General features: G+C 71.5%; 49 protein-coding genes and 1 pseudogene (2 of these 50 cut by a window edge). 23 read left to right on the top strand and 27 right to left on the bottom strand.

The genetic code is table 11. The annotated features are described in order from the left end of the window. From ACFY1E_RS03360 to ACFY1E_RS03330, 7 genes are all read left to right on the top strand, one after another. A protein-coding gene (locus ACFY1E_RS03360) for a hypothetical protein (RefSeq protein ID WP_389070810.1) crosses the window boundary here: on the top strand, window positions 1-519 show its 3' portion. The gene continues 420 nt to the left of window position 1, outside the view; only the last 519 of its 939 coding nucleotides appear in the window; its start codon lies beyond the left edge, outside the window; it ends in the stop codon at window positions 517-519. A gap of 276 nt (window positions 520-795) precedes the next feature. Continuing rightward, window positions 796-1,266, top strand: a complete 471-nt coding sequence (locus tag ACFY1E_RS03355) for a DUF4231 domain-containing protein (protein ID WP_389070808.1) — start codon at window positions 796-798, stop codon at window positions 1,264-1,266. Window positions 1,267-1,547: 281 nt separating this feature from the next. Continuing rightward, window positions 1,548-1,949, top strand: a complete 402-nt coding sequence (locus ACFY1E_RS03350; RefSeq protein ID WP_389070806.1) for a hypothetical protein — start codon at window positions 1,548-1,550, stop codon at window positions 1,947-1,949. A gap of 174 nt (window positions 1,950-2,123) precedes the next feature. Then, the gene (locus ACFY1E_RS03345) at window positions 2,124-2,438 is read left to right on the top strand and encodes a hypothetical protein (protein ID WP_389070804.1); all 315 of its coding nucleotides are present in this window, start codon (window positions 2,124-2,126) and stop codon (window positions 2,436-2,438) included. Between the two features lie 205 nt (window positions 2,439-2,643). Next, entirely contained in the window at window positions 2,644-4,308 is a 1,665-nt protein-coding gene (gene ettA / locus ACFY1E_RS03340) for an energy-dependent translational throttle protein EttA (protein WP_389070801.1), read from the top strand. A 6-nt stretch (window positions 4,309-4,314) separates the two neighbouring features. After that, entirely contained in the window at window positions 4,315-4,728 is a 414-nt protein-coding gene (locus tag ACFY1E_RS03335; RefSeq protein WP_389070799.1) for an acyl-CoA thioesterase, read from the top strand. Beyond that, window positions 4,725-5,402, top strand: coding sequence for a hypothetical protein (locus tag ACFY1E_RS03330; protein ID WP_389070796.1), 678 nt, complete (start codon window positions 4,725-4,727; stop codon window positions 5,400-5,402). Before ACFY1E_RS03335 ends, ACFY1E_RS03330 begins: the two co-directional genes overlap by 4 nt. A 34-nt stretch (window positions 5,403-5,436) precedes the next feature. Here the strand turns inward: ACFY1E_RS03330 and ACFY1E_RS03325 are convergent, their stop codons facing one another. The 4 genes from ACFY1E_RS03325 to ACFY1E_RS03310 all read right to left on the bottom strand — a co-directional run bounded on the left by ACFY1E_RS03325 (window position 5,437) and on the right by ACFY1E_RS03310 (window position 13,266). Next, window positions 5,437-6,390, bottom strand: a complete 954-nt coding sequence (locus tag ACFY1E_RS03325; protein ID WP_389070793.1) for an ATP-binding cassette domain-containing protein — start codon at window positions 6,388-6,390, stop codon at window positions 5,437-5,439. Window positions 6,391-6,591: 201 nt separating this feature from the next. Then, window positions 6,592-9,300 (bottom strand): ABC transporter permease, encoded by a 2,709-nt coding sequence (locus ACFY1E_RS03320; RefSeq protein ID WP_389071610.1) that lies wholly within the window; start codon window positions 9,298-9,300, stop codon window positions 6,592-6,594. 1 nt (window position 9,301) lies between these two features. Then, complete coding sequence (locus ACFY1E_RS03315) at window positions 9,302-12,706, bottom strand: FtsX-like permease family protein (protein WP_389070791.1); 3,405 nt, start codon at window positions 12,704-12,706, stop codon at window positions 9,302-9,304. Between the two features lie 146 nt (window positions 12,707-12,852). Next, window positions 12,853-13,266, bottom strand: a complete 414-nt coding sequence (locus tag ACFY1E_RS03310) for a globin (protein WP_389070789.1) — start codon at window positions 13,264-13,266, stop codon at window positions 12,853-12,855. 124 nt (window positions 13,267-13,390) lie between these two features. Between ACFY1E_RS03310 and ACFY1E_RS03305 the strand changes: the two genes are divergently transcribed. Next, window positions 13,391-14,374 (top strand): methyltransferase domain-containing protein, encoded by a 984-nt coding sequence (locus ACFY1E_RS03305; RefSeq protein ID WP_389070787.1) that lies wholly within the window; start codon window positions 13,391-13,393, stop codon window positions 14,372-14,374. 72 nt (window positions 14,375-14,446) lie between these two features. Here the strand turns inward: ACFY1E_RS03305 and ACFY1E_RS03300 are convergent, their stop codons facing one another. The 14 genes from ACFY1E_RS03300 to ACFY1E_RS03235 form a co-directional block, all read right to left on the bottom strand. Beyond that, window positions 14,447-15,718 carry an FHA domain-containing protein gene (locus tag ACFY1E_RS03300; protein WP_389070785.1) on the bottom strand — a complete coding sequence of 424 codons (1,272 nt, stop codon included), beginning with the start codon at window positions 15,716-15,718 and terminating at the stop codon, window positions 14,447-14,449. Window positions 15,719-15,798: 80 nt separating this feature from the next. Continuing rightward, entirely contained in the window at window positions 15,799-17,145 is a 1,347-nt protein-coding gene (locus ACFY1E_RS03295; protein ID WP_389070783.1) for a VWA domain-containing protein, read from the bottom strand. A gap of 98 nt (window positions 17,146-17,243) precedes the next feature. Beyond that, complete coding sequence (locus ACFY1E_RS03290) at window positions 17,244-18,578, bottom strand: protein phosphatase 2C domain-containing protein (protein WP_389070780.1); 1,335 nt, start codon at window positions 18,576-18,578, stop codon at window positions 17,244-17,246. Window positions 18,579-18,581: 3 nt separating this feature from the next. Then, the gene (locus ACFY1E_RS03285; RefSeq protein ID WP_389070778.1) at window positions 18,582-21,077 is read right to left on the bottom strand and encodes a tetratricopeptide repeat protein; all 2,496 of its coding nucleotides are present in this window, start codon (window positions 21,075-21,077) and stop codon (window positions 18,582-18,584) included. 25 nt (window positions 21,078-21,102) lie between these two features. After that, window positions 21,103-22,434, bottom strand: coding sequence for a hypothetical protein (locus tag ACFY1E_RS03280; RefSeq protein ID WP_389070775.1), 1,332 nt, complete (start codon window positions 22,432-22,434; stop codon window positions 21,103-21,105). 76 nt (window positions 22,435-22,510) lie between these two features. Next, window positions 22,511-23,560, bottom strand: a complete 1,050-nt coding sequence (locus tag ACFY1E_RS03275) for a glutamate ABC transporter substrate-binding protein (RefSeq protein ID WP_389070774.1) — start codon at window positions 23,558-23,560, stop codon at window positions 22,511-22,513. 14 nt (window positions 23,561-23,574) lie between these two features. Further along, window positions 23,575-25,029, bottom strand: coding sequence for a hypothetical protein (locus tag ACFY1E_RS03270; protein WP_389070771.1), 1,455 nt, complete (start codon window positions 25,027-25,029; stop codon window positions 23,575-23,577). Between the two features lie 195 nt (window positions 25,030-25,224). Further along, window positions 25,225-26,226: an N-acetylglucosamine kinase gene (locus ACFY1E_RS03265; protein WP_389070770.1), complete on the bottom strand. Its 1,002-nt coding sequence runs from the start codon at window positions 26,224-26,226 to the stop codon at window positions 25,225-25,227. Next, window positions 26,217-27,482 (bottom strand): 6-phospho-beta-glucosidase, encoded by a 1,266-nt coding sequence (locus ACFY1E_RS03260; RefSeq protein ID WP_389070767.1) that lies wholly within the window; start codon window positions 27,480-27,482, stop codon window positions 26,217-26,219. Before ACFY1E_RS03260 ends, ACFY1E_RS03265 begins: the two co-directional genes overlap by 10 nt. A gap of 6 nt (window positions 27,483-27,488) precedes the next feature. After that, window positions 27,489-28,382 carry a carbohydrate ABC transporter permease gene (locus ACFY1E_RS03255; protein WP_389070766.1) on the bottom strand — a complete coding sequence of 298 codons (894 nt, stop codon included), beginning with the start codon at window positions 28,380-28,382 and terminating at the stop codon, window positions 27,489-27,491. A gap of 5 nt (window positions 28,383-28,387) precedes the next feature. Beyond that, entirely contained in the window at window positions 28,388-29,329 is a 942-nt protein-coding gene (locus tag ACFY1E_RS03250; protein WP_389070763.1) for a carbohydrate ABC transporter permease, read from the bottom strand. A gap of 7 nt (window positions 29,330-29,336) precedes the next feature. Then, entirely contained in the window at window positions 29,337-30,674 is a 1,338-nt protein-coding gene (locus ACFY1E_RS03245) for an ABC transporter substrate-binding protein (RefSeq protein WP_389070761.1), read from the bottom strand. 86 nt (window positions 30,675-30,760) lie between these two features. Then, complete coding sequence (locus ACFY1E_RS03240; RefSeq protein ID WP_389070759.1) at window positions 30,761-31,972, bottom strand: ROK family protein; 1,212 nt, start codon at window positions 31,970-31,972, stop codon at window positions 30,761-30,763. 233 nt (window positions 31,973-32,205) lie between these two features. Further along, entirely contained in the window at window positions 32,206-33,306 is a 1,101-nt protein-coding gene (locus ACFY1E_RS03235) for a mechanosensitive ion channel family protein (protein ID WP_389070756.1), read from the bottom strand. Between the two features lie 329 nt (window positions 33,307-33,635). On the opposite strand from ACFY1E_RS03235, the gene ACFY1E_RS03230 reads away from it, so the two are divergent. Further along, window positions 33,636-34,172, top strand: a complete 537-nt coding sequence (locus ACFY1E_RS03230) for an HNH endonuclease (RefSeq protein ID WP_046259555.1) — start codon at window positions 33,636-33,638, stop codon at window positions 34,170-34,172. Window positions 34,173-34,270: 98 nt separating this feature from the next. On the opposite strand, the gene ACFY1E_RS03225 is transcribed toward ACFY1E_RS03230, so the two are convergent. The 3 genes from ACFY1E_RS03225 to ACFY1E_RS03215 are packed head-to-tail and all read right to left on the bottom strand — an operon-like array spanning window position 34,271 to window position 36,845. After that, window positions 34,271-35,617: an ABC transporter permease gene (locus ACFY1E_RS03225; RefSeq protein WP_389070753.1), complete on the bottom strand. Its 1,347-nt coding sequence runs from the start codon at window positions 35,615-35,617 to the stop codon at window positions 34,271-34,273. Next, window positions 35,614-36,315: an ABC transporter ATP-binding protein gene (locus ACFY1E_RS03220; protein WP_389070751.1), complete on the bottom strand. Its 702-nt coding sequence runs from the start codon at window positions 36,313-36,315 to the stop codon at window positions 35,614-35,616. The genes ACFY1E_RS03225 and ACFY1E_RS03220 overlap by 4 nt, the downstream gene beginning before the upstream one ends. Beyond that, window positions 36,312-36,845: a PadR family transcriptional regulator gene (locus ACFY1E_RS03215; RefSeq protein WP_389070748.1), complete on the bottom strand. Its 534-nt coding sequence runs from the start codon at window positions 36,843-36,845 to the stop codon at window positions 36,312-36,314. Before ACFY1E_RS03215 ends, ACFY1E_RS03220 begins: the two co-directional genes overlap by 4 nt. A gap of 176 nt (window positions 36,846-37,021) precedes the next feature. Between ACFY1E_RS03215 and ACFY1E_RS03210 the strand changes: the two genes are divergently transcribed. The 3 genes from ACFY1E_RS03210 (at window position 37,022) to ACFY1E_RS03200 (ending at window position 39,655) form a co-directional block, all read left to right on the top strand. Beyond that, on the top strand, window positions 37,022-37,252 hold the full coding sequence (locus ACFY1E_RS03210; protein ID WP_389070746.1) for a hypothetical protein: 231 nt from the start codon (window positions 37,022-37,024) through the stop codon (window positions 37,250-37,252). Next, window positions 37,252-39,339: a 4-alpha-glucanotransferase gene (gene malQ / locus ACFY1E_RS03205; protein WP_389070743.1), complete on the top strand. Its 2,088-nt coding sequence runs from the start codon at window positions 37,252-37,254 to the stop codon at window positions 39,337-39,339. The genes ACFY1E_RS03210 and malQ overlap by 1 nt, the downstream gene beginning before the upstream one ends. 70 nt (window positions 39,340-39,409) lie before the next feature. Next, window positions 39,410-39,655, top strand: a complete 246-nt coding sequence (locus tag ACFY1E_RS03200) for a hypothetical protein (protein ID WP_389070742.1) — start codon at window positions 39,410-39,412, stop codon at window positions 39,653-39,655. 66 nt (window positions 39,656-39,721) lie between these two features. Here ACFY1E_RS03200 and ACFY1E_RS03195 read toward each other — a convergent pair whose 3' ends face one another. Beyond that, window positions 39,722-40,321: a TetR family transcriptional regulator gene (locus ACFY1E_RS03195; protein ID WP_389070739.1), complete on the bottom strand. Its 600-nt coding sequence runs from the start codon at window positions 40,319-40,321 to the stop codon at window positions 39,722-39,724. 157 nt (window positions 40,322-40,478) lie between these two features. On the opposite strand from ACFY1E_RS03195, the gene ACFY1E_RS03190 reads away from it, so the two are divergent. Continuing rightward, complete coding sequence (locus ACFY1E_RS03190; protein ID WP_389070737.1) at window positions 40,479-41,915, top strand: FAD-dependent monooxygenase; 1,437 nt, start codon at window positions 40,479-40,481, stop codon at window positions 41,913-41,915. Here the strand turns inward: ACFY1E_RS03190 and ACFY1E_RS03185 are convergent. Further along, on the bottom strand, window positions 41,912-42,421 hold the full coding sequence (locus tag ACFY1E_RS03185; RefSeq protein WP_389070734.1) for a MarR family winged helix-turn-helix transcriptional regulator: 510 nt from the start codon (window positions 42,419-42,421) through the stop codon (window positions 41,912-41,914). The two genes, ACFY1E_RS03190 and ACFY1E_RS03185, sit on opposite strands and share 4 nt — an antisense overlap. A gap of 147 nt (window positions 42,422-42,568) precedes the next feature. Between ACFY1E_RS03185 and ACFY1E_RS03180 the strand changes: the two genes are divergently transcribed. From ACFY1E_RS03180 to ACFY1E_RS03165, 4 genes are read left to right on the top strand one after another with little or no spacing between them, the layout of a single operon-like run. Further along, window positions 42,569-43,891, top strand: a complete 1,323-nt coding sequence (locus tag ACFY1E_RS03180; protein WP_389070732.1) for an MFS transporter — start codon at window positions 42,569-42,571, stop codon at window positions 43,889-43,891. After that, the gene (locus ACFY1E_RS03175; protein ID WP_389070730.1) at window positions 43,888-44,820 is read left to right on the top strand and encodes an EamA family transporter; all 933 of its coding nucleotides are present in this window, start codon (window positions 43,888-43,890) and stop codon (window positions 44,818-44,820) included. The genes ACFY1E_RS03180 and ACFY1E_RS03175 overlap by 4 nt, the downstream gene beginning before the upstream one ends. Before the next feature lie 35 nt (window positions 44,821-44,855). Then, on the top strand, window positions 44,856-45,749 hold the full coding sequence (locus tag ACFY1E_RS03170; RefSeq protein WP_389070728.1) for a DMT family transporter: 894 nt from the start codon (window positions 44,856-44,858) through the stop codon (window positions 45,747-45,749). Between the two features lie 9 nt (window positions 45,750-45,758). Next, entirely contained in the window at window positions 45,759-46,685 is a 927-nt protein-coding gene (locus ACFY1E_RS03165) for a LysR substrate-binding domain-containing protein (RefSeq protein ID WP_389070725.1), read from the top strand. On the opposite strand, the gene ACFY1E_RS03160 is transcribed toward ACFY1E_RS03165, so the two are convergent. Then, the gene (locus ACFY1E_RS03160) at window positions 46,675-47,580 is read right to left on the bottom strand and encodes an SDR family oxidoreductase (protein ID WP_389070724.1); all 906 of its coding nucleotides are present in this window, start codon (window positions 47,578-47,580) and stop codon (window positions 46,675-46,677) included. The genes ACFY1E_RS03165 and ACFY1E_RS03160 overlap by 11 nt on opposite strands. 129 nt (window positions 47,581-47,709) lie before the next feature. Here ACFY1E_RS03160 and ACFY1E_RS03155 point away from each other — a divergent pair, with 129 nt between their 5' ends. The 3 genes from ACFY1E_RS03155 (at window position 47,710) to ACFY1E_RS03145 (ending at window position 50,855) form a co-directional block, all read left to right on the top strand. Then, entirely contained in the window at window positions 47,710-48,597 is an 888-nt protein-coding gene (locus ACFY1E_RS03155) for a LysR family transcriptional regulator (RefSeq protein ID WP_389070721.1), read from the top strand. Window positions 48,598-48,683: 86 nt separating this feature from the next. Next, a complete protein-coding gene (locus ACFY1E_RS03150) occupies window positions 48,684-50,021 on the top strand; it encodes a sigma-70 family RNA polymerase sigma factor (protein ID WP_389070719.1) in 1,338 nt (445 codons plus the stop codon). A 75-nt stretch (window positions 50,022-50,096) separates the two neighbouring features. After that, entirely contained in the window at window positions 50,097-50,855 is a 759-nt protein-coding gene (locus tag ACFY1E_RS03145; protein WP_389070718.1) for an SDR family NAD(P)-dependent oxidoreductase, read from the top strand. A 62-nt stretch (window positions 50,856-50,917) separates the two neighbouring features. Here the strand turns inward: ACFY1E_RS03145 and pepN are convergent, their stop codons facing one another. After that, the gene (gene pepN / locus ACFY1E_RS03140; protein WP_389070717.1) at window positions 50,918-53,488 is read right to left on the bottom strand and encodes an aminopeptidase N; all 2,571 of its coding nucleotides are present in this window, start codon (window positions 53,486-53,488) and stop codon (window positions 50,918-50,920) included. Between the two features lie 467 nt (window positions 53,489-53,955). Between pepN and ACFY1E_RS03135 the strand changes: the two are divergent. Then, window positions 53,956-54,048, top strand: a pseudogene (locus ACFY1E_RS03135) (DUF1203 domain-containing protein); the annotation flags it as partial. Here ACFY1E_RS03135 and ACFY1E_RS03130 read toward each other — a convergent pair. Further along, window positions 54,048-55,064, bottom strand: coding sequence for an aspartate-semialdehyde dehydrogenase (locus tag ACFY1E_RS03130; protein ID WP_389070716.1), 1,017 nt, complete (start codon window positions 55,062-55,064; stop codon window positions 54,048-54,050). The pseudogene ACFY1E_RS03135 and the gene ACFY1E_RS03130 overlap by 1 nt on opposite strands. A 217-nt stretch (window positions 55,065-55,281) precedes the next feature. Here ACFY1E_RS03130 and ACFY1E_RS03125 point away from each other — a divergent pair, with 217 nt between their 5' ends. Both ACFY1E_RS03125 and ACFY1E_RS03120 read left to right on the top strand, forming a co-directional pair. Then, window positions 55,282-55,809, top strand: a complete 528-nt coding sequence (locus ACFY1E_RS03125) for an RNA polymerase sigma factor (protein WP_389071607.1) — start codon at window positions 55,282-55,284, stop codon at window positions 55,807-55,809. A gap of 1 nt (window position 55,810) precedes the next feature. Beyond that, window positions 55,811-56,551 carry a hypothetical protein gene (locus ACFY1E_RS03120; RefSeq protein ID WP_389070715.1) on the top strand — a complete coding sequence of 247 codons (741 nt, stop codon included), beginning with the start codon at window positions 55,811-55,813 and terminating at the stop codon, window positions 56,549-56,551. A gap of 79 nt (window positions 56,552-56,630) precedes the next feature. On the opposite strand, the gene ACFY1E_RS03115 is transcribed toward ACFY1E_RS03120, so the two are convergent. Beyond that, window positions 56,631-57,302, bottom strand: the final stretch of a protein-coding gene (locus tag ACFY1E_RS03115) for a S8 family serine peptidase (protein ID WP_389070713.1). The gene runs 2,616 nt beyond the window's last position; only the last 672 of its 3,288 coding nucleotides appear in the window; its start codon lies beyond the right edge, outside the window — the gene reads right to left on this strand; the stop codon is at window positions 56,631-56,633.

Below are 57,302 nucleotides of genomic sequence, written 5' to 3'. Positions count from 1 at the left end.
GTTCGCAGGCCAGAATGGGGAACCAGCGCCTCACGTTCAGCCCTAATTGATCTAGCTATTTATATTCGTCGCGTCGGAGGCAGGAGAGCGGATATCTATTCCGCGCTGGGGCGTTTTGGCGACGAACTCGATCAACTTTCCATTCGGCTGCAGGCCGGGAACATTGATCTTTACGGTACTTACGACCGAGCAGCTGCAGAGGCAGATTTTAGGGTGAATGTCGGCTTCAGCTCATCGGCACTCTTGAGCACCATCGCAGCTAAGACCACCCTTGAAGTACTTCTACTGATCCCATGCGCTTGGTTTCTTATCATGCGGGGACAACAGAAGGCGCGCGAGGCGAACGACGTCTTGATCCAGGCTGTCGTGTCCGGAGAATTGGAGTCCACCGTTCTGGCATCCGCTCTACCTCAGCTCACCGTTTCGCCAACAGATGCAGAAGAAAGCGGTGCGGTCAGCACGGCATCTGAACCTGCCGCCCCCGGGACAACGCCGACCGGTATGACCGAACCCGCTTGAGAGCAGGCACTGTCCGGCAGAGCGCCGTGGACCATTCGTGGACAGACTGTGCTCAGCCAGTTGCAGGCGCGGCCTTGACCAGCACTATTTCGCAGGCCCTAAGCGCCCTCCGGAGCCGTTGCAGTGCGGCAACGCAGTACCGCATCGATGGGTTACACCGACAGAGTGAGCACGACCGCGTGTTGTGGAGACATGCGGTTTTCGCTCTGGTGTATTTCAAGCTGAGCCGAACGTTAGCCGCCCGGCTCCTGAGTGGCGTTCGAGAGGTAGCACTCGTTGGGATCACAAGCCTGGTGGGAGGACCTGGCCAAGGTCAAGTGGCCCAATGTTCCGCCAAGTGTGATCGCGCGCGGAACGTGGTATCAGCAGAACATGCGCAGTTCCCGCTGGAGAGCCAGGCTGCTGGATCTGGCGATCCTGGTTCTAGCTGCGGGGGTGCCCTTCGCCGTCGCAATCAAGGCTGACAACTGGGTTGTTGCGCTTCTAGGATCCCTTACATCCCTACTTACAGGGACGCGCCATGTCTTCGATCCGAAAGGAGACTGCATTCGTTTTAGCCGGGCGAATCTGCAGATTGAAACGGAGGTGGTTCGCTACAACCAAGCCTTGGACGAGTACAGCGACCCGGCCGCCGCGCCAGGAATTCTTGCCGCACGCGTCGAAAATATCTGCGCAGAGGAGACAGGCACCTGGTCTCAGCGCCTCCCCCGCCCTGCGACCCCAAGCACAAGCAGCAGCACCATGTGAGTGTCTAACTGCGTGACAACGTCGACGAACAACGGCGGACGAGAGCGAACGGCTACGGACCATCAGCGCAGGTGAGAACCACACCAACCCAAGGCCGCACCCCGCTCACGTTGCTTCGGGACGAAGAGATCGCGTGCCAGAGCCGTGCCGGCCGCGCGGTCAAGCACGGTCAAGCACGGTTCGCCGCAGTTGAGATGCGCCGGTGAGCTGCGCACCATGGCCACCCCACACCGCCGTCGTTACGGGCCGGGCGTTCCTGCCTTCCCCCTAGACTCCCTGCCGTGGCATATGAGCTGAACTACCTACTCAACCGCCTCGTCGGGTTCCGGCTGTACTCGGTGCAATTCGTCTTGGACTATGTCCAACTCCGGTTCGACGGCCCGACCGACGACATGCCCGTGCTCACATGCGACGTACTGCCCACCGTCACACTGTCTGGACAACGGTTCTCGCCGACGGAGACCGGCTGGACCGACGCGCTACGTGGACTCATCTCCCAAAGTGTGACCGCCACCCACGAAAAGACGGGCATCGGGGTCAAGGTCGACTTCGGGACCAGCTGCATCGAGTTGCACCCTGCCGAGAGCGAACTCGTCGGTCCAGAGATCGCGACGCTCAACGGTTTCGATGATCACTCCTGGATGACCTGGCGGCCCGGCGAAGACGCCTTCGAAGACCTGTAGCCGCACGTGGGGAGCCCGCACGGCCCGCAGTCACGGTGTCGAATGCGTGTCGAAGTCGGCAAGCAAGGTACCGTCAAGCCGCACGTAGGCCCAGGTCAGCGGCACTCCTGCGGGGAACTACTGTAACAGTGTGCCTTCTAAGCCCCAGGCCCATCGCTACGTCATGATCTCTCGATGGACGAGTACGCGTGGCCCACGGGTCCCGACCTGCCGGCCGCAGACGTAGTTCTCGGGAGCTGGGCGGCAACCGTCGCAGCTCTGCCGGTCGGGACCCGCGTCACTGGAGAGGTCATCGGTCGCCAACCCTTCGGCGTCTTCATACGCATAGACGGTGTGCCCGCTGCCGTGGCGCTGGCTGAGATCACCGCCATGCCGCTGGGAATGGAGCTGCCTGCCCTCGGGGCCTCCGTCGAGGGGGAGGTCTTCTGGCACGCCCACAACCGCCAGGTCAGGGTGCGGCTGGATGAGTGGCGGATGTCTGCCGAGTGATCGTTTTCTGGGCCGTCTCTGGGCCGTGCGACGGCGCCCGAGGCTACTCAAGGCCGACCGACAGTGACAGACGTGCCGGATCGGGTGACGGAGGAGTCGCAGGTCAGAGCCGCCCGACCATACGCGTTTCCCCCCAGGGGTGGCGGTCAGGCAAGATGGGGTGTATCTGCCCACTGCCAGATTTCAAGCTGCCGGACGGTTTCTCTTGGCTGAGTACATCTACACCATGCGCAAGACGCGCAAGGCAATCGGCGACAAGGTCATCCTTGACGACGTTTCGCTGAACTTCCTGCCCGGCGCGAAGATCGGTGTGGTCGGCCCGAACGGTGCCGGTAAGTCGACCATCCTGAAGATCATGGCGGGACTGGAGCAGCCGTCGAACGGTGACGCGTTCCTGTCGCCCGGCTACACCGTGGGCATCCTGCTCCAGGAGCCCCCGCTCAGCGAGGACAAGACCGTCCTGGAGAACGTCCAGGAGGGCGTCGCCGAGGTCAAGGGCAAGCTCGACCGGTTCAACGAGATCGCCGAGCTGATGGCCACCGACTACTCCGACGCGCTGCTCGACGAGATGGGCAAGCTGCAGGAAGAGCTCGACCACGCCAACGCGTGGGACCTCGACGCCCAGCTCGAGCAGGCCATGGACGCCCTGGGGTGCCCCCCCGGCGACTGGCCCGTCACCAACCTCTCCGGTGGTGAGAAGCGCCGCGTCGCGCTCTGCAAGCTGCTGCTGGAGGCCCCCGACCTGCTGCTGCTCGACGAGCCCACCAACCACCTCGACGCCGAGTCGGTGAACTGGCTGGAGCAGCACCTCGCCAAGTACGAGGGCACCATCGTCGCCGTCACCCACGACCGGTACTTCCTCGACAACGTCGCCGGCTGGATCTGCGAGGTCGACCGCGGCCGGCTGCACGGCTACGAGGGCAACTACTCCAAGTACCTCGAGACCAAGGCCACCCGTCTCAAGGTCGAGGGGCAGAAGGACGCCAAGCGGCAGAAGCGCCTCAAGGAAGAGCTCGAGTGGGTGCGGTCGAACGCCAAGGGGCGGCAGGCCAAGTCCAAGGCGCGTCTCGCCCGCTACGAGGAGATGGCCGCCGAGGCCGACAAGATGCGGAAGCTGGACTTCGAGGAGATCCAGATCCCGCCGGGCCCGCGTCTGGGCAACGTGGTCGTCGAGGTCAACAACCTCAGCAAGGGCTTCGGCGAGAAGCTCCTCATCGACGACCTGAGCTTCACCCTGCCGCGTAACGGCATCGTCGGTGTCATCGGCCCGAACGGCGCCGGCAAGACCACCCTCTTCAAGATGATCCAGGGTCTGGAGACCCCGGACTCCGGCTCCATCAAGGTCGGCGAGACCGTCAAGATCTCGTACGTCGACCAGAGCCGCGAGAACATCGACCCGAAGAAGTCCCTCTGGGCCGTCGTCAGCGACGAGCTCGACTACATCAACGTCGGCCAGGTCGAGATGCCGAGCCGGGCGTACGTGTCCGCCTTCGGCTTCAAGGGCCCCGACCAGCAGAAGCCCGCCGGTGTCCTCTCCGGTGGTGAGCGCAACCGCCTCAACCTGGCGCTCACCCTCAAGCAGGGCGGCAACCTGCTGCTCCTCGACGAGCCGACCAACGACCTCGACGTCGAGACCCTCAGCTCGCTGGAGAACGCGCTGCTCGAGTTCCCGGGTGCGGCCGTGGTCGTCTCCCACGACCGCTGGTTCCTGGACCGCGTCGCCACGCACATCCTCGCCTACGAGGGTGACTCCAAGTGGTTCTGGTTCGAGGGCAACTTCGAGTCGTACGAGAAGAACAAGATCGAGCGGCTCGGACCGGACGCCGCGCGTCCGCACCGCGCCACCTACAAGAAGCTGACCCGGGGCTGATCGATCTTGCGTCACATCTACCGCTGCCCCCTGCGCTGGTCGGACATGGATGCCTACGGCCATGTCAACAACGCGATCTTCCTCCGGTATCTGGAGGAGGCCCGCATCGACTTCCTGTCCCTTCGGGGCAAGGAGTCCAAGCAGGGGTCCGTGGTGGCGCGCCATGAGATCGACTACAAGCGGCAGCTCGTGCACCGGCCGGACCCGGTGGACATCGAGCTGTGGGTCACCGAGATCAGGGCCGCGTCCTTCACCGTCACCTACGAGGTGAAGGACGAGGACCTGGTCTATGTACGGGCCTCGACCGTCGTCGTGCCGTTCGACTTCGAGACGCAGCGGCCGCGCCGGATCACCTCCGAGGAGCGGGAGTTCCTCGAGGGGTACCGGGACGACGCCGAGGAGGAGGCCGTCGCCGCATGACGGTGCTCCACCTAGCCGACGAGCGGGAGGCGGCGGACCTCGCGGCCTTCCTCTCGCGGCTGCTCCACTACGACCGCGGTGCCGCGGTGCGCCTGCAGGCCGCCGGGACCGCGCTCGCCGTCTTCGGGCGGCCGCCGTCCTTCGAGGTGCTGGCGATCCGCGCGGTGCGGCTCGCCAAGCCGTACGAGAACGGGCTCGACGTCACGCTCGACGTGACCGTGTCCGCCGGTGAACTCCTGGAGACGGTGGACGAGTCGGCGGCGACGGCCGGCGTTCCGGCGGCGGTCACCGGGCCGCCCTGGGCGGGCGTCCTCCCGCCGCGCGGCGGCTGGCGGCCCGAGCCCGGGCTGCCCGCGCCCGACGAACTGCGGGCCATGGTCGGCGCGGCCGTCGCCGAATTCCGCTCCCGTACGGGGGAGTTGGCGCCCGAGCTGCGCACACGCGCCGAGCTCGACCGCATCGGACGGGAGATCTGGTCCCGGACCGTCGGCGACACCCACCTTCCGGTACGGGCCGCGCACGCGGCACAGTCGCTCGGGTTCCTCCGGTCCACGCAGGACGCCGGGGACCTCGCGTTGGTCTCGTCCGGTGCCTGGCTGCGGCTGCGTACGCCGTACGGGTCGATTGCCGTACGGCGTGCGGGACTTGGGGCGCTGGACGTCAGCGTCCGGTAGCCGTCCGGGCAGGGCGGGCGGCCAGCCCGCGTGATCACTCGCTGTCGTCCGGTCGTACGGCGATGTGGTCCGGCTCCAGTTCCAGGGCCACGCGGTCGCGCATGCCCAGGGCCTCGGTGTACTCGGCGGGGAGCTGGAGGCGGCCGGCGCGGTCGAGCATCGCGTACTCGCGGGCGACCACCGTCTCGTGGCCGGTGGCCTCGTCGACCTCGCTGCGGCGCAGGACCTCCGTGGAGGTGCGGCCGTCGCGGATGGCGACCGTGCGCCGGACCTCGCCGGCGACCGCCTGGTCGTGGGTGACGATGACGATGGTGGTGCCCAGGCGTTCGTTCGCGGTGCGGAAGGCGGCGAAGACCTGTTCCGCGGTGTGGGAGTCGAGTTCGCCGGTGGGTTCGTCGGCGAGCAGGACCGCCGGGTTGTTGGCGAGGGCCACGGCGATGGCGACGCGTTGCTGCTGGCCGCCTGACATCTGGTGGGGGCGGCGGTCGCGGCAGTCGGAGACCTCCAGCAACTCCATGAGTTCCAGGGCCCGTTCGGTGTGCGGACGGCGCTTTGTGCGGGTGCCCGCGAGCTGCATGGGGAGGGCGATGTTCTGGGCCGCGGTGAGGTAGGGGAGGAGGTTGCGGGAGGTCTGCTGCCAGACGAAGCCGACGGTGGTGCGGCGGTAGGCCAGGCGGTCCTTCGCGGTCATGGTGAGGAGGTTGTGGCCGGCCACGCGGGCGGTGCCGGCGGTGGGGGTGTCGAGGCCCGCGAGGATGTTCATGAGGGTGGATTTGCCGCTGCCGGATGCCCCTACGAGGGCCATGAGTTCGCCCTCGTGGACGAGGAGGTCCAGGCCTTGGAGGGCTTGGACCTCTGTGCCGTCCGTGGTGAAGATGCGGACCAGGCGGTCGCAGGTGATGAGGGCGTCGTGGCCGTAGGTGGGGCGGTTGCGTTGGGCTGCGGCGCGGTTTGCCAGGTCGGTGAGGGTGGGATTTGCCGGGGGCATCGGGGTCTCCTGGGCATCGGCTTGGTCGACAGTGGCCCGGGGTGGGGGTTGCTGTGGGAGTGGGCTTCGCTTGCCCGCGCTTGCGGGGTGCCGCTCTCTTTGGGGCGGGAGCCGCCCTGAGGGGCACGATTGCCCGCAGCTACGGCGGCGAGGCGGACCGCAGCTAGGGCGGCTGTGCGCAGTCGTCTCCGAGCGTGTGGGTCATCGGGCATCCCCGGCCCTCAGTTCCGCCACCGCTCCCCGCCGGCCGGTCCACCAGGCCTGAGCCGCTGCGACACCCACCGTCAGCAGGACGATCGCCGTTGCCGGTAGCAGCAGTGATGTCGCGTCCGTGCGTAGCACCGCATCCGTTGCCGGTGCTCGGTCCGAGGCCAGCGCGATCGTGGTGAGGTCCACGCCCGGTGAAAGGAGCCGGATCGTCGCCCAGCCCGTCAGGGTGCCGCCTGCTGCTGCCAGGACCGCCTGGGGGAGGGACTCCAGGATCAGCAGGTGGCGGCCCTGGGTGCGGGTCAGGCCCATGGTGCGCAGGCGGGCCAGGAGGGCCGTGCGTTCGGGGGCCGTGCGCAGGAGGGACAGGAGCACGGCCAGTACGGCGTAGCCGGCGCCCGCGGCGACCGCCGTCGTGTAGACGCGTTCGGCGCCGGTCTGGAGGGGGGAGTCGGCGTATCGTGCGCGTTCCTCGGCACGTAGTTGTACGTTCGCCGAGTGGGGTGCCGCTCTGCGCAGGGCGGGTCCGTCGAGGTGGCTGCCGGTCAGCAGCAGTGCGGTGGGGAGGGACGCCTGCCTGTTGAGGCCGGCGCGGTCCACCACCAGGAAGTTGTCGCCGGCGACGGCAGGGGTGCGGTCGACGACGACGGTGATGCGGACGGTGACCGTGGTGCCGTCCTCCAGGCGTACCGGGAAGGGCCGGGTGCCGTAGGCTCCCGCCACCGTGGGGGACGCGAGTGCCGGGAGTGGACCGTGGCCCGGCGGGTCCCTCAACTCCCCTTCGGGGAAGGGGCCGAGGCCCGTCCGGCTCGCCAGTTCTGCGTAGTCTCGCGGATCCACCCCGGCCAGCGGTACCGGCCGGGTGAGGTCGGTCGGCTTGGCCTGGTACGTGATGCTCGCGACCGCGAGGCCCTGTACGCCGGGCGTCCGGCGGATCCGGTCCGGCAGGCCCGCCGGCAGCGGGGTCGTCGTCTCGATGCGGGCTTCGGCGCCGACCGCGAGCAGGGCCGCCTGGTCGCGCGCCTCGCGTACGCCCGCGAGGACCGAGCCGCCGAAGGCCGCCGTGGTGAGGGCGGTGAGCAGCGCCAGCAGGGGCAGCACCGCGGAGGCGGAGGTGCGGCCCGCGCGGGCCAGCGACAGATGGCCCAGTGCGCCGCGCAGCCGCGCCGCCGGACGGGCCAGGCCGCGCAGCGGGAGCGGGTAGACGCGAACGAGCACCAGGGCCGCGACCACTCCCACCAACACGGGTGCCAGGGCGGTGAGCTGATCGCCCGTCGTGCCCCGTCTGCGCAGGGTCTCGACCGCGCCCAGGGCCACCACGACCAGGGTGAGCTCGGCGACCGTACGACGCCTGGACGGCCGTACCGAGGTCACGTCCGCACGGCCGCCATGGACGCGGACGGTCCGGTGCGCGGCAGCCGCCCGCAGGGGCAGGGCCGCGCAGGCGACCGCCGTGACCGCTGCCGCCGCGGCGATCGCGTAGGGGGCGCGGCCGTCGGGGAGCGCGAGCAGGGCGACCGCCAGGCCCACGGCGCCCGCGGGGACCGCGACCACCGCGGTCTCGGTGAGGAGGCGGCCCGCCAGGCCCGGCAGGGATGCGCCGCGGGCGCGCAGCAGGGTGAGTTCGGCGCGGCGGCGGTCGGCGGCCAGACCGCCCGCCATCAACAGGACCACGGCGGCCACCGTGCCGGCGCCGAAGGCGGCGACGGCCACCAGCGGGCGGACGCCGGACCGAAGACCGGTGAAGTCGTTCAGTACGGTGTCCAGGTCGGTCTCCACCGTCGTGGACGGGTCGGTGAGCGTACGGATCTTGCGCAGGGTGGGGCCGGACTCGAGGGACGCGACGGCGGACTTCAGGCTGTCCGCGTCGTGGGCGCGGAGCGCGGTCGGCGAGGGGGCCAACTGCCAGTAACGCCAGGGGCCTACGGTCGTGCCCAGCATCGCCGGGGCCGCCTCGGGGGCGAGCAGCAGAGAGCCGGCCCAGTACCTGTCGGGGTCGGCGCCGTTTCCCGGCAGCAGGACGAGATCGGGGGTGCGCAGGAGGGGCTGGGTGGCCCAGTAGGCGCCCTCGGGGTCGCGCGGGGTGACGATGCCGGTGACGCGGACGGCCAGCGGGGCGCGTTCCACGCGGGGCACGTGGATCACCGAACCGACCTTGATGTGCAGGCTCTTGGCGGTCGCGACGGTGACGGCGGCCTCCACCCCGGCGGTGGCGGTGGTGACCCGGCCGGCGTGCGGGAGGCGTCCGCTGCGTACCGTCGCGTGGTCGGCGAGGCCCTGCTGCGCGGCGAGGGACAGCTGCGCCGGCAGACCGCTCGGCTGGGGCAGCCAACGGTCCGGGACCTCCTGGGGCTTGGTGCGCACCCCGTACGTCGACTGGTCCGGGTCGACGACGAGCGGACGCGGCACGGCCGCACGGACCTTCGCGTACTGCGCGGCGAGCGTGCCGGGGCGCAGCGCCTCCTCGCGCCGCTCCCGTGGCAGGAACAGGCCGGGCTGCTCGGCCCAGACCGCCACGCCGGTGGTCGCGGGCCGGGCCCGCTCGACGGCCCGGCGCAGAGCGGCGTCCTCGTAGCGGTCGACTGCCCGCGGGAACGCGGCGGCGAGGCAGGCGGTCAGCGCCACCAGCAGCGCCAGCGCACAGGCGGCACCGGGCGCGACACGCAGCCGCGTGCGCACCCAGGGAACCGGCACCGGGTTCATGTCACTCACCCCCCTGCTCCCGCAGCGACACCACCGGGTCGCCGCGCCGCACCGCCAGCGCCGCCGTCACGAGCAGCGGAGTCACCGCCACGGCCGCCAGCAGTACGGCGACATGCGGCACCGGCAACTCGACCAGCACCCTCGGCACCGGACGCGTGGCCTGCGCCGTCAGCACGATCAGCGGGATCACCGCCCGGGTCAGCACCGTCCCCAGGGCCGTCCCCACCACCAGCGCCAGTGCCACCAGCACGCCCTGCTCGACGGCGATCATGCGGGCCAGTCGGCGGCGCGGGGCGCCCAGGGCCCGCAGCACGGCCAGTTCGGCGCCCCGCTCCCGCAGGGACCCCGCCGCACTCACCGCGAAGCCGACGGCGGCCAGCGCCGCCGCGACCCCGGCCGCCGCCGCGAACGCCGCCTCCGCGCCCGCGCCGAAAGGATCGTCCCGCAGCCGGGCGGCCGTCTCGTCCCGCACCACGACCTGTGCCGGGTCCAGCTCGGGCAGCGCCCGCAGGGCCTTCGCGACCTCGGCCGACTCTCCGGGGCCGGTCCGCAGCCACCACTCCGTGGGCGTGACGCTCGTCCCGTACCGTGCCTCCAACAGCCGGTTCACGGACCGCAGATCGACCAGCAGGGCGCCCCCGCCGGCGTCGCCGGTCGTCGGCAACTCCCGTATCGCGCGCACGATCCGCACCGGCACGTTCTCCCCGCCGACCGTCACGTCAACCCGCTGCCCGGTGCGCGTGCCCGCCGAGGTGAGGAACCGGTCGGTCGCCACCGCCGTGATCTCGGGCGGCCTCGGCTGTAGGACCTGCACCCGCACCGTCAACGAGGCGGCGACCCAGGTGTTCTCGGCCGGCACGTACCCCGTGCCGTACTCGACGGTGAGCGGCCCCGACGAACTCAGGTGCGGCTTGGTCGGGTTCGTGCTGCCGTCCGGCGAGGAGACCTGCCCGTCAGTGCGCACGGACGCCTTCCAGGAGTCGGGCAGCGGGACCGTCCGCACGGTCCCGTCCACCCCGGTGGCGATCAACTCCCGCAATTCCAGCCGCTGCTGCTCGGGCTTCCCGACCGGCTGGGACAGCACGAACTCCACGTCCGTGAGCGCCAGCGGCCCCTCGGAGACGGGAACGTCGAGCGTGTGCGCCCGCCCGTCGCCGGGGAGTTCCCCGGCCGGCACCTGGTACGGCGTCCCGTACCGGTCCACCAGCGTGACCGTCACGTCCGCCGCCGTGCCCGACCCGTCCCGGGAGGAGCTGTGCAGGGCCGCGGTCAGCCGCAGCCGGGCGGTGTGCGGAGGCACCTTCGCGCCGGCCGTCGGCGTCCTCGGGCCCAGGGACGCGAGCAGCGGCCGTACCGGCTGCGAGACCAGGTCCCGGCGCACCAGCATCGTGTCCGCCGCCTGCGCGGTGTCCAGCGCCAGCAGTGCGGCCGTGCGGTCACCGGACAACGGCAGGTCCGCGCGGAAGGCCGGAGCGACCTCCTGTACGTGCGGGACGGCCGCGTAGGTCTCCGTGCGCCCGAGGCCGTCCTCCCCGGCGGCGATCACCCGCACCGGGGCGCCCGCGCCGAAGTCCGCCTGGTCGCCCTGCGAGCGGTTCCAGGAGGCGCGCTGCCCGATCGCCAGCATGCCGAGCGTGACGGCCAGGACCAGCAGCAGCACCGGGCCCGCCCCGCGCATCGGGCGGCGGCTCAACTGCCAGCCCGCCAGCGCCGCGGTCAGCCCGCGCCCGCCGGCCGCCCGCCGCTCGGCCAGCCGCGCCACCAGGGGCAGCAGGCGCAGGGTCAGTACCGTGCCGGCGAGCAGGGCGAGTGCCGGGGCGGCGACCAGGAGCGGGTCGATGCCGAGCGTGCCGGACCTGTCGCCGTTCACGGCGCCGGAGTTCTGCTTGTCGAGCTGCCAGTACGCTACGGCGGCCACGGCCAGCAGGGCCAGGTCGGCGCCGGTGCCAAGAGCTCGGGCGCTTCTGTGAGTGGCCGTGTGGGGGTGCGTCTTGGCTGATCGCGCAGTTCCCCCCGCCCCTGCGGGGCGCGGCCCCGCCTTCAAGGGGCGCGGGGCTGTGCCGGTGCATGCGGCTCCGCCGCGGGGGCGCGACAAGCCACGATGGGCCCGCAGCCGAAACACAGCCCCTCGTGGCTCGACCCGCGGAGCGCCCGGCAGCGTCACGGCCAGCGCGCAGCCCAGCCCCACGGCCCCCGCCACCACCCACACCCCGAGCCCCCCGCCCGTCGGCACCTCCAGCCGCAGCCCGATCCGTGCCAGTGGACCCTGGCCGGCCAGCAGCCGGGTGAGCGGGCCGGCCAGCAGGGGGCCGCACAGCACCGCGGGCGCCGCCAGGAACAGGGCCTCCAGGGCGGCCAGCGAGGCGATCCGCGCCCGGGAGGCACCGCGGGCCCGCAGCAGCCGGACCTCGCCCGCGCGCTCGGCGCTCAGCAGCCGGGCCACCAGCAGCAGTGCACAGCAGGCCAGCAGCACCAGCTGCAAGGCGACGATCAGCAGCGTCGAACGGGAGACGAGCAGTGAGCGCTCGACGCGGTCGAGAACCTCGGGCAGCGACGTGCTCGCAGCCGTCGCGCCGCTGAGCACCGGCTGCCGGCGCAGGGCGGCCCCACCCGCTCCGGCCGCCTTGCGCAGCTCGCCGATCCGCCCGGTCGTCAGCGTCGAGAAGTCGGCCGCCGCCAGCCATCCGGAGGGCCCGGCGCTCACCTTGCCGCCGCTCAGCACGCCGGGGGCGGCGAGCAGGGGGCCGTACGTCGTGAAGTCGACGGTGGTGACGCCCCGGCCGCGCAGGTCGTCCAGCCGCCAGTAGGGCGCGTCCGCCCGGACGGGCCGGTACAGGCCGGTGAGCGTCACGTGCACCTTCGGGCCGCCGAGCCGGTCGGTGAGGGTGAGGCGGGCGCCGGGCTTCAGGCCGAGGCGCCGGGCGGCGGTCTGCGGGAGGGCCGCCTCGATGCCGGTGCCGGAGACCGTCCGGGGCGCCCGTCCCGACACGAACCGCACCTGCATCGGGTCCAGCGCCGCGACATACGTCAGATCGGGGTTCCCGGCCCGCTCGGCCGGCGGCTGGAGCGAGCGCGGGAGTGCGTACGGGCCCGAGCGCACCAGGGTCCGCACGGTCACCGGCAGCCCGTCGAACATCCGTCGCGCCCCCTGCCGTACCGCGTCCTCGGCGGCGGTGCGCCGGTCCGCCGGGACCTCGGCCTTGACGATCAGCGCGGCATCGGCGGCGTTCTGCGGGTCCCGTAGCGAGTGGCGCAGGGCCGCGTCACCGATCGCGCCCGAGTAGGCGGTGAGGGTCGCGAGGACGGCCGTGGTCAGCAGGACGGTGAGCAGCGCGGCGGCCAGCAGCGGGCGGTGCGCACGGGCGCGTAACAGGACGAACCGTGCCACCGCACCGAACGCCGTCACGCCCAACCCCCCGTGGTTGTCCAGACCTCCGGGCGATGTTGTCAGAGTGAGCGGGCCCTCGGTAAGCGCTTGTACGGCGGGCTTGACCGGATCGTGACCGGATTCCGGCGTCGTACGACCGGAATCCGCACGTCATGCGGTCATGTTCAGTCCGGGGTGTTCACCATCGAGGCCGCGGCGTACGTCAGGTACTTCCACAGTTGCTGCTCGTGCTCCTCGGACAGACCGAGCTCGTCGACGGCGTCCCGCATGTGCCGCAGCCAGGCGTCGTGCGCCTCGCGGTTCACGGTGAAGGGGGCGTGGCGCATGCGCAGCCGGGGGTGGCCGCGGTTGTCGCTGTACGTCGTCGGGCCGCCCCAGTACTGGATCAGGAACAGCGTGAGGCGCTCCTCGGCCGGGCCGAGGTCCTCCTCGGGGTACATGGGCCGCAGCACCGGGTCCTCGGCCACGCCCTCGTAGAAACGGTGGACGAGGCGGCGGAAGGTCTCCTCCCCGCCGACCTGCTCGTAGAAGGTCTGCTCCTGAAGCGTGCCGCGCCGAATCTCATTCACGCTCCCCATGCTCTCAGACGGCCCGGCGGAGGACCTGAGGCTTAGGACCCCGCTCCGCATCCAGGAAGCGGACATTCCGGATCTGGCGGCTTCGGTACTCGCCTCGTGCCCCCTCCCGCAGCACAGTGGACCCATGGGCGCAGCTGCTCTCGACAAGGAACTGGACGACCTCGCGGTCACCGCGCGGGCGGAGCTCGTAGGGGAGATCGAGGCGAGCGGGGCCTGGGACGAGGACCCGGTGTGGCGGGAGGCGTTCGAGGCGGTCCCGCGCCATCTCTTCGTGCCGTACTACTACGTCGGCGTCGTGGGCGGCTACGAGCGACGCTGGGGCGAGAGCCCCGATCCGCGGACGCGCGAGCGGTGGCTGCGCGGGGCCTACGAGGACGCCCCGCTGGCGACCCGGCTGCGCGACGGCGAGCTGCTCTCCTCCAGCAGCCAGCCGTCCCTGATGGCGAGGATGCTGGCCGAGCTGAGGGTGGAGGACGGCAACCGGGTCCTGGAGATCGGTGCGGGCACCGGCTACAACGCGGCCCTGCTGGCCCACCGGCTCGGCGACGACGACCTGGTCACCACCGTGGACCTGGAGCCGGAGATCACCGAGTCGGCCCGGCAGCACCTGGCCGCCGCAGGCCACCACCCGGCCGTCGTCACCGGCGACGGCGCCCGCGGAGTCCCCGAGCGCGCCCCCTTCGACCGGATCATCGCCACCTGCGCCCTGACCTCGATCCCGCGCGCCTGGCTCGCCCAGTGCAACCCGGGCGCCCGGATCCTGGCCCCGTTCGCCACCGGCCTGATCGCGCTGACGGTCCGGGACCCCGACCACGCCGAGGGCCGTTTCCTGGACACCCCCGCCTACTTCGTCCCACTGCGCGGCGGGACCCGCCCCGAGCAGGAGTCACTCCAACTCGGCGACATCCCCCGCCGGGCCAGGGACCACGAACTCTTCCGCTTCCTCCTGGCCCTCACCCGAGGCACCCTCGACCCTCAGGAGGCCTTCGCCCTGTGGGAACGCGAGGAACAACCGGAGCGCCAGCGCTATGGCATCACCATCGGCACCGGCCGAGAGTGGGCATGGCTGGACGACCCGAAGGGGCCGTGCATCTGGCCCCTCCGGTGAGTCAGCGGCTTTTGGGGGCGCGGGGAACTGCGCGATCAACCACGACGACGCCGCACCCCACAGCGGTGCTAGCTACCCACGGCGAATAGTGATCGTCGTCCACGCACCCACATGCACCCGGTCCCCGTCCTGCAGAGGCACCGGCACAAAAGGTTGAATCGGCTCATCAGAGCCGTTGACCGTCGTACCGTTCGTCGAGTTCTGGTCCACGACCGCCCAACTGCCGTCCGGCTGCTGCACGAGCACCGCATGCTGGTGCGAGACGCCCGGGTCCTCCGGCGGCACCGCCAGGTCGATGTCGGGGGTGTCGCCGGTGGAGTGCCGGCGGCGGCCGATGGTGATCTGGTTGCCGCTGAGGGTGCGCTGCTGCTCCGGCGAGTACGCGGGCAGGTTGAGGCCCGCGGCCTCGGGACCGGAGCGCTGCATCATCGCCATGAAGTACTCGCGGTCCGGACCGATGGTCGCCGTCCAGGTCACCGGCCCGCCATGGGTCTGCGGGAAGCCCTGGCCGGGCGGGGGTGCCTGGGTCGGAGCGGGCTGCGGATAGCCGTAGCCACCGCCCTGACCTGGGCCACCGGGAGCACCGGGGCCGCCGGACGGCGGGGAGATCACCCAGTCGTCGTCACCGCCGCCGAAGGACGGACCGCCCTGCTGCGGCGGACGTCCCGTCTCCTGCGGGAAGCGGGGCGGCGCCGGCGGACCGGGCTGCTGGAACGCCTGCGGGGCGCCACCGGGGCCACCGGGACCACCGGGGCCGCCGTGCGGTGTGGGACCGGGCGGCGGCGGGACCGGACGCGAGGGGTCGGGGCCGAAGCCGGACCGGTCGGCGAACGGGCTCGGCGGACGGGGAGGCTCGGTGCCGAAAGGGCTCGGCGGCGGGCCCGAGGGCTCGTTGCCGAACGGGCTCGGCGGGATCGGCTCCGCCGGGCGGTTCACCTGGGACGGGCGCGAGCCCTGGTACTCGTACGAGTCGCCGCCGCCGTACGACGGTCCTGGCTGCTGCTGGAAGGGCCCGCCGGGGCCGGGCGCAGACGGGCGCGGGGCGGCCGGGGTGTACGAGGTCGCGGTGTTCGTCAGGAAGTTCCACCGGCACTCCTCGCAGAACGGCGCACCGCCCTCACGGGGCGTACGGCACTGCGGGCAGAGCTCCGGCTCGTGGTCGGGCACCGCGGACAGCGGACGGCCGCCGGGCTGAGGGCCCTGGCCGGGCGGCGGGAAGCCGTAGCCGCCGCCGGGCGGGGGCGGCGGGGGAGGGGGCGGAGGCACGGCACCGGCCATGCGGTGACCGCAGACCTCGCACCAGTCGTCGGAACCCGACTGGTGTCCGTTCGGGCAGGTCGGCATGTCGGCGCTTCCCCCTTTCCTGCAGGGTCCTACTCGGTCCTGTGATGTGTGTGGTGTGTACGGCGACGTGACGTACGGTGTCACTTCTTTACACGAACAGTCTTTGTCGACCGTGTCTCGAGAGTCATCTCGTCGGCCTCCTCGACCTTCGCTTTCAGTCGCACAGTACCTGTCGCGGCATCGACCACGTCCACCACCTTCGCAAGCAGTTTCGCAGTATCCGCGTTTCCGGAGGCGCTGGCGAGCTGAACGGCCCGGCCCAGTTTGGCCGTTGCTCCATCCATATCGCCCGCTTTGCGAAGATCCAGCCCTTGTTGGATGGCCTGTGCCAGTTCGGCCTGCCCGGTGTAGTGGGCGACCTGGGGGTTGATCGAGGTGGAAGCCACCATGTCGTCGGTCCACACGGCCCTGACCAGGCCCTGGGCGCCGAGGTTCTGTGCGCTGCCGTCGGGCTGCGGGACGACCAGGGAGACCCGGGCGGCCAGCATCTCCTGGCCGAGGCCCGCGGCCGGGACCTCGACGCATACGTGGTAGTCACGGGACTCGTCGCCCCAGGAGCCGGTGGGGTAGTCCCCGGCGCGCGGGCCCGCCTCGGTGCGGCGGGCGGTCAACTCCTCGACGGTGGGCGCGACTTGCTTGACGAACTTGATGGCGGTGCCGACCGGCGTCCACAGCCGCAGAGCGACGTCGGCGACCTCCTTGCCCATCGCCTTCTCCATCATCTGCGTGAAGTCGGCGGCGAGGGCGGCCGGGTCGGCGACGATGTCGGCGGTGCCGAGCAGTGCGGAGGCGATCCCTGTGACTTCTTTCACTTCCCAGTCGGTGCCCACGCCACGTGCGTCACAGGTGAACCGTCCGGCGCATTCATCGAGCGCCCGCTTGAGGTCCTCGGGCGACTCGTGCTCGTTGCGGCCGTCGGTGAGCAGGATGCCGTGCCGGATGGCCACCTCCTCCGAGGAGAGCAGCCGGTCGGCCAGTTTCAGCCAGGTGCCGATGGCCGTGCCGCCGCCCGCGCTCAGCTTGCGCAGGGCCTCCTTGGCCTGGCCGCGGGTGGTGGCGTCGGCGACCGCGAGGCGCCCGCCGCCCGGGTAGACCTCCTTGGCGACGTGTGTGCCGCCGATCACCGCGAAGTGCACCCCGTCACGCAGGGTGTCGATCGCGGCGGCCGTCGCGTCACGGGCGTTGCGCATCTTGGTCGGCGGGTAGTCCATCGAGCCGGAGCAGTCGACCATGATCGCCACCCCGGCCGACGGGCCGCGCCCCGGCCCGTAGAGGTGCGGCGCTGCGACGGCGCTGCCGACGGTGCCGCCGCCGGTGGCGGTGACCGTGACGATGGCGTTGACCTCGCGGCCGCCCTCCGGCAGGTACTCGTTCTGGTACACGTCCATCGAGAACTGCGGCACGCTGGACTTCGAGAAATTGGCCATGCCTACTCAAATCCCCCTCGAGAACCCCGCGTTCGCGGGGCGACGACTGTATGCGGACCGGTCCCCTCCGGTCCGCTGAGGCATCCCCGTATACGGCCTCAGGCCGATCCTGCCCCCTGAGGCACGGCCGGGAACGGCACGACGGCCACTGTTACGTTGTCGTGGCCCCCGCCGTCCAGGGCGTGACCGACCAGCACACGGGCGCTGTGCAGCGGACGTACGGCGGCATCCGGCGGCACGACCTCGGCCATCTCCTCGGCCGCCTCCGCGTAGTTCCACAGTCCGTCCGTGCACACCACCACTACACCCGGCCGGTCCGGCTTGAAGGAAGCGGTGTGCGGCTCCAGTTCGTAGGCGTCCGCGCCGAGCCAGCCGGTGATCGCGTGGGCGCGCTCGTCGGCGTACGCCTCGGCCTCGCTCATCAGGCCCGCGGACACCATCTGCGCGGCCCACGAGTCGTCCTCGGTGAGCCGGGCCGGGGCCGAACCGCGGTCGACCGGCACCCAGTAGGCGCGGCTGTCGCCGACCCAGCCGACGACCAGCAGCCCGGCCGTCACGACCGCGCCGACGATCGTGCAGGCGGGCGCGTTCTGGTGCGGGGAGTGCTCGCGGGCGGTGGCGGGTTCGTCGGCCAGGGCGTTGACCGCGTGCGAGGCGGCCACGATCGCGTCGTGCATGGCCTGCTGCGGGTGCGTGCCGCGCGGCAGGGCGGTGAGCAGCGCGTCGTTCGCGGCACGGGCGGCGGCGAGCGAGGCCTCGTCGGGGCGGGTCGCCGAGGAGACGCCGTCGCAGACGATCGCCACGGACGCGGGCGCGCCGTCGGGCAGGGTGGCGGTGCCGATGCCGAACGCGTCCTCGTTGCGGTGGTGGCGCAGACCGCGGTCGCTGACGGCCGCCACCGGGCCGGACTCCTGCTCCATGTGGTCCCGCTCCCGGGGCTGGGCGTGCCCGCAGTTCTCGCAGTAGCCGTCGTCGTCGACGCGGCCCGCACGGCAGGCCACGCACAGCTTGGCCTCCTCGGCGGGCGCGGCGAGCGAGGCCACGCGCGGGTCCGGGGCCTGCAGCGGATACTCGTCGGGCACCGGTGGCCGGTCGAAGCGCACCCCGGAGGCCGGGGAGAGCGGCGATCCCGTGGGCTGTTCCGGCGGCAGCGGGGAGCCGCCCGAGTCCGTCCCGTGCAGGTCCGTCGGCAGATGGGGCGCCGCCGGGGTGTCGGAGCCGCCCGGAGCGGCGGCGACGGGCCAGGCCGCACCGCCGCCTTCGCCCGGCGGCAGGTCCGAGCCGTTCAGGGCGATCGTCGGATGGTCGTCCGGCCGTGCGGGCACGACGGACAGGTCGTATCCGCACGCACCGCAGAAACGGTCACCCGACTCGAGCGGCCACTCGCAGCTCGGGCAGTTCGACAGGGCGGCCTGCTGGGGCATCTGCGACATCAACTACACCCACGTCCGGGGGCGGTAACGGTTGGCACGTTCCACCAGGTCGATCCTCTCCTCGCCGCCTCGCGCCAGCCGGGCCAGCGTGCGGTACGAACGCTCCAGGCCGAAGCGGAGTCCCCGCTCGTCCAGGTCGCTGCCGAGCAGCATGCGCTGCGCGGCGGGAGCAACCACCTGGCCACCGGAGAGTATCCAGTCCAGCGCGCAGCCGAGGACTTCGGCGGACAACCGCTCCCGGCGCGCCGGATCCAGACCGTACGCGTCCAGCGCCTCGACCTGCCCGGCGGCGGCTCTGAGGTCATCGAGGAACGGTACGTCGGAAGCGGCCGCCGTGCGTCCGCGCAGCCGCGCCCGTACGGCCGCCACCCGCGCGGCCGTGTAGTGGATCGAGGACTCCGGCACCGACTCCAGCGTCCGTACGGCACTGCGCCGGTCCCCGGTCGCGAGCTGCACGCGGGCCAGGCCGAACGCGGCGCTCACATAGCTGGGATCGGTCGACCAGACCAGCCGGTAGTACTCGGCGGCGTTGTCCAGCTGGCCCAGCAGCTCCGCGCACAGCCCGAGGGCGAGCTTGGGCGCGGGTTCGCCGGGGAACGCGTCGTAGATCGCGTCGAAGGCGAGCGCCGCGCCCTCGTCGTCGCCGGTCACCAGCGCGGCCACGCCCCGGTACCAGACCACCCGCCAGTCGTCGGGCCGCTCGGTCTCCAGGGTCTGCAGGGCGTTGAGCGCGGTCGCGGAGTCGCCGTTCTCCAGCCAGGCGCGGATCTGCCTCAGCCGGGTCTCGACGGATGCCGCCGGAGCCGCGGCGAGCGCCCCGAGCAGCTCGGCCGGCGCGGTCGTCATCAGGCCCGCCAGGAAACCCGCGTTCGGGTCGGAGGGATCGACGCGGGGGACGGGCAGGGCGAGGGCCGCGGTGGGGGAGTCGACGTGCTTGACGAGGGCCGCCGTGCCGTTCGCGGACGCGGGAAGCTGCGGCTGCTGCCCCCTGCGCGGCTGCACCGCCCGCGCCCCGAGCCGTGAGACGTCGCCCTCCAGCTTCGGGAACAACTCCGTGTCGGTCACCTTCAGTTCGGGCCCGAACAGCGTCGACAGCGAGGGCCGCGCACGGCCCGTCTGCAGTGAGACGACCTCGCGCAGCACGCCCGTCAGCTGCTCCGCCATCTCCTGCGCGGAGGCGAACCTGCGGGCGGGGTCCGGGTCGGTGGCGCGGACCAGGAGCCGGTAGAAGGACTCGTACTCGCGGAAGACCTCGATGTTGTCGGGGTCGGGCAGGGAGTCCACGAAGACGTTCGTGTAGCCCTGGAAGTCGAAGGACAGGACGGCCAGTGTCCGCGCCACCGTGTACAGGTCGCTCGCCACCGACGGGCCGACCTCGGCGACCTCCGGCGCCTGGTAGCCCACCGTGCCGTAGATGGCCGACTCCTCGTCGTCCATCCTGCGCACCGCGCCCATGTCGATCAGCTTGAGCTGGTCCTCGGTCTGGATCGCGTTGTCGACCTTGAAGTCGCAGTACAGCAGGTTGCGGCTGTGCAGATGGCCGAGCGCCTCCAGCGCCTCGATGCCGTACGCGCACGCCTGCTCCACCGGCAGCGGGTCGCGCTTGCCGTCGGGCGTGCGGCGGCCGTTGGCGATCTCCTTCAGGGACTTGCCGCCGACGTACTCCATGACGATGTAGCCGTCGAGCGAACCGGTGCGCTGGTCGAGGTGCTCCACGAAGTTGTAGATCCGCACGATGTTGGAGTGCTCGATCTCGGCCAGGAAGCGCCGCTCTGAGATCGCCGCCGCCATCGCGTCCTGGTCGCCGGTGTCGAGGAGGCCCTTGAGGACCACCCAGCGGTCGGAGACCGCCTTGTCCACGGCGAGGTAGACCCAGCCGAGCCCGCCGTGCGCCAGACAGCCCACGACCGCGTACTGGCCGTGCACCACATCGCCGGCCTTCAGCTTCGGTACGAACGAATACGGGTTGCCGCACTTGGTGCAGAAGCCCTCGGTGCGGCCCGCGCGGTCACCGCGCGAGCGGCCCACCGGCGCCCCGCAGTCCGAGCGCGAGCAGAACCGCTTGCGCTCGGGCACCTCCGGGTTCTCCAGCACCATCGCGCGCGGATCGGGCCGCGGCACGTCCGGCACCTGCACCAGGCCCGCGCCCAGCCGGCCCCGGGAGCCGGTGCCGGTGCCGGATCCGGAGCTGCGCACCGACACCGAACGGCCCGTGGACCTCCCCGACAAGGAGCGCGAGAGCCGCCCCGACACCGAGCGCCGGGACTTCGACGACTGCGAGGAGGTACGCGAGCTGCCGCTGCCGCCGGCCCGCGAACTGCCGCTGTCCTGCGAGCCCTTGCCGCCGCCGGTGATGCCGGTGGCCGACGAGTTCACCATGCCCTTGGCCGACACGACCGGCGCGAGACCGCAGGTGTCGCAGTACAGCTCGCCGCCGCCCACGTCCTCGTACGTGCCCTCGCAGTCCGGTCGTTGGCAGGTCTGCTGTGCCTCACTCATGACGACGCGTACCCCCCTTTGTCGCTCATGCTCCGGACTCCCTGCGGTCCTGCGGGCCGCCCTGCGGCGGCACGCGCGGGGCGCCCAGCACTTCGGCGGCCGCCTGCTGGTAGCGCAGCACGGCCTGTTCGGCGACGCGCAGATCGCACGGTGCGCTCCACAGCATGCGCCGCGCCGCGTCGTACCGCTCGATCAGGAACGGGTCCTCGGCATACCCGAGCCGGGCCACCTTCGCCCGGTACGCGTCGAGGCGGCCGCGCAGTTCGGCGCGGACCGCCAGCGGCGCGGTGACTGCGGTCAACGACTCGCGGGCGCGCAGCAGTTCGTCCTCCGCCTTCTGCTCCAGGGACTCCAGGAGCGGGGACAGGCGGTGCCACTGGGCGTGTCTGCGGTACTCGGCGGCCGTCGCCAGCTGCTCCTGCAGCGCGGTCGGCGGGCCGCTGACGACCGGCACCTCCGTGGCGGCGATCTTCGCGAGGACCTCCCCGCGCGCGTTGCGTGCCTCCGCGAGCGTGCGGTCCGCCCGGCTGAGCACGTCCCGCAGCTTCACCAGCCGCTGCTCCGCGTCCTGCCGGACGGTGAGCACGGCGTCGATCTCCCGGCGCACCTCCTCCAGGGCGCGCGCCTCCCGGTCGTACACCGTGGTGTCCGGCCGGCCGCCGCCCGGGGCCGAACTCCCCGGTGCGGGGATCCAGTACGCCAGCGGGTCCGAGATCACCTGCTCGCGCAGGGTGGTCAGGGTGCGGGTGATGCGCTCCAGGTCGTCGCCGGAGGGGTGCTCGCCGGGGCGCACACCGACGGAGTGGGCGAGCGTACGGGTGCGCTGGAGCTCCGCGGCCAGTAAATCGATCCGGGCGGGCAGCGCCGACCAGACCGCGTCCGCCGCGACCACCATGTCCAGGCTCGACGCATACAGCTCGTTCATCAGGTCGACCAGGGCGGCCAGGGAGTACTGCCGGCTGAGCTTGCCCGGGGTGGACAGCAGCGTCGGCGCGTTCGCCGTGGCCATGGTCGAGCCCGCGACCGTGACGGACTCGCCGCGCAGCAGCTCCGTCAGCTCCACCAGGTCCTCGCGGCTGGACCAGCGGCGCCGCGAGCGGATCTCGCGGGCGGAGCGCAACGCGTCCGTGTACGCGTCGAAGTACGCCCACAGCAGCGTGATCGAGGCCTCCGCGGCAGCCCACCGCTCCTTGGTGATGCCCGTCAGCTCCGCGCCCTCGAGGAGTCTGCGGCCCGCGTGGTCCTGCAGGGCGAGGAGCGAGGTCTCGATCGCCTCGTGCTCCGCGCCGAGCCGCGCCAGCGCACGGTCCACCTCGTCCCGGTCCATCACCGGCCCGGCGGGGTCCGTGACGCCCATCGATCACCTCTCGCTGCTGTCGTGTTCCGTCGTGGTTCCGTCGTGTGCTGCCGTACGTCCGTCAGTTGATGATCGGTCACTTGTAGTGGGCTTCGGGAGGGGTCGCCGACGCCGACTTCTGGCCGCCCTGGTCCATGGTCGGATGCAGCCATTTCCCGTACGAGGCCGCCCAGTCGCCGTCCTTGATGTAGTTCTGCAGGGTCCGGTTGACCTGGCGTATCAGATCCTGGGAGCCCAGCTTCATCGCCACGCCGTAGTACTCGTCGCTGAACAGGCCGCCCTTCAGCTGCACCGTGGGGTCCTGCGCGGCCTGGCTCGCGGCGAGCGCGCCGTCCGTGACGACGGCGTCGACCGCGCCGAGCTGCAACTTCACCAGGCAGTCGAGCTGGTTGGGGACCACCGTCCCGATGTCCGCGCCGGTGGGAAGGGTGCCCTTCGCCTTGTCGCCCTGCAGTCGCTCGAGGGCGGTCGAGCTGTCCGCCGAGCAGATCCTCTTGTGGGCGAGGGTGTTGTTGTATCCCGTGATCGCCGAGGTCCGCGGGGCGAGGACCTGCTGGCCGGTCCTGAAGTAGGGAGCGGAGAAGGCGACTTGCTTGATCCGGTCGCAGTTGATCGTCATGGTGCGGACCACCATGTCGACCTCGTCGTCCTGAATCGCCTTGATCCGGCGGCTGGTCGGGATGGCCTTGAACGAGACCGCGTCCGGGTCGCCCAGGATGTCCTTGGCGATCTGGTGGACGAGATCGATGTCGAAGCCCTCCGGCGCACCGGAGGTGTTGTTCGGGTTGAGATAGCCCCAGCGGTAGCTGTTGGTGTCGATGCCGACGATCAGACGGCGGTCCTTGCGGGCCTTGATCCTGTCGATGATCGGTGTGCTGCCGTCACCGCCCGACGGCGACAGGCTGCCGTCCTGCGGGTTGTCGCACTTGGCCGCCGCCCTGGCCTGCAGCCCCCGGGCGACCCCCGGGCCGCCGCTGCTCGCCGCGTCGTCCGTGCCGCTCGACTGGGTCAGGGGCAGCAGCAGCGCGAACGCCAGCGCCAGGGCGCACAGGGCCGCCATCGCGCCGACCCCGCCCCAGCCGCGGAGGCCGGTCCGCAGACGTTGTGCCAGACGCCGTGCATCCATCGTCACGCCCCCTCTCACCGGTACTCCGACAGCCTGCGCCCGATGCCGACGACCGCGCCGGCCGCCCCCAGCACCGCGAGGACCGCGGCCCCGTACGGCAGTCCGGTCAGCGCGTCCCGGCCGTCGCCCGCGGCCTGCTTGAACTCGGCCTGCTCGTGGGCGAGTGCCGTCTCCAGAGCGAGGTCCACATTGTCGAAGCACACGCTCGTCGGGTCCTTGCCGACGCCGATGACCTTGTCCCGGGCCTGCTGGTACTCGCCCTTGTCGTTCAGGCCCTGCGCGACCCCGTGCCGGTCCTTCCACGCCTTCATGTAGCCGTTCGCGTCCTGCACGGGCTTGCGGCCCGCCGAGTCGTCCGCGAGACCGTCGGCCTTGGTCAGCGACTTGGCCAGCACGTCGATCTGCTCGTCGTACCCGGCGGCGTAGGCGTCCACCGGGTTGCCGCCCACGACCTTGGTGTCCGCGCCGCGCCGGATCAGGCTGAGGTTCTCGTCGCTGCGGGCCGTCAGGGACGCGATACGGGCGTCGTGCAGCACGTTCAGCGAGCGGACGCCGTGGTCGTACGAGGCGTTCAGCCCCGAGCTGGCGACCGTGTGGCCGACGACCAGCCAGAGCAGCACCACCACGGACGCGGCGGAAGCGGTGACCAGGCCGTGGTTCAACACCCTGTTGGTGCGCAGGTAGTTGCGGCGCTGCGCCCAGGCCAGCCCGCCGAGGGCGAGCAGACCGAGGCCGATCGCCGCCCACGGGAACGCCTTCGCGTCCGCGTAGTCGGAGTTCAGCCGCTGGTTCTCCTTCTGGTACAGGGCCTCGGCCTTCGGCAGCATCTGCTGCTGCATCTGCTCGTTCGCCGCCCGCAGATAGGCGCTGCCCACCGGGTAGCCCTGCCGGTTGTTGGCCCGGGCCGTCTCGACCAGGCCCTTGTACTGGGGCAGCAGCTTGTTGAGCTCGGCGATGGTCTTCGCCGAATCGGACCCCGGGTCCGAGCTGGAGGCGGCCGTGACCAGCTTCTCCGCGGCCGTCCGGATGCCGTCCTCGTACCGCTGCCGCGTCTCGGGCTTCTCCTGCGGGCCCGCCAGATAGCCGCTGGCCGCAGCCGTGTTGGCGTCGGCGAGCGAGCGGTAGATGTCGGCCGCGTCGGAACTGAGCGGCTGGCTGCGGGTGAGCACGTCCTCGGCGGCCGTCCACCGGGCCGTCATCTGCCAGGCGGTGACCGCACCGAACGCGACGACGAGAAGGGCGAGCAGCGCACCGATGATGCGCAGCCGCCCGGGCTCCGTGGTCGCGGCCTCGCGCAGCCGGTCGACGCCCTCCGCGAAGGCCGTACGACGTGCGGAGACGACGTCGGGAACGGCTGCCGAGCCCGTCGGCGTGGGGGGAACGGGCCGGCCCGGCTGAGGCGGTACGGACGGCATCGTGGGCACGGCGGTGCCCGGTCTTGCCGCACTGCTCTTCGGCGGGTGTGTCACTTTTGACCTCCCCCATGGTCATCCGTCACAGCAAGTATCGCCGCCCGGACTGACATCCGCACGGGGTGCCTGCCGGCGGCTTGCAGGATCCCGCACGACCCCTGCCCAAGAACACGTTTTGGGAATCAGTTCGGTTCCGTACCGGGGGCGGCTGCCCCCAGGCCCTGCTCCTTCGGCCCTTGAGGGGCCTCGTCCTCAAACGCCGGGCGGGCTGGGGGTGCCCGACCGGTGTTCGAAGTATGCCCGCACCCGTTCGTGCACCACCGCTTTCGCGCCCACCCTGTCCAGGCCCAGCAGCGCCGCCCCCAGCACCGGGCTCGCGGTCACCACCCGGGGTACCGCCTTCGGGGCGCGGACCGTGAGCAAGTCACGCACGCCGTCCGCCAGTTGGGGGTGCTGCGCGGCCAGGACGCCGCCGCCCAGGAGAACGGGGGTCTCCTCCTCCAGGAGGTCGAGGCGGGTCAGGGCCACCGTGGCCATGGTCACGACCTCGTCGGCCAGGCGGTCGACGATCGCGCGGGCGACCGGGTCGCCGTCCGCCGCCGTGGCGAAGAGGACCGGGGTCAGTTCATGGCGGCGGGCGGGCGGTACCTGCTCCAGGTGGAGGGCCTGGATGAGGGCGAGCATCGTGTCGTGGCCGAAGTGGGCCGGGAGGGTGTGGGCGAGGGCTGTGTGCTCGCCGCGGCCGTCCTCCGCCCGCGCCGCGTGCCACAGGGCCTCCTCGGCGAGGCCCCAGCCGCCGCCCCAGTCGCCGGAGATGCGGCCGAGCGCGGGGAAGCGGGCGGTGCGGCCGTCGGGGCGCATACCGACGCAGTTGATGCCGGCGCCGCAGACGACGGCGACCCCCCGGGGTTCGGTGACGCCCGCGCGCAGGATGGCGAAGGTGTCGTTGCGGACCTCCACGCCCGCGCCCCACGCGCGCGCGTGCAGCGCGGCCGCCAGCTGCTCCTCCTCGAAGGGGAAGTCCGCGTTGGCGAGGCAGGCGGAGACGTGGTCCACCGAGCTCACCGAGGCCGCGGCGAAGGCCCGTTCCACCGCCTCGGCGACCTTGTCGACGGCCGCCTGCACGCCCACCACGGGCGGCCGGAACCCGCCGCCGCGGCTCGTTGCGAGGACGGTTCCGTCGGCCGCCACGACCGCGACGTCGGTCTTGCTGTTGCCCGCGTCGACGGCGAGGACACGTGCGGTCATGCCCACGCGAGATGCTCCCGGTTGTGTGCGATCAGTCGGTCGGTGAGGGCTTCGGCGTACTCGAACTGGCCGATGAGGGGGTGGGCGAGGAGGGCCTTGAACACCCGGTCACGGCCGCCGCGCAGCGCCGCCTCCAGGGCCAGGTCCTCGTACGCCGTCACGTTCGCCATCAGGCCCGCGTACAGCGGGTCGACGGGCGGTACCGGCAGCGGGAGCGGCCCCTTCGGGCCGACCGCCGCCTGCACCTCGATCACCGCGTCGTCCGGCAGGAACGGCAGCGTCCCCCGGTTGAGGGTGTTGACCACCTGGTACGGGCTGCCGGCCGAGCCCAGCAGGGCGGCCGCCAGGTCCACCGCCGCCTCCGAGTAGTAGGCGCCGCCGCGCTTGGCGAGCAGCTCCGGCTTCTCGTCGAGGGCCGGATCGCCGTACATCTTGAGCAGGTTCCGTTCCATCTCGGCGACTTCGGCGGCACGGGAGGGCTTGGTGCGCAGTTCGCGTACGACCTCGTCGTGGGCGTAGAAGTAGCGCAGGTAGTACGACGGGACGACGCCCAGGCGGTCGAGCAGGGCCCGCGGCAGCCGCAGGTCCTCGGCGATCTCGTCGCCGTGTTCGGCGAGCAGCTTGGGCAGGACGTTCTCGCCCTCGGGCCCGCCCAGGCGGACACCGGTCTCCCAGGTGAGGTGGTTGAGGCCCACGTGGTCGAGGTGGACGTCGGCCGGTGCGACCCCGAGCCGGTCGGCGAACTTCCGCTGGAAGCCGATCGCCACGTTGCACAGGCCGACCGCCTTGTGGCCCGCCTGCAGCAACGCGCGCGTGACGATGCCGACCGGGTTGGTGAAGTCGACGATCCAGGCGCCCGGGTTGGTACGGCGGACCCGTTCCGCGATGTCGAGGACCACCGGGACCGTGCGCAGCGCCTTGGCCAGGCCGCCCGCGCCGGTGGTCTCCTGGCCGACGCAGCCGCACTCCAGCGGCCAGGTCTCGTCCTGCTCACGGGCCGCCTGCCCGCCCACGCGCAGCTGCAGCAGCACGGCGTCGGCGCCGTCCACGCCGGCGTCCAGGTCGTCGGTCGTCACGATCCGCCCGTCGTGCCCCTGCTTGGCGAAGATACGGCGGGCCAGGCCGCCCACCAGCTCCAGGCGTTCGGGCGCCGGGTCGACGAGGACCAGTTCCTCGACGGGCAGGGTGTCGCGCAGCCGGGCGAAGCCGTCGATGAGTTCGGGTGTGTAGGTCGAGCCTCCGCCGACCACGGTGAGTTTCATGCCGGGTTAACCCTTCACTCCGGTGAGCGTGACGCCCTCGACGAACGCCTTCTGGGCGAAGAAGAACACGAGGATCACGGGAGCCATGACCAGCACGGTCGCGGCCATGGTGAGGTTCCAGTCGGTGTGGTGCGCGCCCTTGAAGGACTCCAGGCCGTACGACAGGGTCCAGGCGCCGGGGTTCTCCGAGGCGTAGATCTGGGGGCCGAAGTAGTCGTTCCAGGCGTTGAAGAACTGGAAGAGGGCCACCGCGGCGATGCCGGGCTTCGCCATCGGGAGGACGACTTTGAGCAGGGTGCGCAGGTCTCCGCAGCCGTCCACCTTCGCCGCGTCCAGGTACTCGTTGGGGATGGTCATCAGGAACTGGCGGAGGAGGAAGATCGAGAACGCGTCCCCGAATGCGAGCGGGATGATCAGCGGCCACAGGGTGCCCGAGAGGTCCAGCTGCTTTGCCCAGAACAGGTACATCGGGATGACGATCACCTGAGGCGGCAGCATCATCATCGAGATCACCAGCATGAGCGCGAGATTCCGGCCCGGGAAGCGGAACTTGGCGAGCGCGTACGCCACCGGGATCGAAGACACGACTGTCAGCACCGTTCCCAGTCCGGCGTAGATCAGGGTGTTCTTCCACCAGGTGAGGAAGCCTGGCGTGTCGAAGACCTTCTTGTAGTTGCCCCATTCCCAGGTGTGCGGGATCAGGTCCCGGCTGAGTGCCTGTGAGTCGCTCATCAGGGAAGTCAGCAACACGAACACGAAGGGAAGCGTGAAGAAGAGGGCCGCGGCGATACCGAGGGAGTGGATCGCGATCCACTCCAGGACCGCCTTGCGGCGGGCCGTGCGCTCGGCGGGCGAGGGCGGGATATGCAACTCCACTGGACGGTCGAGTACTTGGGCCATGAGGATCAGTCACCTGCCTGGATGAGACCGCCCCGGCGCCGCATCAGAAGCGCGGTGAACGCCATCGACAAGACGAACAGGACGAGGGCCACGACACACGCCGAGCCGTAGTCGAAGCGCTGGAAGCCGAGGTTGTAGATGAGCTGGGGGAGGGTGAGTGTCGACTTCTCCGGATAGCCGGGCTCGAACTGGGTGCCCGCGCCTTGGATCACGCCCGAGGCGACCTTCCCGGCGACCAGCGGCTGCGTGTAGCACTGCATCGCCGCGATCACGCCGGTGACCACCGCGAACATGATGATCGGCGAGATGTTGGGAACGGTGACGAACCGGAACCGCTGCCAGGCCGACGCGCCGTCCAGCTCCGCGGCCTCGTACTGCTCCTTCGGTACGTCGAGCAGGGCGGCCATGAAGATGACCATCAGGTCGCCGATGCCCCACAGGAAGAGCAGGGTCAGCGCCGGCTTGGACCAGTCCGGATCGTTGAACCAGCCCGGGGCCGGAATACCGATCTTCTCCAGGATCGAGTTGACGGGTCCTGTGCCGGGATTGAGGAGGAAGGCGAAAGCCATGGTCGCGGCAACCGGCGGGGCCAGGTAAGGCAGGTAGAAGAGGGTACGGAAGACTCCTGTCCCCGTCTTGATCTTTGTGATGAGCAGGCCGATCCCGAGCCCGAACAGAACGCGCAGGCTCACCGTGATCACCACCAGCCAGAGGGTGTTGCGCAGAGCGGGCCAGAAGTAGGGGTAGTTCTCGAAGACGTACGTCCAGTTCTTCGTCCCGCTCCACGTAGGCGGTTTGAAGCCGTCGTAGTGCATGAACGAGAAGTAGACCGTCGAGATCATCGGGTACGCGAAGAAGACCGAGAACCCGATCAACCAGGGCGACATGAAGGCGAGAGTTCGAAGCGCCGACCTGCGGCGCTTCGACGCCGGCGTGATGGTGCTCATCGTCGGACTACTTCGCCTGCGCGATGTCCGTGTCGATCTGCGCGGCCGTCTTCTTCAGGCCCGCCTTGAGGTCGGTGACCTTTCCGCTCTCGTAGTCGTAGCCGAAGTTCTGGATCGTGGTGAGATACACGCCGCCGTTGATCGATGCCGGAGAGGTGGTGGAGTTCGGGTTCGCGGCGATGTCCAGGAACGTCTTGAAGCGCGGGTCGTACTTCAGTTTCGGGGACTTCAGGGCGGCCAGTGTCGAGGGCACGTTGTGGATGGCGTTGGAGAAGTTCACCACCGCGTCCGTGTCCGTGGTCATGTACTTCACCAGCTCCCAGGCCGCGTTCTGCTTGTGGCTGGCGGCGGAGATGCCGGTGATGGTGCCGGTGATGTAGCCCTTGCCGTACTGGCTCACCTGGTCGTCGGGAACGGGCAGCGGAGCCACGCCGATGTCGAACTTCGGCTTGGCGTCCAGGGCCATTCCCAGACGCCACTCGCCGTCCAGCTGCATGGCCACCTGACCGGTGTGGAAGGGGTGCTTGGCGCCCCATTCGTCGCCCAGCTTGGAGCGGTAGGTCTCCAGCTTCTTGAAGCCGCCGAGTTCGTCGACGAGCTTCTTCTGGAGTGTGAATCCGGCCTCGAAGGCGGGGTCCGTGGCGAGCTGCGACTTGCCGGCCTTGTCGAAGTACGTCGGGGAGAACTGGCCGAAGTAGTGCTCGGTCGTGGTCTCCCAGCCGTGGTAGTCCGGCATGAAGCCGAGCTGCTTGTAGCTGTCGCCGTCCGGGATGGTCAGTTTCTTGGCGTCGGTCTCGAATTCGGACCAGGTCTTCGGCGGAGTCCTGATGCCCGCCTTCGCGAAGGCCGTCTTGTTGTAGTAGAGCCCGTAAGCGTCACCCAGCAGCGGTGCCGCGCAGCGATTGCCGTCGAACTGGGTGTACTCGTTCATCGCCTTCGGGAACGTCGTCTGCGGGTCGATGCCCGCCTTCTTGAAGAAGGGATTGAGGTCGACCAGCGCACCCGACGAGCAGAACTTCCCGACGTTGTTGGTGGTGAAGGAGGAGATGACGTCCGGGGCCTTGTCGCCACCCGTGCGCAGCGCCTGGTTGATCTTGTCGTCGGTCATGTTGGCGACGACGTTCACATGGATGTTGGGGTGTGCCTTCTCGAAGCCGGCGATCAGGGAGTTGACGGCCTTCACTTCACTGGGTGCGCTCCAGGCGTGCCAGAAGTTGATGGTGGTGTCCTTCGAGGCGTCGTCGTCGGCGCTGGAGGAGGACTGGCCGGTACAGGCGGTGGCGAGCAGGGCGAGGGAGGCGGAGGCGGCGAGGGCGAGGGCCGCTTTCCTGGACATTCCGGGCATGGCAGGGTCTCCCAGGGACAGGGCAGGGGATGGTGAGGGAAGGCGGGGGGTGAGTATCGGGGCCCGTACGCGGTGCGTACGGGGTGTCAGCGGGAGGTGTCGAAGACCTCGTCGCGGGTGGTGGCGAGGGCGCTCTCCAACGCGCCGCGCAGCACGGGGTGTTCACGGACGTCGCCGACCACGAGCCGGGGCCGGGAGGCCGCCAGCTCCTCCAGCTCGGCCTGGACGAGGGCGCGCAGCACCTCGCCGCCCGAGGTCAGCGAGGCGCCGCTGAGGACGACGAGTTCGGGGTCGAGGACGGAGACGAGGGAGGCGAGACCGGTGGCGAGCCGCGTCGCGTACGTCTGCAGCAGCTTGCGATGCAGGACGGTGTCCTCGGCGGCGGCCCGCTCGACCAGGGCGGCGGCGACCTCGGCGTACGGCCCCGAGGGGATCTGCGCGATGCCGAGTTCACCGGCGAGGTGCGGGATGGCCTGGGAGCCGGCCAGCTCCTGGTAGCCGCCACTGTTGGCTTTGGTCACATGCCGGACCAGGGGTGCGCCGGGAACCGGAAGGAAACCCACCTCTCCGGCGCCGCCGGTCCAGCCGCGGTGCAGTCGCCCGCCGAGGACGAGGGCGGCACCGAGGCCTCCCTCGTTCCACAGCAGCACGAAGTCCTCGTGCCCGCGGGCCGCGCCCAGCCGCTGTTCGGCGACGGCGGCGAGGTTGACGTCGTTCTCGTACTCGACCGGCATCGGCAGGGCGGCGGCGATCTCGTCGAGGAGGGCCGGGGTGTGCCAGCCGGGGAGGTGGGAGGCGTAGCGCAGGCGGCCGGTGTTGGGGTCGAAGGCGCCGGGGGTGCCGATGACGAGCCGGTGGATGTCGCCGCGGGCCAGCCCCGCGGCCTTCACGGCACCGTCGAGGGCGTCGGTGACCTGCCGGACGACGGGCTGGGTGGGCCGCCTGCCCGGGGTCGGCAGCTCGAAGGAGCCCACCGTGCGGCCGGTGATGTCGGCGACGGCGGCGAGGACGCGCTCGGGGGTGACGTCGAGCCCGGCGGCGTACGCGGCGGCCGGATTGACCTCGTACAGCTGGGCGTTGGGGCCGGGGCGTCCCTCGGTGGTGCCGGTGGCGAGGACGAGCCCGGCCGCTTCGAGGCGGGCGAGCAGTTGGGAGGCGGTCGGCTTGGAGAGGCCGGTGAGCTTGCCGATCCGGGTGCGGGACAGGGGGCCGTGCTCCAGGAGGAGATCCAGGGCGGCGCGGTCGTTCATGGCGCGCAGGACGCGCGGGGTGCCCGGCGTACCGGCTGTTCCTGCCATGTGGGTCGACACCTGCCTTTCGACTGCCCAGCTTCTCAGTGACCAGGGAGGGAAGTCCATCGGACGATCACCGGAGGACCGTCTCCCGATCACTGTTAGGAAAGTTTCCTATTGGCTGGAAAGGAACGTAAGCCCAGGGCGAAGGAGGCGTCAATAGAAAACGCCCCCGAGGCAACGGACTCGTTACCTCGGGGGCGGGTGGGCGTGGGCGAGGGCCGGCCCCTGGTCGGCTCCTACTTCAGCGACGGCCGCTGCTGGGGAATGGGCGAGGCTGCCTCCGTCTGGGGCGAGTCCGGGTTGGAGAGCACCGACGGAGCCGCGACCGCTGCCGTCGGGTCGGCGGCCTCTTCCTCGTCGGCCGGGGCCGTCGCGCCGCCCACGATGCGGATGTTCGCCGCGTCGAAGGCGCGCTTGATGCGCCAGCGCAGCTCGCGCTCGACGGTGAGGGACTTGCCGGGCATCGTCTTGGCGGAGACCCGGACCACCATCGAGTCCAGCAGCACGCTGTCCAGGCCGAGGACCTCGATCGGGCTCCACAGGAGCTCGTTCCAGGGTTCCTCCGCGCTCATCTTCTCGGCGACCTCGTCGAGCGTGGACTTCAGCCGGTCCAGGTCCTCGTTCGCCTTCACGGTCACGTCCACGCCGGCCGTCGCCCAGCCCTGGGAGAGGTTGCCGATGCGCTTGACCTCGCCGTTGCGGACGTACCAGATCTCGCCGCTCGCCCCGCGCAGCTTCGTCACCCGCAGGCCGACCTCGATGACCTCGCCGGATGCGACGCCCGCGTCGATCGTGTCGCCGACGCCGTACTGGTCCTCCAGGATCATGAAGACGCCGGAGAGGAAGTCCGTGACCAGGTTGCGGGCGCCGAAACCGATCGCCACACCCGCGACGCCCGCGGACGCGAGCAGCGGTGCCAGGTTGATCTGGAACGCGGCCAGGACCATCAGGGCCGCGGTGCCGAGGATCGCGAAGGACGCCACCGAGCGCAGCACCGAGCCGATCGCCTGGGAGCGCTGGCGGCGGCGCTCGTTGTTGACCAGCAGGCCGCCCAGCGAGGTGCCGTCGACGACCTCGGCGGTGCGGGCCATCCGGTCTATCAGCTTGGTGATCGCCCGCTGCACGACCGCTCTGAGCACCCCGGCGATCACCAGGATCAGCAGGACCCTGAGGCCGATCGCGAGCCACGTGGACCAGTTCTGCTCGACCCAGCTGGCGGCGTTGGTCGCGCTCTGCTGGGCGCCCTCGATCGACGTGGGGACCGTCGGTGTCGTCGGCCCCGAGGAGGTCGGCGACGGCGACGGACCGGCGGTCAGTAGGACGGCGGGCAAGGACACGGCAGGAACCTCCAGGTGCAACGGTCTGCCGTCCCGAAAGTCGACTCGGTCAAGGTCAAGGTCACGAAAAGGTCACCGGTACGGCAGACCCACCACACTATCGGGGCATGGTGTGCGAATCCTCGCCATCTTCTGAGGAGAGCCCGTGCCCACCCCGGGTTGAGCAGGTGGGATAAACCGCTGCCCCTCCGGGGGATGAATCAGATGTGGTCGAAAACACTCCCAGCCCGTTACCGGGACATGGTGGCGCTTCCACCAGGCAAGAGGGGAGACTGACTACAGATCGTCCCGGCGCGAGCCACGCGCCGCCGACGCCCAAGGAGGCATCCGTGCCGCATGTCCTGGTCCTCAACGCGTCGTACGAGCCACTCGGCGTCGTACCGCTCCGCCGCGCGCTCATCCTCGTCCTGGAGAACAAGGCCGTCTCCCTGGAGGAATCCGGCGCCTTCATGCACAGCGCAACCGTCACAGTCCCCGCACCCAGCGTGGTCCGGCTCAAGCGATTCGTCCGGGTTCCCTATCGGGGGCCCGTTCCTCTGACCCGTAGGGCGCTCTTCGCGCGCGACGGGGGCCGGTGCATGTACTGCGGTGGCGTCGCAACCAGCGTCGACCACGTCATCCCGCGCAGCCGCGGGGGCAAGCACGTCTGGGACAACGTGGTGGCGTCCTGCCGCCGCTGCAACCACGTGAAGGCCGACCGACACCTGTTCGAGATCGGCTGGCGGCTGCGCCACAAACCCGCTCCACCCACCGGCCTGGCCTGGCGGATCATCGGCACCGGCCATAGGGACCCGCGCTGGCTGCCGTACTTGCAGCCGTACGGCGCGGAGGACGCCATGGCCCGGATCGACGGCATTTCCGCCTGACGATCCGGGCCTTCGCACACCCCTGCTGACGGGGCATGCGGCAGCTGTGCGGTCCGGCCCGGGAGCCCCCCGTACTCCCGGGCCGGACAGTCATGTGGTCATGCGTAGCGCAGTTCGCCCGGGCGGACGGAGCGGCGCAGCAGCGGGATCGAGGTGGCCGCTGTCAGCAGACAGCACCCGTACACGGCGAACGGCACCAGGAGCGCGGCGAACGGCACCGGCGCCACGATGTAGTCCGTGGAGACCGAGGCGTACCAGGCGCTGATCCCCAGCCCGCCGATGCCCGCCACCGCGACCGCGGGGGCCAGCGGCAGCGCGGTCTCCAGGAGCAGCGCCCGGGCCAGCACCCCGTACGGCACACCGGCGGCGGCCTGCGCGGCCAGACCCCGGCGCCGGGTGGCGAGGGACTCGGCGGTGCCGACGGCGAGCCCGGTGAGGATGAGCGCGAGGGCGACCAGTATCGCGGCGGCCGTCAGGTCGAGGCCCGTCGTGTAGTACGCCATGTCCGCGGCCAGGTGATCTTCGCGGCGCATGGTGTGCAGCTCGGCGAGCAGCACCTGCCGTACCCCGACGAAGCCCGAGCCCACGACCGTCACCAGCAGCACCGCCGCATGTGTGCGGGCCGCCGCCCACGGGTCCTCGCGCAGCCGTTCCGCCGCGATCAGCACCTCCGGGCGCCGGGCGCGGGCGGCCAGGCCCTCGCCCAGCTGCCGGGACGACGAGCCGGAAAGCCACACCGCCGTGAGGCTGATCAGCAGGGTCAGGACGATCAGTGTCAGAGGGCCGAAGGCCAGGACGGAGGAGTCGCTGAACAGCGGGACCAGCACCATGAACAGCAGAATCGCCGCCAGCAGCCAGGTCGCCGACTTGAACAGCCGACCGGGGCCCCGTGTGGCCCGCACCCGCCGTACCCACCCGAGCGGCGAGGCCACCACCCGGCGCAGTGACAGGGCACTCACGGCCGCGCCCAGCACGGGTACGGCCGCGGCCACCAGGGCGAAGCCCGCCCAGGCCGACGCTGTCGGATGCGGCCACAGCGGTACGAAGACGGCCGTGGCGGCCACCGAACCGGTCAGACAGGCCGGCCCCGACTCCAGCGCCTCGACCCGCCGCACTTGCCCGGGCGAGGCACCCGCGAGCCGCAGCGCGGCCAGCCGCCGGTCCCGGTGCACCGCTCCGATGCGTGCGCACTGTCCGAGAAAACCGAGCACCGGGATGAGCAGCAGCCCCAACGCGAAGATCACTCCCCGTCGGTCACTGTCGGAATCGATCAGCCCGGACCCGACGGACACGGAGTAGTACCCGTCCAGCGAGGCGAGCGAGACGACCGCGAGCCCGATAGCCGTGGCCATCGCCGCCCCGAGCGCCGTGAGCCCGATCCGCCACCACTCCCGCCGGTCCGAGCCCCGGGTCAGCAGCCAGGCCAACCGCAGATCCGCCCTCACGCCGTCACCCCCGCCACCACGGCCCCGTCGCTCAGCCGGACCTCGCGGTCCGCGTAGGCCGCGACCTGGGCGTCGTGCGTGATCAGCAGGACCGCCGTGCCCGCCTCACGAGCCGTGTGGACCAGGGACGTCATCACCTGCTCGGTCGCCAGGGAGTCCAGCGCACCGGTCGGCTCGTCGGCGAAGACGACCCTGGGGCCGGTGACCAGGGCCCGCGCCAGCGCCGCCCGCTGGGCCTGGCCGCCGCTCAGCTCACCTGGCCGCAGCGCCTCCTGTCCCCGTACGCCGAACCGCTCCAGCCACTCACCGGCCGCCGCCTGCGCGTCCTTGCGGGCGGCGCCCGCGAGCATCAGCGGCAGCGCCACGTTGTCCAGCACCGTCAGCTCCGGGATCAGCTGACCGAACTGGAACACCACCCCGAAGTCGGTCCGGCGCAGCTCGCTCAGCCGCTTCTCCGGCAGCTGGTCGAGCCGCTGCCCGTCGTACGTCACCGAGCCGGCGTCCGGGCGGACGATGCCGGCCAGGCAGTGCAGCAGCGTGGACTTCCCGCTGCCGCTGGTGCCGGTCACGGCGAGGATCTCGCCGGCCCGCAGCTGAACCGAGGCACCGCGCAGCGCCTCGGTCCTGCCGTGCGCCTTGGTGAGGTCACGGGCCGCCAGGAGCGGCACCGTGCTGTCTGGGCTGTCCCCGTTGCTCATGCTGCGTCTACCTCCGCGGTCAGGGTGGTGAGCCGGGCCGCCGTCGTGGTCATCCAGCGGAGGTCGGCGTCGAGATGGTTGAGGGCGTAGTCCGCCGAGAGAACGGTCGCGAGATCGGCGCCGGGCGCCGTCTTGACCGCCGTGAGCTCCCGCATCCGTTGCATGTGGGCGGCGCGCTGGGCGGCCAGATAGGCCTCCGCGTCGCCGCCGGAGAGGATCGAGACGACGACCTTGGCGAAGATCTCGTTCGTCACGAAGGGGGCCGGCGGGGCGATCTCCCCGGCCCAGGCGGCCAGTTCGCGCGCCCCCTCGTCGGTCGAGCGATATGTCGTCCGCTCCGGGCCGCCGTCCGAGTCGGTGCCCTCGACCTCCGCGAGGCCGTCCCGGACCAGGCGCTGCAGGGTCGTGTAGACCTGGCCGTAGGCCAGTGGACGGGCCTGCGGGAAGCGCTCGTCGTGCCGTCGCTTCAGGTCGTAGCCATGGCTCGGCCCCGAAGCGAGCAGCCCCAGCAGGATGTGGCGGGTGCTCATGGCGATCATTATGCACTCGATACATGTACTGAGTGAATAGTGATCCCCGTGCTGCCTCGAAGTTGACGCAGAATGTGAGGAGAGGCACGTAGTCCCTTTCGGTACGTCTGCCGCCGCGTCCGGTGGGTAGGGCTGCGTTAACCCGCAACCTCGCCGTACTCGACAAGGAGGCCCCCGTGGCCGCACCGGCTTACCCCCTCTCCAAACCCGTGGCGCAGCTGCCGTCCCTCGATCCCGAGCCGCATTTCTGCGTCTTCAGTGCGGAGGCCGCCTGCGCCGAGACCCCGCTGACCAGCGAACCGCCGCTGCCCGAGGCCGAGCCCCTCACCAGTGAGCCGCCACTCGCCGACGCCGCGCCCCTGACCAGCGAGGCGGTGGCCCCCGAGCCGGACGCTCCGAGGCACTAGTGACGGCGCAGGGGTCGGCCGACCCGCCTTCCGAGGAGCTGTCCCGGCTCGCCGCGCTGCACGGCGTCGCCACCTCCTACAGCCCCTCCCCGGACCGCACGGTCGCGGCCTCCGCCACCGCAGTCACCCTCGCCCTCGCCGCCCTCGGCGTCGACGCGAGCACCGACGACACGACCCGCGCCGCGCTCGCCGCCCGGGAGACCGAGCTACGCGAACGGCTGCTGCCACCGACGGTGGTCCTGTGGAGCGGAGCCACATCCTCCGCCCTCGAAGCCCTCCCGGCCGGCACCCGGCTGAGCATCGAGACCGAGCAGGGCGAGACCCGGTCCTCGGCCGAGCAACTCCCGCCCGGCGTCCACCGTTTGACGGCCGCCGCCCCCGACGGCCGCAGCGCGGAGGCCCACCTCGTCGTCGCCCCGCCCCGGCTGCCCACGCCCACCGCGCGCTCGTACGGCCTGCTCGTCCAGCTCTACTCCCTGCTCTCCCGGCGCTCCTGGGGCATGGGCGACCTCGGTGACCTCGCCGAGCTCACCGCCTGGGCCGGCCGCACGCTCGGCGCGGGGTTCATCCAGGTCAACCCGCTGCACGCGGCCGTGCCCGGCGCCCCCACCGACCCCTCCCCGTACCGCCCCTCCTCCCGCCGCTTCCCCGACCCCGTACACCTGCGCGTCGAGGACATCCCCGAATACGCCCATGTCGAGGACCAGGAGCGGGTACGGGCGCTGCTCGGGCGCGCGGCCGAACTGCGGGAAGCGGTCCTGGAGAAAGGCGCGCTGATCGACCGGGACGCCGTGTGGGAGCTCAAGCGGGAGGCGCTGGAGCTGATCCGCGAGGTGGAGCTCGGGCCCGGCCGGCGTGCCGCATACGTCGACTTCCTCGCCGAGCAGGGCGAGGCCCTGGAGGACCACGCCACCTGGTACGCCCTCGCCGAGGTGCACGGCTCCGACTGGAGCCGCTGGCCCGCCGCGCTCCAGGACCCGCGCTCGGCCGAAACCGCCCGCGCCCGCGGGGAGCTGATGGACCGCGTCGACTTCCACTCGCGGCTCGCCTGGCTCACCGACGCCCAGCTCACCGATGCGCAGCGCGCCGCGCGCGAGGCCGGGATGCCGGTGGGGATCGTGCACGACCTGGCGGTCGGGGTGCACCCCGGCGGAGCCGACGCCTGGGCGCAGCAGGAGTACTTCGCCGCCGGGATGTCGGTGGGCGCCCCACCGGACGCCTTCAACGCGCGCGGCCAGGACTGGGGCCTGCCGCCCTGGCGACCGGACCGCCTCGCCGAGTCCGGCTACGCGCCCTACCGGCGCCTGCTGAAGGCCCTCTTCCGGTACGCCGGCGCCCTGCGCATCGACCACGTCATGGGCCTGTTCCGGCTCTGGTGGGTGCCGCAGGGGCATCCGCCCACGGAGGGCACCTACGTCCGCTACGACGCCGAGGCCATGCTCGCGATCCTCGTGCTGGAGGCCTCGCGCGCCGGGGCGGTCGTCATCGGCGAGGACCTGGGCACGGTCGAGCCGGGGGTGCGGGAGACCCTGCGCGAGCGCGGGGTGCTCGGCACCTCGGTGCTGTGGTTCGAGCGGGACTGGGAGGGCGACGGGCAGCCGCTGCCGCCCGAGGCCTGGCGCGCCGACTGCCTCGCCACCGCCACCACCCACGACCTGCCGCCCACGGCCGCCCGTCTCACCGGCGAACACGTCGAACTCCGTGACCGCCTCGGCCTGTTGACCCGCCCGCTGGAGGAGGAGCGCGCGGAGGCGGCCAACGACACGGGGGAGTGGCTGGGCCTGCTCGCCCGCCTCGGCCTGCTGCCCGGTACCGGCGGCGGGCACGGCGTGTCGGAGGAGGAGGCCGAGATCCAGGCGGTCCACCGCTTCCTGCTGCGCACCCCGTCCCGCATGATCGGCGTCTGGCTCCCCGACACGGTCGGCGACCGCCGGCCGCAGAACCTCCCGGGCACCTGGGACCAGTACCCGAACTGGCGACTGCCGATCGGGGACGCAGCGGGCCGCCCGGTGACGCTGGAGGACCTGGCCGGCTCGCCGCGGCTGCATGCGCTGATCGACGTGCTGCGGACGGTACGGCCGGGGTGAGGAGAGGGCCGATCTCGTAGAGCACCCCCCGAACGAGCGACCCCAATCGTCGTTCGATACGTTTGACAGCGTGGACAAGAAGAACGCCCTGCGCGCCGGCGCCCTGGCCGCCGGTACGACGCTGATGATGCTGCTCATGTCGTCCCCCGCCTCCGCGCTGATCCGCGACGACGGCGACGACCCCGGCAATGGCCTGAGCGTCGGCGAGACGCTGGGCCTCTACGTCCTGGCCCCGCTGGCCCTGTTCGCGGTCATCGCGGGCCTGGTGATGGCGCTGGACAAGTCCAAGGACCGCCGGCCGAAGGCCAAGGCCTGACCTCACGTCTCCCGGGGGCGTCGGCTTCACCGTCCGTACGGTGAGGCCGACGCCCCCGCTGTGTTCTCACGGGCTCGGCGCCGTCAGATACCGCTGCACCGTCGGAGCCAGCCAGGCCGTGAGCTCCTCGCGGCTCAGCGCCACGGTCGGCGGGAACCGCAGGACGTAGCGGGTGAGGGCCAGCCCGAGCAGCTGTGCCGCGGTGAGCGCGGCCCGCGCGGGGGCCTGCTGGGGGTCGGGGCACACCGCGTGGGCAACCGGCATCATCTGGTCCCGGAAGATCTCCTGCATCCGCTCGGCTCCGGCTCCGTTGGTCGCCCCGACCCGGAGCAGGGCCGTCAGCACCTCGTTCTCCTCCCACATGCCGAGGAAGTGCGCGACGAGCCTCCAGCCGACCTCTTCCCGGGGTAGCGCTGCCATGTCCGGCATTCTCAGATCGATGGAGACGGCCGCCGCGAACAGGCCCTCCTTGTTGCCGTAGTAGCGCATCACCATGGAGGGGTCGATGCCCGCGTCCCGTGCGATGGCACGGATGGTGGCCCGCTCGTAGCCGTCGGCCGCGAAGCGTTCGCGGGCCGCGACGAGGATGGCGTTGCGGGTGGTCTCCGAACGGCGGCGGGTGCTGCCGGAGCCGGGAGCCGTACTGCTGCTGTCGCTGACTTTCACATCAACAAGCGTAGGCCAACGTGTGTTGGCCAACAAGTGTTGACTTGCCTTGCTCCGCCGCCCTACGCTCATCAACAAGCGTTGGCAAACAAGCGTTGGCAAACGCTCGTGGGCAAACAGTCGTTGGTGAACAAGCGTTGGCAACAGGGAGGTCATCATGAAGGCTCAGCTTTCCGTGATCGTCGTCGGCTCGGGCCCCGCCGGTCTCCTGCTCGCCGGCGACCTCGCCACCGCCGGCGTACCCGTCACCCTCCTCGAAAAGCGCCCGCACAAGACCAGCAATCTCTCCCGCGCCTTCGTCCTGCACGCCCGCACCCTCGAGCAACTCGACGCCCGCGGACTCGCCGACGGCCTGGAGGCCATCGGCCGCCCCCTCGACAGCCTCCGCCTCTTCGGCCGCCTCACCATCCGACTCTCCACACTGCCCTCCCGCTTCAACCACCTCCTCGTCATCCCGCAGTACGAGGTGGAGAAGGCCCTGGAGCGGCGCGCCGTCGAGGCCGGAGTGGACTTCCGGTACGAGACCGAGCTGACCGGGCTCACCCAGGACGCGGACGGCGTGACGGTCGAGGTCCGGGGGCCAGGCGGGGTCGCCGGCAGCGTGCGGGCCTCGTACGTGGTCGGCACCGACGGCATGCGCAGCGCCGTGCGCGACGCGATCGGGCTGCCCTTCCCCGGCCGCTCCGCCATCCGTTCCGTCGTCCTCGCGGACGTACGCCTCGCCGAGGAGCCCGAGAACCTGCTGACCGTCAACACGGTCGGCGACGCCTTCGCGTTCCTCGCACCCTTCGGTGACGGCTACCACCGCGTGATCGCCTGGAACCGCGCCCGCAACGTCCCCGACAGCGAGCCCCTCGACCTCGACGAGGTCAAGGAGGTCACCCGGCTCGCCCTCGGCCACGACTACGGCATGCACGACGCCCGCTGGATGTCCCGTTTCCACAGCGACGAACGCCAGGCGCCCGCCTACCGGGTGGGCCGTGTCTTCCTCGCCGGGGACGCCGCGCACGTCCACACCCCGGCCGGCGGTCAGGGCATGAACGCCGGTCTGCAGGACGCGGCCAACCTGAGCTGGAAGCTGGCCGCCGTCGCCCAGGGCCACGCGGACGCGGCCCTCCTCGACACCTACCAGGCCGAGCGCCACCCCGTCGGCAAGGCCGTGCTGCGCAGCAGCGGCGGGATCGTCCGCCTCGCGATGGCCAAGCGCCCCTGGGAGCTGGCGCTGCGGGCCGCACTCACCACCTTCCTCGACGTCGTGGGCCCGGCTCGGCGCAGGGCGGTCGGCCAGATCACCGGCATCGGCTACCGCTACCCCGCCCCCCGCGGCGCCCACCGCCTCACCGGCACCCGGGTCCCGGACGTCGCCCTGAAGGACGGCCGCCTCTACGAGGCCCTGCGCGGCGGCAGGTTCGTACTGATCACCCCCGAGGCCTACGAGGACCAAGGCACCCGCAAGGGCCGGCTGACCGTGGAGCGCTGGGCGAGCGACCGGCGTACGACCGTCCTGGTCCGCCCCGACGGCTATGTGGCCTGGGCGGCGGATTCTGCGGACGCGGCGCGGATCGAGGAAGCGGTGGCCCGGTACCTGGGCTAGTGCCCGGCCTCCAGCGTCCCCGCCAGCAACTCCCGGAGCAGGTCGGCCAGTTGGCCGGCCTGTTCCTCGTTCATGGTGGACAGGGCCTCCGTCTGGACGGCGAGGCCCGCGCCGACCGCCTCGTCGATGACCGCCAGTCCCTTCTCGGTGAGCGTCACTTGGAGGGCCCGGCGGTCGTGCGGGTCGGGGGAGCGGCGCAGCAGGCCTGCTCGTTCCAGCTTGTCGAGGCGACCGGTCATGCCGCCCGTGGTGAGCATCAGGGTCGCCGAGAGCTGCCGGGGCGAGAGGGTGTACGGCTCTCCTGAGCGGCGCAGGGTCGCCAGCACGTCGAACTCGCCGCGGGAGATGCCGAAGGGGGCGTACGCCTTCTCCATGCGGTCGCCCATGGTGCGGGAGAGGCGGTAGATCCGCCCGAAGACCTCCATCGCCCTGGTGTCGAGGTCCGGTCGCACCCCCGCCCACTGCTCGATGATCGCGTCGACGGCGTCCTTGCGCTGTGCACTCATGCCCCGAGTATCCGCAAGCCCAGAGTCAGTGGCAAGAAAGTAGCTTGACGGAAAGTTGCTTAGCGCTAAGCTAATCACTGCCAAGCTAACCGTTGTCGGGCTGCCTTCCGCTCGTCGCGGAGCGCATTCGATTCCGAGAGGTCGACCGTGGAGAAACCGGACCGCATACCCGGCCAGTGGGCCCTGCCCGTCGCCGCCGCCGTCAACGGCGTCGGCACGGGCATGTACGTGCCTTTCACGTTGGTCTTCTTCCACTACGTCACCGGCCTCTCCTTCACCACCGTCGGGCTGGTGCTGACCGTGACCGGGCTGGTGGGCCTCGCCGCGCTGCCTCCGGCCGGAGCGGCCGTCGACCGGTTCGGCGCGCGGCGCGTGCAGCTCGCGCTGTACGGGGTGCGCGCCGCCGGCTTCACCGCCTACCCCTTCGCCGACTCCCTCGCCGCCTTCGCCGCGGTCGCGCTGGTCACCGCCGCCGCCGACCGGGCCTTCCCCGCCGTACAGTCCTCGCTCCTCGGCGAGGTGGCCCGGGGTACCGGGCGGGACCGGTTGCAGGCCGCCACCCGGGCGCTGCAGAACGGGGGCTATGGCGCCGGTGCCCTGCTGGCCACCCTGGTCATCGCCTTCGCCGGACCCACCGGCTACACCTACGCGGCCTGGGGCAACGCCCTGTCCTTCGCCCTCGCCGCGCTGCTGCTGAAGCCGCTGCGGCCGTTGCCCGCCGCCGACGTCACGGCGGCCCGGCGCGCCGGGGCCGGTTACCGGCTGGTGCTCGCCGACCGGCCCTTCCTGGTCGTCACCGGCGCCAACTTCCTGAACGCGCTGAGCTATTCGGCCCTGTCCGTGCTCTTCCCGCTGTTCCTCGTGGAGTGGCTGCACGGGCCCGCGGTGCTCACCGGTGCAGCGTTCACGGTCAACACCGTGCTGTGCGCGGCGGCCGGGGTGTTCGTCGGCGGGCGGGTGCGCAGGGCCGGTGCCCGGCGCACCCGGGCCGCGGCACTGGGCGGGAGCCTGTTCGCGGTGGCGTTCCTCGGGCTGATCGCGCTGGGCACCCTGCGGCCGCACTCCGGCCCGGTGCTGGACGGGGCCCTGGTCGCCGTGGTCGTCGTCTACACGCTCGGCGAGCTGATCCACAGCCCCGCCGCCGAGGTCCTCGCCGTGTCGGCGGCGCCCGAGGCCGTGCGCGGCCGGTATCTGGCGGCGTACCAGATGTCCTGGTCGCTGGCGAAGGCGGTGGCTCCGTCGCTGTTCACGGCGCTGCTCGCGGTGGACGGCCGGGCACCCTGGGCGGTCCTGGTCCTCACCTCGGCGCTGGCGGCCGCCCTGCTGATCCGCACGGAACGCCGACTGCCGGCCGACGCGGTACGGCCGGTCGTGGAGACCGTCGTACGCAAGACCTCCCCACCCGCTTCCCGCCGCTCCGAGGAAGTCCCGACCCGCACCTCCCGCCACCCCGAAGGGACCCGGTCATGAAACGGACCGCGACCGTCCTGCTCACCGCCCTCGCCCCCGTCTCCTGGGGCACCACCTACGCCGTCACCACCCAGTTCCTCCCCGCCGACCGGCCCCTGTTCACCGCTCTGGCGCGAGCCCTGCCCGCCGGTCTGCTGCTGCTGGCGGTGACCCGGGTGCTGCCGCGCGGTGCCTGGTGGTGGAAGGCGGCCGTGCTCGGTGCGCTGAACATCGGTGCCTTCTTCCCGCTGCTGTTCCTGTCCGCGTACCGGCTGCCCGGCGGCATGGCAGCCGTCGTCGGCTCGGTCGGGCCGCTGTTCGTGGTGGGGCTGTCGGCGCTGCTGCTGGGGCAGCGGCCGACGGGGCGGGCGCTGCTCGCCGGGGTCGTGGCGGCGTTCGGCGTCAGTCTCGTCGTGCTGAAGGCGGCCGGAGCGCTCGACCCCGTCGGTGTGCTGGCCGCCCTCGCCTCCTCCGCGTCGATGTCCACCGGCACGGTGCTGACCAAGAAGTGGGGGCGCCCCGCGGGTGTGGGTCCGCTCGCCCTCACCGGCTGGCAGCTGACGGCCGGCGGGCTGCTCATCGCCCCGCTCGCCCTCCTCGTCGAGGGTGCCCCACCCGCCCTGGACGCCCGCGCGGTCGGCGGCTACCTCTACCTCGCCCTCGCCAACACGGCCGTCGCCTACTGGCTGTGGTTCCGTGGCATCGGCCGCCTCACCGCCACCCAGGTCACCTTCCTCGGCCCGCTCTCCCCGCTGACCGCGGCCGTGGTCGGCTGGGCGGCACTCGGACAGGCGCTCACCGCGGTCCAACTCGCGGGCATGGCGCTGGCGTTCGGCGCGACGGTGGCGGGGCAGGCGACGAGGGCCGCTCCCTCCGCATCGTTCAGTTCTGCTGAAGTGAATGGTCGAAAAGATTCGATGGACCTGACAGGTGTGTCGCTGCGACGGTAGATCCACCGAGATCACCCGTCACCGAAAGGACCTCCGTGGCCGTCGCCCTCGACCGGACCGCCTCCACTCCCACCACCCGCGCACTGCGAGGCCTCGCCCTCGCCGCCCTCGCCACCGTCGTCTGGTCCGGCAGCTTCGTCACCTCACGGGCGCTGCACGACAGCGTGCCGCCGGTGCAGCAGGCGTTCTGGCGGTGGGTGGTCGCGTTGGTGGCCGTGGCGCCGTTCGGGGCCCGACCGGCCTGGAGGCAACGGGAGTTGATACGACGTCACCTCGGGTTCGTGCTGCTGGCCTCGCTCCTCGGTGTCACCGTCTACAACACCCTGGTCAACCAGGCGGGGCTGACCGTTCCGGCCGCCAACATGGGCATGATCATGGCCGCCTCGCCCGTGCTGATGGCGGCGTTCGAGCGGGTGGGCGGAGGGCGGCTGGGAGCGCGCCGGGTCACGGGGCTCGCGACGGCCTGCGGGGGCGTCGTACTGCTGATGGGCGGGGGAGCCGGACTTGCCGCGGGGGACCTCTGGATGGTCGCCGCCGCCTGCTGCTTCGGCTCGTACAGCGCGCTGCTGCGGCGCAGGCCGGCCGGACTCGACGGAACGGCCTTTCTCTTCACCACGTTCCTGCTCGGCACCGCCCTGCTGCTGCCCGCCCAGGCCGTGAGCGTGGCGGCGCAGGGCGCCTTCACACCGGCGCCCGGGACCGTCCTGCCCATCCTCTACGTCGGCGTCGCCTCCTCCGTCGTCGCGTTCTTCGCCTGGAACAAGGCGATCGGCCTGATCGGTGCGGCCCGGGCGGGGACGGTCTACCACCTGCAGCCGGTGTGCGTGGCCCTGCTGTCCTGGGCGGTGCTGGGTGAGCAGGTCGGCCCGCCGCAGGCCCTGAGCATGGCGCTGATCCTCGGCGGGGTGGTGCTGGGCGCCGCCGTATAGGTTGCCGCCATGGTCGAGTGGGACATCCGGAAGCTGCAGATCCTGCGGACGCTCAGGGAGCGGGAGACGGTCACCGCGACCGCCGAGGCGCTGCGGATGACGCCCTCCGCGGTGTCCCAGCAGCTGACCAACCTGGCCAGGCAGCTCGGGGTGCCCCTGCTGGAGGCGCAGGGGCGGCGGGTGCGGCTGACGGACGCGGCGCGGCTGGTGCTGCGGCACGCCGAGGCCGTGTTCGAGCAACTGGAGCGCGCCGACGCCGAGTTGGCGGCCTACACCCAGGGCGAGGCCGGCGAGGTGCGGGTCGGCGCCTTCTCCACGGCCGTACCCGCTCTGGTCGTGCCTGCCGTACGGGTGCTGCGCACCCGGTACCCGGGAGTGAGCGTACGGGTGCGGGAGGCGGAGGCGGGGGAGGCGTACGAACTGCTGGCCGCAGGCGACGTCGACCTCGCGCTCTCCCTCGCCGCCCAGGCCCCGACCGCCGCCGATCCCCGCTTCACCCGCGTCCCGCTGCTCGCCGACCCCCTCGACCTCGCCCTGCCCCGCGACCACCCGCTCGCCGCCGCCGACGGGCTGCGGCTGGCCGACCTCGCCGGGGAGCCGTGGATCTTCGGCGGCAGCGGGCCCTGGTCGGACATCACCCTCGGGGCCTGCGAGGCGGCCGGGTTCAGCCCCGTGCAGGGGCATTCGGCGGCCGGGTGGACGGCGATCCTGGCGATGGTGGAGGCCGGGATGGGGGTCGCGCTGGTGCCGCGGATGGCGGTCGTGGCGAGGGAGGGCGTCGCGATGCGGCGGCTGACGGAGGACCGGCCCCGACGGCATGTGGTGGCGGCCGTACGGAAAGGGGCCGGGGAGGGGGCGGTCGTGGGGCGGGTGCTCGGGGCGCTGCGGGAGGTGGCGGGGGAGCTTTCCGAGGCGGCGCCCGCCGTCACGCGCTGAAGTAGTGCCCCTCCTCCAGGTCCTCGATCAGACCGGGCCCCGTCGGCTCCCAGCCGAGCCACTTGCGGGTCAGCGCGTTCGAGGCCGGTACGTCGAGGCCGACGACGTGGGCCGGCCAGCCGAAGTGGGCGGGTGCCTCCTCGGCGGTGATGCTCCTGACCGGGACGTCCAGGTGGCGGCCGATGACGGCGGCGATGGCCCGGAACGGGACGCCCTCCTCGCCCACGGCGTGCAGTCGGGTACCCGCGGGCGCCGACTCCAGGGCGAGGCGGACCAGACGGGCCGCGTCCGTGCGGTGCACGGCCGGCCAGCGGTTGGCGCCGTCACCGACGTAGGCTGCGAAGCCCTTCTCACGGGCGGTGGCGATCAGCATCGAGACGAAGCCCTTGTCCCCCCGGTCGTGCACCGTCGGGGAGAACCGGACGGCCGCCGACCTGACCCCGCGGTCGGCCAGTGCGACGGCCGCGTCCTCGCTGCGTGCGCGGACCGCCCCGAACGACTCCGGCGGGGCCGTGTCCTCCTCGGTGCTGAACCTTCCCGGCTGCAGCAGTGCCGTTCCGGAGGACATCACGAAGGGCCTGTCCGAGCCCTCCAGCGCCGCCCCGATCACCTCGACGGCCCGCAGGTCCGTCGCGCACGCGCCGGCGAAGTCATAGGTCCCCGAGAAGTCGTGGATGAAGGCGAGGTGGGCGACGGCGTCGGCCGCGGCCGCCCCCTCGGCGAGACCTGCCGGGTCGGTGAGGTCCCCCCGGCGCACCTCGGCTCCGGCGGCCCGCAGCGCCTCGGCGGAGGCGTCGGAGCGGGCCAGCCCTGTGACCTGGTGCCCGGCGTCGAGGAGTTCGCGGACGACCGCGGAGCCGATGAAACCGGTCGCGCCCGTGACGAATACGCGCATGGTGCAGCCCTTCGAGGGTGGTGAGTGGATGTGCCTCCATCCTCCGAAGGGCACGGTGGCCGCGTCCAAAGCCTGTTCCGCATCGAGCAATACGGTTCGGGCATCACCGCAGGTGAGTAAGGTGGATGCATGGCTGACCTCGACCTTCGTCTGGTCCGGTACTTCACCGCCGTGGCCGAGCACCGCCACTTCGGGCGTGCCGCCGAGGCCCTGCACATCACCCAGCCGTCCCTCAGCCGGCAGATCGCGGCCCTGGAACACCGGCTCGGCGCCCGGCTGCTGGACCGCACCCCGCGCGGCACCCGGCTCACTGAGGCCGGCGAGGTGTTCCTGCCGCGTGCCAGGGCGCTGCTGGGCGCCGCCGAGCAGGCCGCGGCCGAGGCCCTGGCCGCCGCCGAGCCCAGCCGGTTCACCGTCGGCTTCACCAGCGGCCTGATCGTCACCTCCGCCGTGCGCGAGCTGCGGCGTCGGCATCCGGACGCCGACGTACGCAGCCGGCATCTGCGCTGGGACGGGGCGCGCGCCGCGCTGCTCGAACGCCGGGTGGACGCCGTGGTGACCCGACTGCCCTTCGCCACCGACCAGTTGGAGGTGACCGTCCTCTACGACGAGCCCAGGGCCGTGGTGGTCCCCGTCGACCACCGCCTGGCCGGCAAGGAGTCCGTCACCCTCGACGACATCGCGGGCGAACCGATGCCCCGCATCACCGGCGCCGACCCCGCCTGGGCGTCCTTCTGGCGCCTGGAACCCCGGCCGGACGGCCGCCCCGTGCCCGATGGCCCCGAGATCCTCGACCTGGAGGACAAGTTCGAGGTCGTCGCCTCCGGGGAGGCCCTCGTCATCACGGCCTACCCGCCCGGCGCCCGCCTGCGCCCCGACGTCACCGCGATCCCGCTGCACGGCGTCGAGCCCAGCCAGGTCGCCCTCGCCACCCGCGCCGGCGACCGCAGCCGTCTGGTGTCCGCCTTCCGCAAGGTCGCCCGCACCCACCTCACCCGGCCGTCCGCACCGGCGTGACCGGAGGCCCCCCTCGGGTCCCCGTATCGCGATAGCGTCACACCGTCCCCGCGTGACGCAATGCCTTCACCACCCCGGAGGTGCCCGTGGTCGTCGACACCTGTGCCAGCTGCGGCAGACCGCTCCCCGCACGGGCGGGCCGCACCGGCCGCAGCTCCGTGTACTGCTCGGCCGCATGCCGGCAGAAGGCGTACCGGGAGCGGCAGGGGACCGGGACGGGGGCCAGTGTGCAGCGCCTGATCGACGACATCGGGCGGCAGGTGCAGGAACTCACACCGCAGCCGCCGTCGGTCCTGTACTCCGGGGTGGCCGACCTGTCGGCCGCCGTGGCGCGGCTGCGGCGGGTCGCCCGGACCGCCCGCGACACCGCGAAGGAACCCCAGGGGCCCGCCGAGCCTTCCGTGACACCGAAATCCGTAACAGCGAAAGCCGTTACGGAAATCCCCCTCACCGAAGCCGACTTCGCCACCCTCACCGAGTCCCACCGCCGGGAGATCCACGTCCACTGCTACCGCATGACGGGCTCCTACGACGACGCCGAGGACCTGGTGCAGGAGACGTTCCTGCGGGCCTGGCGGGCCAGGGAGTCCTTCGAGGGGCGCGCCGGTGCCCGCACCTGGCTGTACCGCATCGCCACCAACGCCTGCCTGGACTTCCAGCGCCGCACCGCCCGCCGCCCGCAGCGCTACGAGCCGATCCCCGGCATGAACCACGGCACCGGCGAGGCCCCTGCCCGCATCACCTGGCTCCAGCCCTACCCGGACGACGAGCTGCCCACGGCGGAGGAGGACCGGCCGGACGTCGCCGCCGTCTCCCGCGAGACCCTGGAGCTGGTCTTCCTCGCCGCCATCCAGCACCTCCCGCCCCGCCAGCGGGCCGTGCTGATCCTGCGGGACGTGCTGGGCCTCACCGCCGCCGAGACCGCCGAGGCCCTGGACCTGACCGTGGCGTCCGCCAACAGCGCCCTGCAGCGCGCCCGCCCCACCCTCCGCGACCACCTGCCCGGGCAGCGCGCGGAGTGGAGCGCGGGCGAGCCGACGGAGGCCCAACGCACCGTGCTGCAGCGGTACATGACCGCCGCCGAGCAGCTCGACTTCGCCGCGATGACCGACCTGCTCAGCAAGGACGTCACGCTCACCATGCCGCCCAACCCCTTCTGGTTCACCGGCCGGGACGCCCTCGTCGAGTTCCTGCGCCCCACCCTCGACCCCGCCTCCCCCATGTTCTTCGGCCACTGGCGCCATCTCCCCGCCCGCGCCAACGGGCAGCTCGCAGCGGGCGGTTACGTCCGCAGACCCGGTACCCACGTCCACCGCGCCCAGGTCCTCGACGTCCTGCGCTTCGACGCCGACGACCGGATCGTGGAGATCACGTCCTTCGAGCCGCATCTGTTCCCGGCCTTCGGACTGCCGCTGCGGCTGTGACGACCGATGACTGATCGGGGCGCGGTGCGTCTGTATGACCGACCGATACGGAACAGCTCCACCGAGGAGATCACCATGCTGCTCACCGACAAGACCGCGATCATCTACGGCGCCGGCGGCTCGATCGGCGGTGCCGTCGCCCGCGCCTTCGCCGCCGAGGGCGCCCGCGTCCACCTGGTCGGACGGACCCGGAAGACGCTGGAGGCCGTGGCCGCCGACATCAAGGACGCCGAGGTCGCCGTCGTGGACGCCCTCGACGAGGCGGCCGTCGAGGAGCACCTCGCGGGCGTCGGGGACGTCGACATCTCGTTCAACCTCGTCACCCGCGGCGATGTGCAGGGCGCCCCGCTCACCGACATGCCCGTGGACGACTTCCTGCGGCCCGTCCTCAACGGTGTCCGCGCCAACTTCATCACCGCCCGCGGTGCCGCCCGCCGCATGGCCGAGCGTGGCTCCGGCGTGATCCTCACCCTCAACAGCGGCTCCGCGCACGGCAGTCCGATGATGGGCGGCACGGGACCCGCCGATGCCGCCATCGACACGCTCGTCCGCAACCTGGCCCTGGAGTGCGGTCCGCGCGGGGTGCGCGCCGTGGGTCTGTGGGCGGCCGGCGTACCCGAGACCTTCACCGTCGAGAAGCTCTCCGCGGTCAACCCGGCCATCGACGAAGCCGCCGTCCAGGGGATCATCGACAACCTCGCGACCATGCGCATGACCCGCCGCAACCCGACCCTCGCGGACATCGCCGCCACGGCCGTGTTCGCCGCCTCCGACCATGCGGCCGGCATCACCGGCACCTTCGTCAACGTGACGGGCGGGATGGTCCCGCGGTGATGACGAGCGAAGGGCGCCCGGTGTGACACCGGGCGCCCTCGTTCTCGTCATCCCGCGGACGACTACGCCTGCGCGTCAGCCGCCTGCGCCTTCAGCGCCCGCTCCACTCCCGACCGGGACTCGGAGACCAGTCGCCGCAGGGCTGCGCTGGGCTCGGCGGAGGCGAGCCAGGCGTCCGTCCGGTCCAGGGTCTCCTGCGAGACCTGGACGGACGGGTAGAGGCCGACGGCGATCTGCTGGGCGATCTCGTGCGAGCGGGAGTCCCAGATGTCCTTGACCACCTCGAAGTACTTCTCGGCGTACGGGGCGAGCAGCTCACGCTGGTCGGTCTGGACGAAGCCGCCGATGACCGCCTCCTGGACGGCGTTCGGCAGCTTGTCGGACTCCACGACCTGCGCCCAGACCTCCGCCTTCGCCTCCACGGTCGGCCGGGCGGCACGGGCAGTGGCCGCATGGCGCTCGCCCGCGGCCGTCTTGTCCCGCTCGTACTCGCCGGCGATCTCCGCCTCGTCGTAGCGGCCCACCGCGGCCAGCCGCTGCACGAACGCCCAGCGCAGCTCGGTGTCGACGACCAGGCCCTCGATCGTCTGCGAACCGTCGAGCAGCGCCTCCAGCAGGTCCAGCTGCTCCGGGGTCCTGGCGGTCGCCGCGAACGCCCGCGCCCAGGCCAGCTGGTGGTCGCCGCCCGGCTCGGCCGCGCGCAGATGGGCCAGCGTGGCGTCGGTCCAGCGGGTGAGCAGGGCCTCACGGGCCGCCGGGTCGGCGTACAGGTCGATCGCCAGCTTCACCTGGCGGTGCAGCGACTGCACGACACCGATGTCGGACTCCTTGCCGATGCCCGACAGGACCAGCGAGAGGTAGTCGCGGGTCGCGAGCTCCGCGTCCCGCGTCATGTCCCAGGCGGAGGCCCAGCACAGGGCCCTGGGAAGCGACGACTCGAAGTCACCCAGGTGCTCGGTCACGAACGCCAGGGACTTCTCGTCGAGCCGGACCTTGGCGTACGACAGGTCGTCGTCGTTGAGCAGGACGACGGCCGGGCGGCGCCTGCCCACCAGCTGCGGCACGGCGGTCAGTTCACCGTCGACGTCCAGCTCGATGCGCTCGTCACGCACCAGCTTGCCGCTGTCCTCGTCGAGTTCGTACAGGCCGACCGCGATGCGGTGGGGGCGGAGCGTCGGCTCGCCCTTGGCGCCGGCGGGGAGCGCCGGGGCCTCCTGGCGGATGGCGAAGGAGGTGACGACACCGGCGGCGTCCGTCTCGATCTCGGGCCGCAGGACGTTGATGCCCGCCGTCTGGAGCCATTTCTCCGACCAGTTCTTCAGATCGCGGCCGGAGGTCTCCTCCAGCGCGCCCAGCAGGTCGGACAGGCGGGTGTTGCCGTACGCGTGGCGCTTGAAGTACGCCTGCACACCACCGAAGAACTCGTCCATGCCGACGTACGCGACGAGCTGCTTCAGGACGCTGGCGCCCTTGGCGTAGGTGATGCCGTCGAAGTTGACCAGGACGTCGTCCAGGTCGTTGATCTCGGCCATGATCGGGTGGGTGGAGGGCAGCTGGTCCTGCCGGTAGGCCCACGTCTTCATCGAGTTGGCGAAGGTGGTCCAGGAGTGCGGCCAGCGCGACTCGGGGTGGTACGACTGGCACGCGATCGACGTGTACGTGGCGAACGACTCGTTCAGCCACAGGTCGTTCCACCACTCCATGGTGACCAGGTCGCCGAACCACATGTGCGCCAGCTCGTGCAGGATGGTCTCCGCGCGCAGCTCGTACGACGCGTCGGTGACCTTGGAGCGGAACACGTACTGGTCCCGGATCGTCACCGCACCCGCGTTCTCCATCGCGCCCGCGTTGAACTCCGGCACGAACAGCTGGTCGTACTTCTTGAACGGGTACGCGTAGTCGAACTTCTCCTGGAACCACTCGAAGCCCTGCCGGGTGACCTCGAAGATCGCGTCGGAGTCCAGGAACTCGGCGAGCGAGGGCCGGCAGTAGATGCCGAGCGGCACGGACTGCCCGTCCTTCTCGTACACGCTGTGCACGGAGTGGTACGGGCCGACGATCAGCGCCGTGATGTACGACGAGATCCGCGGCGTCGGCTCGAAGACCCAGGTGTCGTCCTTGGGCTCGGGCGTCGGCGAGTTGGAGATGACGGTCCAGCCGGAGGGCGCCTTCACCGTGAACTGGAAGGTCGCCTTGAGGTCGGGCTGCTCGAACGACGCGAACACGCGGCGGGCGTCCGGGACCTCGAACTGGGTGTAGAGATAGGCCTGTTGGTCCACCGGGTCGACGAAGCGGTGCAGCCCCTCACCGGTGTTGGTGTACGCGCAGTCGGCGACGACCCGAAGGATGTTACGGCCCTCGAGCAGCTCCGGGAGGGCGATCCGCGAGTCCTTGAAGACCTCGGCGGGGTCGAGGGCGTCGCCGTTCAGCGTCACCTCGTGGACGGTGGGGGCCACCAGGTCGATGAAGGACTCGGCCCCGTTCTCGGCCACGTCGAAGCGCACCGTCGTCACAGACCTGTAGGTGCCGCCCTCCTGCGCGCCGGAGAGGTCGAGATCGATCTCGTACGAGTCAACGGTGAGCAGCTTCGCCCGCTGCTGCGCCTCTTCGCGGGTCAGGTTTGTGCCAGGCACGCGGTCATCTCCTCGTCATGTGTCGGTTCAACCATCCTTCCACGGGACCGGGGGGAGGGCGACGAGGGTTTTCCCGATGGTGGCCTCCGACGGTCGGGCCGGGTGAAGTGCGGGCCCGCTGCGGCTCGCGTCCGGGGGCTGCCGCCCCAGACCCCCGCTTTCGGCCCTTAAGGGGCCTCGTCCTCAAACGCCGGACGGGCTGGATGATGCGGACCGGCGTCTGAAGGGCGCGCCCCTGATGGCTGGGCACGAGCCGGGCATTTTCAGCCCGTCCGGCGTTTGAGGACGAGGCCGTTCAGGCCGATCGGGGTCCGGGGCGGAGCCCCGAAGCGGGGTGCAGGGGACGCAGTCCCCGCCGGGGTACAGGGGCGGAGCCCCTGGCGGGGCCGAAGGGGCGGCAGCCCCTGGGGAAGGGGCGGCAGCCCCTGGGGAAGGGACGGGTAGGGGCGGCGGGGGCGAAGAACCGTGCCTTCCGCGACGCGTTCGACGACCCGTCCGTGGCGCTCGTCCACGTCCGGGCCGTCGAATACGGCTGTTTCCTCTACGAGGTCAGGAGGCCTCAGCCCTTCAGCTCCGCCGCCACCAGCTCCGCGATCTGTACCGCGTTCAGGGCCGCGCCCTTGCGGAGGTTGTCGTTGGAGATGAAGAGCGCGAGGCCGTTGTCGACGGTCTCGTCACGGCGGATGCGGCCGACGTAGGACGGGTCCTGGCCGGCGGCCTGGAGGGGGGTCGGGATCTCGGAGAGCGCGACGCCCGGGGCGCCCGCCAGCAGCTCCGTCGCGCGCTCCGGGGAGATCGGACGGGCGAAGCGGGCGTTGACCTGGAGGGAGTGGCCGGAGAAGACCGGGACGCGGACGCAGGTGCCGGAGACCTTGAGCTCGGGGATCTCCAGGATCTTGCGGGACTCGTGGCGGAGCTTCTGCTCCTCGTCCGTCTCGTTCAGGCCGTCCTCGACGAGGTTGCCCGCGAAGGGGAGGACGTTGAAGGCGATGGGGCGCTTGTAGACGCCGGGCTCCGGGAAGTCGACCGCCGAGCCGTCGTGCGTCAGCTTGTCCGCGTCGGCGATCACCTTCTGCGCCTGGCCGTGCAGCTCCGCCACGCCCGCGAGGCCGGAACCGGACACCGCCTGGTAGGTGGCGACGACCAGCGCCTCCAGGCCCGCCTCCGCGTGCAGCACCTTCAAGACCGGCATCGCGGCCATCGTGGTGCAGTTCGGGTTGGCGATGATGCCCTTGGGGCGGTCCGTGACCGCGTGCGGGTTCACCTCGGAGACGACCAGCGGGACCTCGGGGTCCTTGCGCCAGGCGGAGGAGTTGTCGATCACGACGGGGCCCTGCGCTGCGACCTTCTCGGCCAGCGCCTTCGAGGTCGCGCCGCCCGCGGAGAACAGCACGATGTCCAGGCCGGTGTAGTCGGCGGTCGCCGCGTCCTCCACGGTCACGCCGTCCAGGACCGAGCCCGCCGAGCGCGCGGAGGCGAACAGGCGCAGCTGGGTGACGGGGAAGTTCCGCTCCGTGAGGATCCTGCGCATGACCGTGCCGACCTGTCCGGTGGCTCCGACGATTCCGACCCTCACAGCGACTCCCTCTGTGTGTTCCACGTGTACGTGCGTGTCTGCGGCTTTTCCATCATGCGGCCGACCGGGGTCCGCCTGTCCAATTCTTTGCGCTCCATGCCCGAGGAGTGGACTGCCGGACGGTGTGACGTACACCTCTGGACGAATTTCTCCGGGATCGGCCGAACGTTTCCGGGCGCTCCGGCGTCGTAGAGGAAACGCGGTGAGGGGGTGGCTTGTGCTGCGCAGAAAGGCCCGCCGTGGCCAGGGGGACGATCATGGCGATCCTCTGGACGCGGCTCAGGAACGCCGGGTGCGGGCGGTGCTCGCACTGGGCGGGGTGCCGCAGACGGACCTGCCGGACGGGGTGCAGCAGGTCCGTCTGCGGCTGCTGGAGCGGGCGGCGAAGGGGTACGAGGCCCCGCGCGACGTCTCCGCATGGGCGGCCGTCGTCGCCTCCAACCTGGCCATGGACTGGCACCGGGCCAAGAAGCGGCAGGAGCGGATCGGTGAGCGGCTCGCCTCCCTGCGCCAGCTGGAGCACCCGTCCGGAGAGGACACCAGCCTGCTCTCCCTGGCCGTCGCCCAGGGCCTCGACGAGCTCCCCGACTCCCAGCGCCAGGTCCTCGTCCTGCGCTTCTACGCGGACCTGCCCGTCCGCTCGATAGCCGACGAGCTCGGCATCCCGGAGGGCACGGTCAAGAGCAGGCTGCACACGGCGGTACGGGCACTGCGCGCCCGCCTGCACGAGGACGAGGTGGTGTGAGATGACCGCCGAACACAACAGCATCGATGCGCTGATGGCCGCGATCACCGGCGAGGAGCCGCCGGAGGAGGCCCGCGCGGACGCCGCCTTCGCGGCCGAGCACCGCAGGGCGACGGCCGATGTGGCGCTGCTGCGCCGGCAGCTCGGGATCATCGGGGACGCGCTGGCCGAGGAGCCGCGCCCGGAGCGGACGCCCGCTCCGGTACGGGCGCCGCGGGACTGGCGCCGGGCACGCAGCTTCGCCTTCGGCTCGCTCGCCGTGGCCGCCGTCGCGACCGTGCTGTCGGGGCTGGGCTGGCTGGTGGTGCACGACGGCAGCGGCGCCGACACCATGTCCGGCGGCAGCGCCGACTCGGCGGCCTCCAAGGCGGACGGGAACGCCAAGGCCGGCTCGGCCTTCTCCAGCCCCGGCTACCTCGCCTGCACCCGCCTGGTCGCCGAGGGCGAGGTGGCGGCGGTGCAGCCGGTCCACGGGACCGCCGGGCAGGAGCGGATCACCCTGGACGTGACCCGCTCGTACAAGCCGGAGAAGTCCGAGCCGGAGAAGTCCGGGAAGGAGATCACCCTGCTGATCGAGGACGAGACCCTCCGCAAGGCGCTCCACAAGGGTGACCACATCCTGGTGGCCGTGCCGCCGCAGTCCACCGTCCCGGACTACGTGATCGTCGGCGAGAAGTCGATCGCCCGCGAACGCGCCGGGCTCGCCCGTGCGCTGCCCGAATCGGCCGAGGTCACCTGCTGACGCGGCCCGCTGACGTCCCCCGCCGACGGAAAAGGGCGGGCGCCCGTACGGACGCCCGCCCTCACCGCCGTAGCACCGGCTACGGAGTGACCTTCTCGATCTTCACGCTGCCGGTGCCCGCGGCCGTGCCGCGTGCGTTCACCAGCTGGACCTGGCCGAAGAACTCACGGCCCTCAGGAGCGGCCGCCGCGGCGGTGACGCTGCCGGAGACGGTCGCCGACTCGCCCGTGCCGAGCTTCACCGGCGCCGACTCGTCGACGCTGACGGTGCCCAGGGACGCGGAGAAGAAGACGTCCCGGTAGTCGTACGCGGTGGAGCCGGACGGGACCGAGTAGCCCGCGACCTCGATGGTGTACGTGCCGGCGGCGGGCGAGGCGATGGAGACCGCCTCCTCCGAGTCGCCGTCGGCGGACTGACCGACGACCGTGCCGGCCGCGTTCTTCACCACCAGGTCGAGGTCGGCGGAGGCGTCCGAGACGTTGCCGATCGCGACGTCCAGCGACTTGGCGCCCGCGGGCACGTCGACCGTGGTGGTCTGCGTCTCGCCCTCCTTGATGGTCGGGCGGGCCGTCTTGGACGAGCCGAGCGGGCCGCCGACCAGCTTGCCGTCGAGCGCGGCGAGCTTGTTCGTCACCTTCCAGGAGACGGCGGCCGGGGTACCGACCTTGGCCTCGGGGACGGTCACGGTCTGCGGGTCGAAGGACGCGCCGAGGACGGCGACGTCCAGCTTGTACGGGTTGTCGAGCAGCGG

The sequence above is a fragment of the Streptomyces sp. NPDC001604 genome, from assembly GCF_042893475.1.
In the GTDB taxonomy this organism is placed as follows: domain Bacteria; phylum Actinomycetota; class Actinomycetes; order Streptomycetales; family Streptomycetaceae; genus Streptomyces.
The sequence above is the reverse complement of the archived record's forward strand: the minus strand, read 5'-3'. Positions and strand labels throughout refer to the sequence as shown.

Excerpts from the sequence above, each read along its gene's own strand:
- ACFY1E_RS03285 (WP_389070778.1), bottom strand. The coding sequence starts at position 21,077 with ATGAGTGAGGCACAGCAGACCTGCCAACGACCGGACTGCGAGGGCACG.
- ACFY1E_RS03220 (WP_389070751.1), bottom strand. The coding sequence starts at position 36,315 with ATGAGCAACGGGGACAGCCCAGACAGCACGGTGCCGCTCCTGGCGGCC.
- ACFY1E_RS03120 (WP_389070715.1), top strand. The coding sequence starts at position 55,811 with ATGACCGCCGAACACAACAGCATCGATGCGCTGATGGCCGCGATCACC.
- ACFY1E_RS03280 (WP_389070775.1), bottom strand. The coding sequence starts at position 22,434 with ATGGGCGTCACGGACCCCGCCGGGCCGGTGATGGACCGGGACGAGGTG.
- ACFY1E_RS03260 (WP_389070767.1), bottom strand. The coding sequence starts at position 27,482 with ATGAAACTCACCGTGGTCGGCGGAGGCTCGACCTACACACCCGAACTC.
- ACFY1E_RS03305 (WP_389070787.1), top strand. The coding sequence starts at position 13,391 with ATGGGCGCAGCTGCTCTCGACAAGGAACTGGACGACCTCGCGGTCACC.
- ACFY1E_RS03325 (WP_389070793.1), bottom strand. The coding sequence starts at position 6,390 with ATGCCCCCGGCAAATCCCACCCTCACCGACCTGGCAAACCGCGCCGCA.
- ACFY1E_RS03250 (WP_389070763.1), bottom strand. The coding sequence starts at position 29,329 with ATGAGCACCATCACGCCGGCGTCGAAGCGCCGCAGGTCGGCGCTTCGA.
- ACFY1E_RS03330 (WP_389070796.1), top strand. The coding sequence starts at position 4,725 with ATGACGGTGCTCCACCTAGCCGACGAGCGGGAGGCGGCGGACCTCGCG.
- ACFY1E_RS03215 (WP_389070748.1), bottom strand. The coding sequence starts at position 36,845 with ATGAGCACCCGCCACATCCTGCTGGGGCTGCTCGCTTCGGGGCCGAGC.
- ACFY1E_RS03255 (WP_389070766.1), bottom strand. The coding sequence starts at position 28,382 with ATGGCCCAAGTACTCGACCGTCCAGTGGAGTTGCATATCCCGCCCTCG.
- ACFY1E_RS03185 (WP_389070734.1), bottom strand. The coding sequence starts at position 42,421 with ATGAGTGCACAGCGCAAGGACGCCGTCGACGCGATCATCGAGCAGTGG.
- ACFY1E_RS03190 (WP_389070737.1), top strand. The coding sequence starts at position 40,479 with ATGAAGGCTCAGCTTTCCGTGATCGTCGTCGGCTCGGGCCCCGCCGGT.
- ACFY1E_RS03320 (WP_389071610.1), bottom strand. The coding sequence starts at position 9,300 with ATGAACCCGGTGCCGGTTCCCTGGGTGCGCACGCGGCTGCGTGTCGCG.
- ACFY1E_RS03345 (WP_389070804.1), top strand. The coding sequence starts at position 2,124 with ATGGACGAGTACGCGTGGCCCACGGGTCCCGACCTGCCGGCCGCAGAC.
- ACFY1E_RS03240 (WP_389070759.1), bottom strand. The coding sequence starts at position 31,972 with ATGGCAGGAACAGCCGGTACGCCGGGCACCCCGCGCGTCCTGCGCGCC.
- ACFY1E_RS03160 (WP_389070724.1), bottom strand. The coding sequence starts at position 47,580 with ATGCGCGTATTCGTCACGGGCGCGACCGGTTTCATCGGCTCCGCGGTC.
- ACFY1E_RS03300 (WP_389070785.1), bottom strand. The coding sequence starts at position 15,718 with ATGCCGACCTGCCCGAACGGACACCAGTCGGGTTCCGACGACTGGTGC.
- ACFY1E_RS03155 (WP_389070721.1), top strand. The coding sequence starts at position 47,710 with ATGGCTGACCTCGACCTTCGTCTGGTCCGGTACTTCACCGCCGTGGCC.
- ACFY1E_RS03295 (WP_389070783.1), bottom strand. The coding sequence starts at position 17,145 with ATGGCCAATTTCTCGAAGTCCAGCGTGCCGCAGTTCTCGATGGACGTG.
- ACFY1E_RS03275 (WP_389070774.1), bottom strand. The coding sequence starts at position 23,560 with ATGGATGCACGGCGTCTGGCACAACGTCTGCGGACCGGCCTCCGCGGC.
- ACFY1E_RS03310 (WP_389070789.1), bottom strand. The coding sequence starts at position 13,266 with ATGGGGAGCGTGAATGAGATTCGGCGCGGCACGCTTCAGGAGCAGACC.
- ACFY1E_RS03290 (WP_389070780.1), bottom strand. The coding sequence starts at position 18,578 with ATGTCGCAGATGCCCCAGCAGGCCGCCCTGTCGAACTGCCCGAGCTGC.
- ACFY1E_RS03165 (WP_389070725.1), top strand. The coding sequence starts at position 45,759 with ATGGTCGAGTGGGACATCCGGAAGCTGCAGATCCTGCGGACGCTCAGG.
- ACFY1E_RS03175 (WP_389070730.1), top strand. The coding sequence starts at position 43,888 with ATGAAACGGACCGCGACCGTCCTGCTCACCGCCCTCGCCCCCGTCTCC.
- ACFY1E_RS03245 (WP_389070761.1), bottom strand. The coding sequence starts at position 30,674 with ATGCCCGGAATGTCCAGGAAAGCGGCCCTCGCCCTCGCCGCCTCCGCC.
- ACFY1E_RS03145 (WP_389070718.1), top strand. The coding sequence starts at position 50,097 with ATGCTGCTCACCGACAAGACCGCGATCATCTACGGCGCCGGCGGCTCG.